Consider the following 57,671-nt stretch of genomic DNA (forward strand, 5'->3'; position numbering starts at 1 on the left):
TTGATAGGTCTGAGGTGGAAGTGTGGCAACACATGGAGCTGACAGATACTAATCGGTCGAGGGCTTATCCAAAGCAAAAGGTAAGGGTGTTTCAAACAGGCTCGATCTTCGTTATTCAGTTTTGAGGGAATGATTCCTCATGAAAAAATAGAAATAGTCTATTATAGAAAACCCAAGGACCTTCTACTAAAAACGCACACGTCCTGTGTGCAACGTAGAACCCACCACATCCTGTGGAAGTCCATCCAGGGCAAGTCTGGTGATGATGGCAAAGAGGCTCCACCCGTTCCCATGCCGAACACGGAAGTTAAGCTCTTTAGCGCCGATGATAATGAAGGGGCAACCCTTTGTGAAAGTAGGACGTCGCCAGGCCATACCAAAAAAGCTGCCAGATGATATATCTGACAGCTTTTTTTATAGGACAGGAAAAATTTAAAATGTGAAGAGGAAAGTAACATCCTATAATCGGAGCAGGATAAAATTGTTCTATGTACTACAAAAGTAGTAAACGAATGAGGAAGGTAGTGGACACGTCCTCGTTAGAAATAAATATCCTCCGATATTTTTCTTGCACCTTCCAAATAAATGTACTCACATTTATTTGGAAAGTGTTTCTCGTCAAACATGTCCTTATCTTCTGTGGATGTGTCTTATTCCAGTTATTAGGATTCTAATGTTTCTTTTACAATCGAACGGATGAAAAAATGAGGAGAGAATTCGTTGTGAGTGAGCCAACGAATTCTTTTATTTTTGGATAAAAGTTGAGCTGTGATTTCTTGAGTATTATAACCTTTCTGATAAAGTTTTATTGTATTTTCGGAAAGTTGTAATAAAAACTCAAGCTTTGCATGCAATGCGTCACTGCCATTTTCAACGATACCAGCATGTCCACAAAACATTGTTTGAACATCAAAAGTTAAAACATGTTGTAGTGATTCTATCATACGAGGGACGGAATCTTCTTTCATTCCGAATCGCACTTTTTTGGCCAGAAATAAATCTCCGGAAAAGAGCCATTTTCGATCAGGGTCATAGAGACAATGGTGATCATCAGAATGGCCGGGTGTGTGGATGGCTAATAAGGTACCCGATTTATGCTGAATCACTTTATCCTTCACAACAGAGGGGCGATGTTTTGGAACGTTCTGTCCCCATAAGACCTTTCTGTATAAAGGCATAGAAAAACCTTGTGATAGATAGGAACGTGTTTGTGGACCGCTATATATAGGTAATTGAAACTTTTCCCTAAGAAAAGCGGCATTTCCACTATGATCCTCATGATAGTGGGTTAAAAATACTTGATTTGGTTTCTCATTGTTAGCAAAGGTAAAAATGTGTTTTCTTGCGCGAGGTGGACCAGTGTCAATCAACAGTCCCTCGTATAAATAACAATGGTAATGAAACGTTTGGCCTGCTACTTTAATTTTGCCTCTAGCTACCTTCACCATATCATCATACTTAAAGTTTGGCATAATAGTATGTTGGACAAACATGCTGTGCTCCTTTTGGTTTAAGAATGCAACAATTCCTGTAAGATAGAACGATTAATCGTAACATCAGCGAGTGTGTAATGGTCAAGTACTTTTAAATAAGCGTTCAATGCTTCTGTTAAAATGCTTTGTAAGCGACAGCTTCCTGTTAAAACACACATACTATTTTCTGGGTCAAAGCATTCTACTAAGTTTAAATTGTCTTCTGTTCGGCGCACAATCCATCCAATGTTAACTTGCTCTGGTTCTTTAGCTAAACGTATGCCCCCATTTCGGCCTTTCACTGTTTTAATAAGACCTAGTTTTGATAATTCGTGTCCGACTTTTGTTAAATGGTTATAGGAGATGTTATAAGATCTTGATATTTCTTTAATACTTGATAACTTAGGATAGTCCACTGCTGCCAAATAAATGAGCATGCGCAGAGAATAATCTGTATAAGAGGTTAGTTGCATGATAAACGCTCCAATTTCATTTCATGATGTGACGTACATATCATAATATCATAAATTCGTTAAATCGCCACACGATTTGATACTGCTTTGTGATAAAATATAATATGTATTATAAATACATATTAAAAAGGAGGAGAATTTTATGAGTCAAAACAGCGTATTACATGAAAATACTTTGGAAACAGTGAAAGCAACAGCGCCTATTCTAGAAGCAAGGGGGTCAGAAATAACCTCTCATTTTTACAAAAGAATGTTTGAGCAACATCCAGAATTGTTGCACATCTTTAACCAAACAAATCAAAAAATTGGGCGCCAACCAGAAGCTTTAGCTAATACAGTTCTTGCGGCTGCAAAAAATATAGATCAATTGGAAACGATTCTTCCTGTAGTAAAACAAATTGCACATAAACATCGAAGTCTGCAAATCAAGCCCGAACACTATCCTATCGTAGGAGAAAATTTATTGGCAGCGATGAAGGAAGTGCTTGGTGATGCGGCAACGGACGACGTTATTTCAGCATGGGAAGAGGCATATGGTGTGATTGCAGATGTGTTTATTTCTGTAGAAAAAGACATGTATGAAGCGACAGAAGCTCAAACTGGAGGATGGGATGGATTCCGCTCTTTTACGGTTGCCAAAAAAAAGGTAGAAAGTGACGTTATAACATCGTTTTATTTACGTCCTACAGATGGTGGAACCCTTCCGATGTTTGAGCCAGGTCAATATATAACAGTTAAAGCTGATATTCCAGGTGAAGATTACTTGCACTTGCGGCAGTATTCATTGTCGGATTCTCCAGGTAATGATTATTTTCGTATTAGCGTAAAGCGGGAAGAAGGAGAGGGAGAACTTCCGGATGGGATAGTCTCTACATTTCTCCATCGTCATGTAAAAGAAGGAGATACTATTGAAGTGACTGCCCCTGCTGGTGACTTTTATTTACAGCCTTCGAAACGGCCGGTTGTGTTAATAAGTGGTGGAGTTGGACTAACTCCGCTCATGAGTATGTTTAATAAACTTGTCGAAGATCAAAATCGTTCTGTTATCTTTATTCAAACTGCTCAATCGAGAAATCTTCATGCAATGCACGAGTACACTTCCAAAGTAGCAGATGAAAATGAATGGGTGTCGTATCATGCCTGTTATGATAATGTGACAATAACAGATAAACAAGATCCATATATTCAAAAAGAAGGACGTATTGATACAGAATGGCTCCGTTCTCTTCTTCCAGAAGAAGAAGCAGACTATTACTTTTGCGGTCCTGTTCCCTTTTTACGAGCTGTCCATCATATGTTGAAACAAGACCTGCAGATTCCAGAAGAACGAACTCATTTTGAATTCTTTGGACCTGCTGCAGATATCGAAAAGTAATGAAAAACTTATGCAGACAACTATAAGAAAGCAACCCTATTTTAAGACAGGGTTGCTTTCTTCATCATTCTATTTATCTTTTGAGGAATTGGAATCTTGTTCAAAATCTGTTTCCTCGACAGAGTCTCTGGAGAAATCATCAATTTCTTCTTCCAATTCATCTAAAATTTCTTCTTTCATGGCGCTTTTTTGATGTTCGCGTGCCTTTTGCTTTTCTTTATTTCTATCCTGGGTGAACATTTTAAGCATAGAAAAGACCATGACAGACATAATGATTGAAAATGGTAATGCAGCAACAATGGAAGCAGTTTGTAGCCCTTCCAATCCATTAGAAAGCAATAGTACAGCGGCTGTACCAGCGATAAGAACACCCCACGTGATTTTAGCAAAAAGTGGAGGATTTAGACTTCCTTTTGACGTCATAGCTCCTAGTGTATAAGAGGCTGAATCGGCGGAAGTAATGAAAAAGATTAAGATTAATAGTACCGCAAGTCCATTTGTAATTCCTGCCAAGGGAAATTCTTGTAAGGTCGCAAACAGTGCCAGTTCCACGGTGTCATTTACAATGTCAGCAATAGATGCAATGCCATTCATTTCTAAGTGCAGAGCAGAACCGCCAAAGACACTGAACCAAATGACAGCTAGCAATGCTGGAACTAGAAGTACACCGCCAATAAAGCCTCTGATGGTCCGCCCTCTGGAAATACGGGCGATAAACATCCCCATAAAAGGCGCCCAGGAAATGTGCCAGGCCCAATAAAAGATTGTATTTGCTCCAATCCATGAGCTATCAGAGAAAGGGGTCATCGTTAAACTCATCGGCACAAAATTGGAAATATAGGCGCCGAGTGAAGTAGTAACACTTTCGAGCAAATAAATGGTCGGACCAAGAATGATTACAAAAATGAGTAAAAGGGCAGCTACTGTTAGGTTGATTACACTAAGATAACGAATTCCTTTGTTTAGACCAGATGCAGCGGAGAACATAAACAACACCGCTACAATGGCAATAATCGTTAGTTGAGTAAAAGCATTGTTAGGCAGTCCTGTTAAATAAGATAGACCGCCACTAATCTGCATCGCACTTAGGCCGAATGTTGTCGCTACACCGGTAGATGTTGCTAAAACTGCAAGAACATCGATTCCCTGACCTAATTTTCCACGGACTTTATTTCCGAATAATGGAAAAAAAGCAGAACTAATAAGGGCGGGCTGGTCTTTTCTAAATTGGACATAACCAAGCGCGAGCGCCACTAAAGAAAAAATCGCCCAAGGGTGAAAAGCCCAATGGAATATACCATAATCAAGACCTAATTGTGCAGCTTCTGCTTGACTTTCCACGTCTTGTCCAAGCGGGGTATCGACATAATAAAGAACTGGTTCTGCGACCCCCCAAAAAACGAACCCTACCCCAATTCCGGCGGAAAATAGCATTCCGAGCCAAGCATAAAAAGAATATTCGGGACGATCATCTGGTTTTCCAAGACGTAGCTTTCCGAATGGACTGAAAGCAAGAAAGATAATAAATGATACAAAAAAAGCAGCGACGAGCATATAAAACCAGCCAAATGTTTCAATCGTAAAATCGAGGGCTGTATTAGCTGTGGCTGCTAGTTGTTCGGGGCTAATAAATCCCCATAAGACAAAACCTAGAACAAAAATAGCGGATATAATAAAGACAATACCGGGATTTTTCGTCTGATATGTATAGTTTTCGTTTGACACTCTCGAACCTCCCCTAAGTATCTGTGATAGTTACGTACTTTCTTCAAATCGTTTTAGGTCGTTTTTATGACCAATGACAATTAAAATATCGTTTTCTAATATTTGTTCATCAGCCATCGGGGAGATGTTGATGTTTTTCCCTCGTTTGATGCCTAAAATGGTGACGCCAAACTTCGCACGAATATCAAGGTCAATTAAGGTACGTTTATTCATAAAACGTGGAGCGGCGATTTCAACTATTGAAAAGTCGTCGGATAATTCGATGTAATCAATAACTTTTTCTGAAACGAGATGTTGTGCGATACGGTTACCCATATCATGCTCAGGATGTATAATTTTATCCGCACCGATTTTATCTAGTACTTTGTGGTGATAGTAATTTTGTGCTTTCACCCACACTGATGCAATTCCCATTTCTTTTAGGAGAAGGGTACACAGTATGCTAGCTTGAAGATTGTCTCCAATGGCAACAATAACGTGATCGAAGTTTGTAATTCCAAGACTGCGCAGAGATTTTTCGTCCGTTCCGTCCGCAACGGAACTATAAGTGGAATCATTTACAATCTCATTAACTTTTGCTTCATTTGAGTCTATAGCTAAAACTTCGTGTCCAAGTTTATGCAACTCTGTGCTGACACTCACTCCGAATCTGCCTAAGCCTATTACTGCAAATTGTTTTTTCAAAGCTGTCTCCTTTCTCATCTAAACATTAAAGTGATACAAAGATAATTGTAATGTACTCTTAGTAACCGGCGTTTGTCAATATTTCATTTGTAATAAAGGAAGGAATGGCACGTGATTAATGAAGAACGGAATCGGAATGTAGAGGAGAGTTTTTGGAAAAATAAGCATCCATACAATGACGGGCCTGACGTTTCAAATTAGCATTCAAGTAACTGCTTGTTCCTTCATATCCGCGGCAGACATAGGAATAGCGGGAAAACATTCCGTCGTTTTTATCAAACATGACGCGCATGTGGTTTTGGTACATATATTTTTTAATATATCGCATATCTTCGTGTAGAAGATGTAAAGCCTCTCGAATTATATCGATATAAGGATCTTTTACTTTGAAGGCACCTTCTTCAAACAAATGTAAATCCCGTTCCAGAACTTTTTTGACGAGAGGAAGTAAAATAAAATAATGAATCATAATGTGTTCTTCTTCTTTAATTTGCATGATAAACCTCCAATGTAAAAGAACGTTTGTTTGCTTTTATTATATCGAATATTTGTTCTTATATGCAAATAGTTAATGTTGGAAAAAGAAACAGGGATGAGTTGTTTATTTTGTTTTCATATTCTTAGAAAACAGTTATTTCAAAAGCAAGCCTACATACGTTATAATATAAGAAAGCGCATACAAAATATAATGAAATGAACATCATATACTAAAAAGAAAGGTGTTTTACAACATGAAAATGTATGATGAAGTTCGTGAATAAGAACGGACGAATTGATTTTAACTCAACTGTGACGGCGATTGGCTGGTTTATGAAATGATTCAAAGTAAGGAAATAAGGTTTAAAAGAAGTAATTTGTGGGTAATTTATCAATAATGAGAAATAATGTAATGAAAAGGGCCACGTGAAAAACCGGTAAGGTTCCGGTGAAAGGATAGGGGGTTCAAAGCATGTTACATCCTACTCATGAACAGTCTTTTATGAAAAAAGTGAAATCCACAAAGCATGGTAAACGTCCCTCAAGGCAGGTGCTTCAATCATTATATGCACAGATGACAATGGAATACGCAGTGTATCATTTCAATAAAGAACGATTGCAATATATGATTGATGAAGCATTGGACAATAGGGATGCGGTGTTGTTTAAAGACTTGACTAATCACTATAATGCATTAATTGGTGAATATAAACATGGTAAAACGATTTCGGAACAAGGCTATGAACTAGAACTTGATTTTAAGACAAAATAGGTGGAAGTCGTCAGCGTAACTCTTGGGCTGACGGCTTTTTTTGTTCAATATATGAACATCGGTACATGAGGAAATATTCTGATACTATCTTCTTGGTCATGCTTTCCCGGCTCGTCTCATAATATAAACAGAGATAGGGGAAGAAGGAGAGACAACATGAACAAAACATTCTTATTCGGTACCGTTCTGTTGATCATTGCTGCTTTTTTGGGAGAATGTCTGGAATTTTTAATAAATATGGTGCTGGCCCGTGAATTGGGCGAGCAAGGTTTAGGCCTTTATATGTCCATTTTGCCGACGATTATGTTTCTTGTCGTCATTGCAAGTTTTGAACTGCCGATTTCTATATCAAAAGCTGTTGCCGAAAAAAAGACAGTGTATCATCGTAGTATTCTTCAGCACACGATTTATTTTACATCAGCTTTTACAATGGCTTGTTTGGCTGCTGGCTTTATCGTTTTTCCGCTGATTCCGGTTTTTAAAGAGTATCACACAGCTCTTCCTTCACTATTACTGGTCCTCATTCCTATTATTTCGTTTTCATCGATTGCCAGGGGATACTTTATGGGTGTTCGCCATATGGGCAAAATAGCGATAGCTAATTTTTTAAGACGTGCCGTACAGCTTGTTTTGTTAATCGCTGTGTTTCATTTATTTCATTTTGATGCGGAGATTTCTATTTTACTTAGTTTATCAACGTTAATTGGAACAGAACTCGTTGTTTTTATCTACTTAATGATTTACTTTTTAAAAGAAATGAAACAAATCAAACAGAAATCATCGGTGCCAATGCAGAAAAAATCGGTGCTGCACGTTTTGCTTTCGGTTTCCTTACCGACCACGGGGCTTCGTATTTTTCATGCGGCTTCCTTTGCCGTAAAACCATTTTTAATCAAATCAGCACTCGTACAAGCAGGAGTGGTGGAGGAGCTTGCTGTTGTACAATATGGAAAGCTTGCTGGTGTTGCGTTTACGATTGGTTTTTTTCCAGCTTTTATTGCTCATTCTCTGCTCATTATTCTTATTCCAACCGTATCAGAAGCATTTGTAAAAAAAGAAATAGCAGTATTGGAGAAGTTGCTTCATAAAATTCTTTTTTTTACTATTTTTTATGCAGTACCGGCTGTGTTTATTTTTTACTTTTATTCTGATGAATTAACAAGTTTATTTTTCGAAGAGTCTCCCGCTGCTGTGTATTTGCAATTACTTGCCCCGTATTTTTTCTTTCACTTTTTTGTGATTCCAATGCAAGCTTTTCTCATTGGACTTGGACTCGTGAAGGATGCTTTTCTTCATTCCGTCTGGACAACGACTATTTCGTTTATACTGATGTATGTTCTCGGTTCTATGCCAAGCTTTCAAATGGATGGCATTATTATTGGTATGAATACCGGAATTATTATGTTGGCGATGCTTCACTATATGACAATACGACATCGTTTGCGTGAACGAGTAAGCTACACCTTTCAAGAAATTTATTAACTGTTCAAATACTGGATGGCGTTCACGTTCTGAAATGTATATACTAGAAAAAGAGAAATTATTGCAGAACAGGGAGGCATTACGGGTGATCTTATCAGACCAGACAATTAAAGATATGATAGAACAAGAAACATTAATGATTGAACCGGTGGAATCTCACCAAATTCAACCTGCTTCGGTTGACATAAGGTTGGGGTCTCACTTTTTAAAGATTGATGAAAATGCGATTGAATCAATAGCACTTGATGAAGCGGCTAAATATGTAGAATTTGAGAGCGATGAAGTTATTATTCCGCCCCATTCTTTTTTATTGGCGACGACAAAGGAATACATCAGACTTCCTCATAATGTGACGGCCTTTGTAGAAGGAAGAAGTTCGATTGGACGAATGGGCTTGTTTATTCAAAATGCAGGCTGGGTGGACCCAGGTTTCGAAGGGGAAATAACACTAGAACTCTACAATGCTAACCGTTTACCCATTCGGTTAAAAGCTGATCGCAGGATTGCACAGCTCGTCTTTGCGTTTATGGATCAAAAAGCATCATCTCCATATGATGGAAAATATCAAGGTCAGAAAAACGCTGTAGGAAGCCAAGTGTACCTCGATGAAGAAACGAAACAATAGTTTTTAACAATAAACAAAATTTTCCTTCACAATTCCCGCGATGTATCCGAAATAAATAATAGAGGAATGTCGACTGCTAAAAAGCAGAGAGGAGCAAACGATGAGAAGGAATCGAAGGCTCGAACGTATTGTGCAAAATAATGCTTTCATTATAACGGGGTCTTACTTTGTGGTAGGCTTCTTATGGATTATTTTTTCAGATCAAATTGTTTCTGCATGGAATACCGACGTTGGTACGACATCCATGATGCAAACGTATAAAGGCTGGTTTTATGTTATTGGGACAAGCCTTCTATTGTATATTACGGTGAGTAAGTTAATAAAAAAAGAGCGTAAACGAGAGTGGGAAAAACGGCAGGCAGACTTGATGTATAAGGCTGTGTTTGACAATGTCAATGACTTGTTATTTCTCGCACCCCTTCCAAAGCTTGGAGGAGGCTCTCTCACTTTTAATGAAGGAAATAAGTCAGCCCGAGCTATGCTGGGTTATGATGATTCCACGTGGGAGCACTTCACACTCGCTGATATTACATCCGAACCTTTAAGAGAAAAAGCAATCACACAAGAGCGCTTAATCTCTCAAAAAAATTATTATACATTTGATTGGGAATTTGTAAACAAAGATGGAAGGACGATACCGGTAGAAATTCAAACAACGAAAGCTTCTATATTAGGTACAGAAATGGTTCTTGTTGTGGCAAGAGATATCAGTGCATATAAGCAGGCAGTCGAAGACATTCATCAATTGTCGTATTATGACAGGATTACGCACCTACCGAATTATAATTCTTTTTTGAGACGCCTTCAGCAGGTAGAACCTAAACAAAACCGTCTTGTATTGGCGTTGAATATTAATCGGTTTCGACGAATCAATGAAACCCTTGGCGCAGAAATTGGTGATAAAGTACTAGCTATCATTGCACGCCGACTGCAGGAAGCAACAGGAAGTGACGAAAACCTTGCCAGGAAAACAAACGATGAATTTTTGCTGATGTCAAGATCGTCGGGACCAAAAGAAGTAGAAGAGCTGATTGAAAAGCTTGAACGGGTTTTTAACCCACCTATTCGAATAGGTCAGGAAGAATTGATTCTTTCTTTTACAGTGGGAGTAGCCTGTGATGAAGATGGGAAAAAAGAAGCGAAAGATCTTGTTCAACAAACAGATATTGCTTTTTCTCGTGCGAAACGAAAAGGATGGCAGTATAGTATATACCGTACAGGGATGGAGAAAGAAGCCCGTTCAACTTATATTCTAGAAAACGACTTGTATCATTCGTTGTCTAGACAAGAAATGTTTTTAATGTATCAGCCTTTTGTTTACGGCGGTGAAGGAAAAACGATAGGTATGGAAGCTTTATTACGTTGGAATCATTCAAAAAAAGGGTTAATTCCACCGTCAACATTTATACCGATGGCAGAAAATAATGGTTTTATTCACACGTTAGGGCGCTGGGTACTCCAACAAGTATGTAAAGAGATAGGTCCTGTATTATATAGAAATCCGACTTGGACGGTTGCAGTCAATATATCCACTCAACAATTAGAAGGTGAATATTTCATTGATGAATTGTGGGAAGTTGTTCAGTCAAACGGTGTTTCACCTCAACAATTGGAACTGGAAATTACGGAACGTACAACAATGCAGCCTGACTTAATGCTTCCGATTTTACACAAATTGAAAGAACTTGGTTTTCGCATAAGTCTCGATGATTTTGGAACAGGGTACAGTTCGTTAAGTCAGTTAAAAGAATTGCCAGTTGATACATTGAAAATCGATCGTTCTTTTATTGATGACATAAACGATAGAAAAACTAACATTGCCATTGTGAAAACAATTATAGACGCAGCAGAAAACCTTAATATGAAAGTCATTGCTGAAGGAATAGAGAAGGAAGAGCAGGCCAAGGAGTTATTGACGTTGCAATGTTGTTACTTTCAAGGTTATTATTACTCCATCCCCAAAAAAATAAATGAATTTTCCTGGGGCAAAGAATCCTCGTAGATGAAAGGTTCGATCTAAATAGATCGAATCTTTTGGTTTGTGTTCAGAAATAGAAGTCAGATACTGCAAGGTAAATGATAGGGATACAGAACATGAAGCATTTTAAAATTGTCTTTCATAAGCTTTGTAAAGTAATAAAGAAATTACTTTCAGCATGAAAGAAGTCAAGCTTGCAACGAAATGTTATAATAGGAACGTTAAAAAAATATAATTGTTACCCGGCATAGGGTTTTAATAGAAAGAGGGTTTTTGTGTTGAGTATAGCTGACGAAAAGGCGGTTGTGGTGTTTAGTGGTGGACAAGATAGTACCACCTGTTTGTTTTGGGCGCTCGAACGCTTTAAGGAGGTCAGCACGGTTACCTTTGATTATGGACAGCGGCATGACAAAGAAATCAAGGTGGCTGAAGATATCGCGGCAGAGCTAGGAATAGAACATCAAGTAATGGACATGAGTTTATTAAATCAACTAGCTCCAAACGCGTTAACGCGGGACGATATGGAAGTACACGCCGGAGAAGATGGAGAACTGCCTACGACATTTGTGGAAGGCCGGAATTTATTATTCTTTTCCTTTGCTTCTATTTTTGCGTCGCAGCGGGGGGCTAAACATGTAGTAACGGGTGTTTGTGAAACAGATTACAGCGGCTACCCTGATTGTCGCGATGTGTTTGTTAAATCATTGAACGTATCGCTTAATCTAGGTATGGGAAAAGAATTTGTACTTCACACTCCGTTAATGTGGCTCGATAAAAAAGAAACATGGGCGCTTGCAGATAAACTCGGAAAATTATCTTATGTGAAAAATAAGACGTTGACTTGTTACCACGGCATTCAAGGGGATGGATGTGGAGAATGTCCGGCGTGTGAACTCCGGCAAGCAGGATATAATCAATATATGCAGGAAAAGGAACGGGAAGCATTATGATTCATCAATTTTACCCACAAGTTCCACATGAATACCGCTATGAGTTAAATAAAGATATGCAATTGGCGGCAGCTCATTTTATCCCAGCATCTACAGCGGGAAAATGTGCTAATGTGCATGGGCACACGTATGTTATTAATGTAACGATAGCGGGAGACCATTTGAACGAAACCGGCTTTTTAGTGGATTTTAAAACGATTAAGAATATTGTCCACGACCGCTTTGATCATTCCTTATTAAATGAAGATGAAGCGTTTGGAGATACTCCGCAAAATGATTCGGATACCTTTCCGACGACAGAGGTGGTAGCTCGGACGATTTGGCAGCTTATTCAACGTGAGCTCGATGAATGTGTGAACAAGCCGCGTTGCTTGCAGGTGCTTGTTCGTGAGACACCGACGAGCTACGTTGTATATCGTGCGAAGGAAGGGGATTTTGACCGATGAAAAAAGTTCCCGTACTCGAGATTTTTGGACCTACTATTCAAGGAGAAGGCATGGTGATTGGCCAAAAAACAATGTTTCTACGCACGGGTGGCTGTGACTATCGGTGTTCTTGGTGTGATTCAGCCTTTACTTGGGATGGGTCACAAAAGCCGGATTTAATGGAAGCAGAGGAAATTATCGAGCAACTAAAAAAACAGGGTGGCGATGTTTTTAATCACGTAACTATCTCTGGTGGTAACCCTGCCTTACACAGTGGATTAGCTGAAGTCATTTCACAGTTGCAACGTTCAGGGATAAAAACCGCGGTCGAAACACAAGGTACCATGTGGCAGGATTGGATGAGAGAGATTGATGATGTCACGATTTCTCCTAAGGCGCCAAGTTCTGGAATGGAGACTAATTGGGACCAGCTTGATGTGTACGTGAGTGAATTGCTGGAACGCCCAGGAAAAGATATTAGTTTAAAAGTTGTTATTTTTGACGAGGCTGATCTTGCCTATGCTGCGAACGTTCATGAACGGTACCCGCAAGTAGAAATGTTTTTACAGACAGGAAATGATCAACTAGAAACTTCAAATAATGGTTGGCTGCTTTCGCATTTGCTCGAAAAATACGAATGGCTTGTTGAAAAAGTTCTTCAATCAGAACGTTTAAACGAGGTGAAAGTGCTGCCGCAGCTACACACGCTGCTATGGGGAAATAAACAGGGGGTATAATGGTGTCAGAACGAAAAGATGTAGATGAGCTTTCTCACTTAGGACAGGAAGAAACGAGTTATACGTTTGAATACGATCCATCTTTATTAGAAACATTTAACAATAATCATCCCGATCGCGATTATTTTGTAAAGTTCAATTGTCCGGAGTTTACAACGCTTTGTCCGAAAACGGGTCAACCGGATTTTGCTACGCTGTATATCAGCTATATTCCGGATGAAAGAATGGTGGAAAGTAAATCGCTGAAGCTGTATTTGTTTAGTTTTCGTAATCATGGGGGATTTCACGAAGATGCCATTAATACGATTGTTGATGATCTGGTTGAACTTATGGCCCCTCGTTACTTAGAGGTAATAGGTAAATTTACGCCCCGCGGAGGGATTTCCATTGATCCGTATGCTAATTACGGACAGCCTGGAACGACTTTTGAAGAAATGGCTAAAACGAGGTTGCTTTACCATGACATGTATCCAGAAACGATAGATAACCGTTAGAACTGTTTGAAAGAGAAAAGGCTGCCTAAAATCAATTTTAGGCAGCCTTCTCTAGTAGCAGCACTTAGAATTTTAAACGTACATTTGTCACGTAGTTTAAGCAAATAAAGTATCTGTTGTTCGCGAAACAGTCGAAAGCACCATAAAGAAACAGACAATAATCCTGTCTTAACGTTTCTCTTTATTATAATAGTCATTTGCGGCTGACAGTTCAGCTTCTTCTTTTAATGAAGCGGCTTCTCTTTGTAAAGATTCGAGACGCCCTCGTCCAAATTCGTGCAGCTTTTGTTTGCGACCTCGTACAGCGGAAACGAATTTAGAAGGATAGTTAAAAAACAGTTTGGTTTTCTCCACCGTTTGAAGACGTGCTGTATTACCGTCAACAGGACTAATGAACAATCCGATAGTAAAGGAAGTTACGAACCCAACAGCCGCACCTTTTAGATAGTCATTTGGGACACTCATGATGAATGGTTACCTTCTTTCATATTTTTTAATGCATTTCGTTTTTGGAAAAGATAATAAGCCAGTGCCACCCCGCCATAAATGCCACCTAAATCCTTTTTTTGCGCCTTTTCTTTGCCTTCATCTGTATTCTTTTTCATTGACATTGCTACATCAACAAGAGAAGAGGAAAGCTTGCGGGATGCCTCGCCAGCATCACCAAGAATATAAAATAAAGGTGTCAGAGAACGCATTTTTTCATTCAAATCAAGTAAGGTTTCGTTACTGTTATGAATAACAACGCCGGTTTCTTTCATGACTTCGTCTAATTGATCTGGCAGCTTGTCCATTGTTTTGTCAAGAGCATGCAGAACGTTGCTCAAGTTATTTAAAGCTTTTATCAAGAAAATAACAAGAACCGCAAAAGCGATAGCAATGATAAGTATACTGATTCCTAGTAAATCCATGTTGTAGCCCCCTAAATGTATGTTTCTGCTATTTTATCATGAAAAATACGATATATGTACGTTATTCCCTTTCGTCTTCTACTACATTCAACAAATCTCCAATATATTCACCAATAATGGGCATTGTCTCAAATTGTGATAAGATAAATAATAAAATAGCAAGGAATAGACCTGTACCGACTGTTAACCCTACACCTCTTGCGACGCCGGCAATGAGGTTGGTTTTAATCACTTCTGATGGTTTTGTAAAATGGTAAGCCATATCTTTCATTCTTGATTTAGTAGTAATTTCATCAAGGCGGTTAACCAGATTTTCAAGCCTTTTAACTTCTTCAGTGTCGGAAGACCGATTTTGTTTTTTTAGACGCCTATTTTTTACTTGATGGTGTTCCTTCACAAAACCCCTCCTTTCGACAAAATTCCTTATTTCTTCATACCCGTTTCATTTTATTCATAAACGAAATCAACAAAAAACCCCGGCTTTTAACCGGAGTTAATAACATTCGATTATGAGGTTGTATCTTCAAGAATACGATTATAAGCCGCAGCAGAATCGATATCTTTGTCCGTGATGCCTCCTTGATCATGCGTCGATAATCTGATTGTAATTACTGTGTGATCAATCGTAATGTGAGGATGATGCTGGACACTTTCTGCCTGTTTTGCAATTTTATCTACAAAAGAAATTCCTGTCAGAAAATCATCAAAAGAAAAACGACGTTCTATTGTTTTTGCATCGGCACGTTGCCAACCGTCTAATTCGTTTAAATGTTTTTCGATTTCTTCATTATTTAATGTACTCATAATCGCCCTCCTTATAATAATTACACGTCTCTTTACCACTAGTCATCTATGTTTAAACATAATCTATTATGTATCGGAGCAAGCTTAAATATGAGGGAAAACGGGAATACTTAAATTAGAGGAAGGAGGAAGTGCCACGACCATGAGAAAACAAGGTTACGCTTCTAATGAATATGGGACATTAAAGGAAGTGCTTATGTGCCTTCCAGAAAAAATGAAAATACAAAAACCGTTAAATGAAGCCCAGAAAAAATATAAAAATGAAAATATTAATCAAGATAAAGCTCTACGCCAACATGAAATGCTAAGAAATACATTAGAAGCAAATGGTGTGAATGTAAGACTTCTCCCTGTCTCTCAAGATAAGGATTTGCCTGAACAAGTCTTTACAAGAGACTTGGGATTCACTTCTGATAAGGGGATTTTTCTTGGGAAAATGAATGAAAAAATCCGAAAACCGGAAATAAACATAGTGAAAAACTGGCTGTCAGAAAAAAATTGGAGCTATGAAGAGTTACAAAATGGATCACTGGAATGCGGTGATTTGTTAATAGACGGAAATATTGTATTTATAGGTAAAAGCAACCGTACAACGGAGGCAGCTATAAAAGAAATCGAAACGCTGTTTTTTGATAAAAAAATTGTTGTCCTTCCGATAGGTGACAAATATCTTCATTTAGATTGTGTATTTAATATTATTTCTCCAGGTATGGCAATACTTCATCCCGATGCCTTTTCCAAAGAGGATGTGCGTCGTATTTCTATGAATTATCGAACGCTTCATGTTGATGATAAGGAACAGTTTCATCTTGCTACTAATGTTCTTTCTATCGGCAATGATACGATTATCAGCCTCCCGGAGAACAAACGTGTAAATAAACATCTAAAACAGTGGGGGATGGAAGTCATTGAAGTCGATTTATCAGAAATTATTAAATCGGGAGGAGCGTTTAGATGTGTGACATTTCCACTAATAAAGTATTGAAAAATTTTATCAAGTATTGTCAAATGATGACACCGAAGGTATAATAAAAGAAATGAATATTTATAGTTATTTTATTTTCAGAAAATGGTTTTATTCACCAAGTTATAATGAAAACGGCAAATCTGTTGAAAAATGGAGACGCAAAACCACGGGCCTAAAGTAATAATGCCAAGGTAGCCGAGTTACCATCTTTTTCTTCGATAGTATAATATTCATGCAAATCGGTAACCCCTGTGGCATTCTTTCTTTCGTCAGCTCATTACAAATAAGAAAGAAGGTAGAATGTCATGCAAACTTTCTTACCAAAACCCATATCAGCTTCTATGAAAGTGTCCGTCCCTCATTTAACTCAATCAAGTATACAAAAAATTCAACAAAAGGTACCTACTGTCCAAGAGCCTATTTTCGTATATAAAGACGTGGATCGAATAAAAAATATTATACAGGAAACGATTAAAAAATATAATTTAAGCACAGAGTATGCAGTTATTCTTGTTGCAGAAGAATTGATGGTTAATGTTTTAAAATATGCGGAGAATGGTTTGATTTCCTTATATATCAGCGACAACTTATTGTACATGATAGTGGAAGATCGAGGACCAGGAGTGCATTCATCGATTTTGATGGAAGCAATCCAATCTCCAAGCTTTTCAAGTCCGCATACACTAGGGCACGGGCTTCACCGAGTTTTTGTAGCTTCGGAAAAGTTTGCATTTTATAGTAATAAAGAAGTAACGGTTTTTACTGCGGTTTTTTCAATGATTAATGGATGTAGAAATGGGTGAAATATAGACGGAGGACTTCGTTATAAACGTAGAAATCGTTTATAACAAAGCTTCTACTGTCAGTAACTCTTCTTTAAAAACTTATATCGGACTTTTAGGTGATCGTGATTTTTTTAAACACTCTTTTCTGATGAATAAAAAATACTTGTATTCTTAGTGAAAAATACTTAAAATATAACAAAGAAGTTATTTATACAATTATTACATACAGACTGACTAGTCGGTCTCCGGAAAAAGTGAGAATTCCTCACAGCCGGCTTTTGGTATAACTGGAAGCAAAAATGGAGAGAAGGTGCAATCGATGTTTGAGAGAATTTTAATAGCAAACCGCGGGGAAATTGCGGTACGCGTTATACGTGCCTGCCGGGAGCTTGGAATTGAAACGGTAGCCGTTCATTCTGAAGCAGATCGGGAGGCATTGCATGTGTTAATGGCGGATGAAGCATATTGTGTCGGGCCTCATTCGTCAGCGGAAAGTTACTTAAAAAAGACGAACCTCATTGCGACGGCTCTTAAAACAGGTGCAGATGCTGTTCACCCGGGGTATGGGTTTTTGTCAGAGAATGCAGAGTTTGCAGAGATATGCTCGGATCACAATCTTACATTTATCGGTCCGTCTCCTGAAGCTATTAATAAAATGGGAGCTAAAGCGGTCGCACGTGAAACGATGCATAATGCCGGAGTGCCAATTGTTCCTGGTACAGACGGAATTATTGATAAAGAAGAGGATGCTTTAGAAATAGCAGAAGAAATTGGCTATCCAGTCATCGTTAAGGCGACAGCAGGCGGTGGTGGAAAAGGAATGAGAGTGGCAGAAGACCCTGAAGACTTGAAAAACGCTATCCAAATGGCACAGCAGGAAGCAGCAACAGCATTTGGAGATGCCGGCGTTTATATGGAAAAGTTTATAGAAGAACCAAGACACGTTGAGATTCAAATTATGGCGGATGCTCATGGAAATGTTGTTCATTTTGGAGAACGGGACTGTTCTATTCAACGACGTCATCAAAAACTAGTGGAAGAAGCACCTTCACCCGCTTTGGATGAAGAAACTAGAAAGGCCATGGGAGACGCAGCTGTTAATGCAGCGAAGGCTGTTGAATATTGTGGAGCGGGGACCGTTGAATTTTTACTTGATAAACATAAAAAGTTTTATTTTATGGAAATGAACACGAGGATACAAGTTGAGCATCCGGTGACTGAAGAAGTGACAGGCGTTGACTTGATAAAAGAACAAATATTAGTTGCCGCGGGGCATGAATTGTCTGTATCTCAAGCTGATATAAATATACAAGGATGGGCTATCGAGTGCCGAGTGAATGCAGAAAATCCATTGAAAAATTTCATGCCGTCGCCAGGTAAAATTGAAACGTATTTGCAACCAGGGGGATTTGGTGTGCGTGTTGATAGTGCTGTTTATCCTGGATACACAATTACCCCGCATTACGATTCCATGGTGGCAAAATTAATTGTAAAAGGGAAAACAAGAGAGGAAGCAATCAGCCGCATGAAACGGGCGTTGTCCGAATTTGTTGTAGAAGGTGTGTATACAACAGTTCCGTTTCACTTGGCGTTAATGGATCATCCTTCCTTTAAGAACGGAGACTTTAATACAGGGTTTCTTGATCACTACAATATATTGGAATAGAGTTTAGATAGAAAGCAGGTGATAGGAGTGCCGGAAAAATCCACGAAACAGCGGATTACCGAAGCTGCACTTCAACTTTTTGAAGAATATGGATTTCATGCAGTGACGGTTGACACGATTGTGCGAAACAGCGGTACATCGAAAGGCGGTTTTTATCACAACTTCAAGTCAAAAGATGAACTGTTATACACGATTCATGAATCATTCATTACTTATATTATAGATAAAGCATATGAAGCGCACACAAGTTACAGTACTCCAGCTGAACAATTATATGAAACGGTGCACTCGTTTGTTCGTATGTTTGAGGTGTATCAAGCTCATGTCACTGTTTTCTATCAAGAAAGCCTGTATTTATCTCCTGTATATTTTGACAGCATAAAAAAAAAGCGAGATCGTTATAAAGATATGATGTTTTCTGTTGTAAAAGAAGGGAAACGCCGAGGGGAATTTAGAGAAGAACTACCAGTTCCAGTTATGTCCATGGCTATATTTGGTATGATAAACTGGACTTATAAATGGTATAAGACGGACGGAGAGTATGAGGTCAGGGAAATAGCAGATATTTATGCCGATTTAATTATGCAATCAGTCTTAACCGAAGAAGCTAGAAACAAACCAGAATACCAACGTTTTTTCTTAAGTTCAAGAGTGATATAAACGTTGGACATGTTCAACACAATTTCTTATAAAACCAAGGAGTGTAGCCGATGTTTGAAATAAACGAAATAAAAGAGTTAATTCGTGCGGTAGATGAGTCGAGTGTCGGAGAACTTGAAATCCGGGGAGAAACGAAGGAGAAACTAACTATTAAAAAGGAAGGTACGGGTGCTGCAGCCATCGCACCTGAAGTCGTTCAAGCTCCGCAACAAGCATATGCCCCAGCCCCTCCAAGTGCGCCGGCTCCTTCTAGTGAGCCGGCAGAACAGGAAACCCAAACAAAGAAAGATGATTCGTTGGAGAAAATTGTTTCTCCAATGGTAGGGACATTTTATCGTTCTCCTTCTCCAGAAGCAGATGTATATGTGAAAGAAGGAGACAAGGTTAACGAAGACACAGTAGTATGTATCATAGAAGCAATGAAGCTCATGAATGAGCTTGAGGCGGAAGTATCTGGAGAAATCGTAGAGATATTGGTTGATAATGGGGAACTTGTTGAATATGGTCAACCGCTCTTTTTAGTGAAGCATACTTAATACGAAGTAGGGCTGAACCAAGCTCTAATATGATAGGGCCTGATGGAAGTATTTTTCCATCAGGTTTTTTTAGAAGGTTAGAAAGTATAGGATTTGCGCGATTTTATATTTCCAGGCGAATCTTCATACAGAAGAATGAGGTAGAGGTTGCCATGTCTACGGAAAACGTCTCGTCTAGAGCGGATGCGGAAAGAAGCCCCTTCTAAAAAAAGCGCGGTATTCTTTCGTTATTACAGTTTTGAAATAATTACATACACGTATACTTCTAGAAGAAGGAGGTTGTGTATGACGAGTATGTTTGAACGAATACAAGATATGGAAGAACGTCGCTCAAAAATAGAGCAAGGCGGCGGCAAAAAAAGAATAAAAGCACAATACGAACGGGGAAAAGGAACTGCTAGAGATAGGATTAATAAGCTTGTTGATAAAGATACTTTTATAGAGTTGAATTCATTTGTAAATAACAAACAATCCAAAACAAGTCCCCCGAATGGCGCAGGAGTCGTAACGGGATATGCGAAAGTAAACGGTCGCCAAATCTTTTTGTACGCTCAGGATTTTACGGTTGAAGGAGGGACCCTTGGAGAAAAACATGCCTTAAAAATAGCACACGTTATGGACTTAGCCGTTGAAAATAGAGCACCTATCGTTGGTCTTAATGATTCTGGTGGCGCAAAAATACAAGAAGGGGTTTTATCCCTGAATGGATATGGGCATATCTTTTATAGAAATACAAAATATTCGGGGGTCATTCCACAAATTTCCGTTATTATGGGTCCGTGTGCAGGGGGAGCTGTTTATTCCCCGGCACTTACTGACTTTATTTTTATGGTGGAAAAAACAAGTCAAATGTTTATAACGGGACCAAAAGTAATGGAAAGTATTACAGGTACGAAGATAGAAGCTGAATCTCTTGGGGGTACTAATGTACATGCTCATCATAGCGGCAATGTTCATTTCACTGCCAGTACGGAAGATAAGGTTCTCGCTGATGTGCGTCGACTGTTAACCTTTCTTCCATCTCATTATCAAGAACAACGTCCTTTCAAAGAAACAGAAGAAGGAAAAAAACGCTTGGACAAACTGTTAAGTATCATACCGACAAATAGCTCAAAAGGTTATGATGTTCGAACTGTCATACGGTCTGTACTCGACGAGGAAGACTTTATGGAAGTACATTCTATGTTTGCCAAAAATATTGTCATTGGTTTTGGTCGCCTGAAAGGAGCTACGGTTGGTATCGTTGCGAATAATCCAAAAGTGATGGCGGGCGGATTGGATATTGATGCTTCGGATAAATCTGCTCGTTTTATCCGTTTTTGTGACAGCTTTCAAATTCCCATCATCACGTTTGAAGATGTGAGTGGTTTTATTCCAGGTTTGCAACAAGAAAAACAGGGAATTATTCGTCATGGAGCAAAAATTATATATGCCTATGCAGAAGCGACGGTCCCAAAAATTACTGTCATTTTGAGAAAAGCGTACGGTGGTGCCTACGTTGCCATGAACAGTAAAGCAATCGGTGCTGACATGGTACTTGCATGGCCCAGTGCAGAGATTGCTGTTATGGGGCCTGCCGGAGCAGTTCCGATTATTTATGAAAAAGAAATAGAAGGAAGCAGATATCCGGAAAACACTCGTCAAGAAAAGGTGAAAGCATATCGACAACAATTTGCAAACCCTTATGCTGCAGCAGAAAATGGAATGATAGATGATGTAATTGATCCGCGTGATACAAGATTCTATCTTGTGAAAACGTTAGAGATGCTAGCATACAAAAAACAGACAAATCTACAAAAAAAACACGGAAATATGCCGTTCTAATAAGTAGGCTTAGAAGGGAGAAATACTATACTACATGCATGTATTGAATTAAACTGCGAGAATTAACAGAAAAGGGGAACTACTACCCCTCTGAGACAGGTTCTATTTGATAATGAAATATTAAATAGTAGGAGGAAGGTAACGTGAATCGGATTCTATTATGGTTTATGCATCCTGATCGAAATAGTTTTAACGGTGCTGTGATGGAGGTGTTTAAGGAAGAACTAAAGTCATTAGGGGCAGATGTTAAAGTCCGTTTTATTCATGAACTGGAACTTTCTCCTATTTTAACGAAGGAGGAATATAATGATTCTTTAAAGGGTGTTTATCCAGAAACTATTCAAAGAGAGCACCATTATATCGAGTGGGCTGAAATGATTGTAATGGTTTTTCCGATTTGGTGGGGAGGGTTTCCTGCTGCTGGCAAAGGATTTCTAGATAGAGTCTTATCTTACGGATTTGCTTATGAATTAGAAGGAGAAACACCGATTCCTCAAATCAATGGAAAAAAGATCGGGGCAATATATACAACCGGATCACCCCAAGAAACATTTGTAAAAAGTAAGGATTATATAGAAAGGACGTGGGAACGGGAAATTTTTCAATTTTGCGGCTTTGAAACACTTCCGTTCCTGCATTTTGGTGATGTCACGCAAGTGTCCAATGAAACAAGAGAAAAAATGCTGGAAGAAGCAAAAAATTATGCGAGACGATGCGTGAAAAATAACAATCATTCCAATCGATGATTATTTTCGCATATAGAATGGAGAGTATGATATCATATGTGAGGTTAATGATTGATAGATTGTTATAATTAAAGGATGAGCACAAATGATATGGACTTTAGAACCTTGGTTATTTTACTTGTTATTTTCAATAATAATATTAGTAATAGCTTTTGTTATTGGAACTGGCTTACATGCGTTATTGAAAAAAAGAGGTACTCAAAATAAGAAATCTGAAAGTATACTAGCACTAGGGTTAGCTATTGTTATGGCTAGTTTTTACTTGTTTACTGTGGAAATGTTTACGGATCAGGCCGCTGAAGGAGAACGCATTATTACAACAAATGGAGAAAAACAAGTAGAAAGTGCAAAAATGATTGTTATTCCATTTGGTAACTATGCAGTCGTGGAACGACTCTATGATTTTGGATATACGGTAGAGGATGAAGTAGATGGAAAATCATACCGCTTCACCTTCGATATTGAAAAGGGGCCGGAATTTTTGGAAGCATACCCTGACTATGTAGAAGGAAACGGAATGTTTGTCAATCACTCTAGAATTTCATTTATTGATGTTTACGAAAAAGAATGGAAGAAAAAGCTTCAAAAGGCGTCTTCCATAGAAAATGTTGAACTGCCTGGTGTTAATGTCGAAGTTGAACGTGAGTCATGAAGTCGTTTGGTAAGGTAGAACGTTAACCAATATAAAAGCTTATTATAGATAGAGAGGCTGGCCCCTAAACATGAACGATTGTTGTGGTCAGCTTTTTATATGTAAACAACGATAGACTTGTGTCGGCCTTTTTATTCATACTTGAACGCTTTACTGTAGAAAATTTTTGTATTTACAAGTCATTAGTAATCTTATAAGATAAATATAACTATTTGATAATTGTTACATATTTAAAAGGGGAGTACACAATGAACAAAAAATGGGTGAAAGTTTTAGTAACGGGGGTACTATCACTAAATGTTTTAGCTGCATGCGGTCAAGGGGAAGACGAAGCAGAAGAAAGTGGTAATGCAGGTGACACTACGGACTCAAGCACTTCTTCAGAAGAAATGAAACAAGTTGGAGCTACACAAATTGTTGAACATCCTTCGTTAGATGCTGCATACGAAGGGTTTAAGGATGGCCTTGCTGATAATGGATATGAAGAAGGCGAAAATATTGAATATGAACTTAAAAGCGCGCAAGACGATATGACAAACGCACAAACGATTGCGAACAACTTTGTGTCAGACGATAAAGATTTGATTTTTGCTAACTCCACACAAAGTGCTCAATCAGCACTGAAGGCAAGCTCAGACATACCTATTATTTTCACTTCTGTAACAGATGCTGTTGAAGCAGATCTAATGGAGGAGACTGACTCTTCTGGTGAATTAATAACTGGTGTAATGGATTTACACCCAAAAGCAATTGAAATGACAGTAGACTTTATTGAAGAAAACTTTTCCGGAGCAAGCGTAGGCTTGATTTATAACTCTGGAGAGCAAAATTCAGTTACACAAGTGGAAGCAGTACAGGCAGAGATGGAAGGTACAGACTTAAAAGCAGAAACACGGAGCGTTTCTTCTTCAGCAGAAGTGCAGCAAGCGGCTGATTCGTTGGTTGGAGATGCAGATGTTATATACATTGTTACGGACAATACCGTTGTTTCAGCTCTTGAATCGGTAGTGGGAGTGTCAGAAAACAATAATATGCCACTTATTGTCAGTGAACCGGATTCCCTTGAACGCGGAGGTTTTGTCACACTAGGGATAGACTATAATACAATTGGTCATCGGGCTGGCGAAATGGCAGCCGAGGTGTTAGATGGAGATAAGACACCAGCTGATATTCCTGCTGAACATCCAGAAGATATGCAGCTCATGATTAATAAAGAAGCGGCAGAAGCGCAAGGTGTGGAAATGAAAGAAGACTGGGAAGAAGAAGCAGAATTTATTAACGAATAATAAACCTGGCTTGGCTTGTCTTCTGTCTAAGAAACAAGCTAAGCTTTTTTAGCGGAGAAAAAGTATAAGTGAAACATCTTAATGTAGGACGCTTGTATTTTTCTAATTAAAACATAGAAAGGAGGTCCAGAAACACCATGTTCATATCAATGTTTGGAGCAGTGGAAACAGGATTGTTATACGCCCTTATGGCACTTGGGGTATATTTGTCGTTTCGTGTCTTGGACTTTCCTGATTTAACTGTAGATGGAAGTTTTGTGACAGGAGCTGCTGTATCAGCTGTACTTATTGTCAATGGTCAATCGCCGCTCACTGCAACAGTTTTAGCTGTTCTTGCAGGATTTGCAGCTGGATGTGTCACAGGACTTATTCATACGAAAGGTAAAATAAACCCGTTATTATCAGGTATTCTAATGATGATTGCGCTGTATTCTATTAATTTGCGTATTATGGGCGGGCAGTCCAATGTTCCTTTATTAAATCAGTCAACTGTGTTTTCATCGATAACGTCTTTTTGGGAAAATCTTCATCTCAGTGCACCATTTAATAGTGTTTTAACAGCTATAGGTATATCCAATACCCCTTCTACCTGGGGAGTATTATTTTTTTCGCTCCTCTTAACACTCATTGTTAAATATATAACAGATTATTTCTTGAAAACCGAGGTTGGACTAGCGCTGAGAGCAACAGGAGACAACAAAAAAATGATTCGCAGTTTTTCAGCAAATACAGACGGTCTTATCATACTTGGAATTGGTCTTTCTAACGCACTTGTTGCTATGTCAGGAGCTTTAATAGCGCAACAAGGCGGGTTTGCCGATGCAGGTATGGGGGTTGGAATGATTATTATTGGACTAGCCTCTGTTATCATCGGAGAAGCTATATTCGGTACAAAATCTATTGCTCGTACTACGCTCGCGGTTATCGGTGGTGCTATTATTTATCGTATGGTGGTGTCTTTAGCGTTGCGAGTGGATTTTCTCGAAACAGGTGATATGAAACTTATTACGGCGATTATTGTAGTCGCAGCCTTAATTACTCCGAAAGTATTAGAATCACGCCGAGAAAAACGAAGAAGGCTTCGGAAAAGAAAAGAGCTGGCTAATGCAGCAACTACAAAGAAAGGAGCGGATCAAGATGCTGCGACTTGAGCAGGTTTCGTTAACCTTTAATGAAGGTACAATGGATGAGAAAAGCGCGTTACAAGACGTTAACATTAACTTAGACACAGGCGAATTTCTAACTGTAATTGGGAGTAACGGAGCAGGGAAATCGACGTTAATGAACGTTATTTCCGGTTCTGTCATTCCGGATACAGGGAACGTTTTTATTGATAATAAAGCAGTCACCCCGATGCAAGAGCATAAACGTTCTCAGATGATAGGTAGGGTTTTTCAAGATCCAATGGCAGGAACAGCACCATCGATGACAATTGAAGAAAACTTGGCATTGGCATGGGCTCGCAATAAGAAACGAACATTTAAGCTTGGGGTTAATAAGAAACGTAAGAACTTATTTCAGGAACATCTAGAGACATTAAATTTAGGCCTTGAAAATCGTTTGTCAGCAAAGGTTGGTCTCCTTTCAGGTGGTGAGCGGCAAGCTTTATCTTTATTAATGGCGACCTTTACGGAACCTAGTATTTTAATGCTGGATGAACATACAGCAGCATTAGATCCATCACGTGCGGAATTGATTACAAATATAACCGACAATATTGTAAAAAAGTTTGAGTTAACAACGTTGATGGTCACTCATAATATGCAGCAAGCACTTGATCTTGGGAGCCGTTTAATCATGATGGATAAAGGCCAGATTATTTTAGATGTGTCTGGCGAAGAAAAACAGAACCTTACCATTGAAAAACTATTGAATGAATTTCAACGCATTCGCGGTGAACAAATGGCAAATGATAAAGCTGTTCTTGGATAGTAAATAAGGGATGCTGGGACAAAACAAAATAGCCTGCTGCGTGTCTTGCGGAAAGCGAAATATTTTGACGGAGTGAGGTAAGTCAGAATGGATTAAGGAATCGTTCGGATTTCCTTATGAATAAACACTTTTGCCGCAGCCTCTTTTTGTTAAGGAGTGATGGATATGAAAGCAATTACTATTGAAATAAATGGAAAACAAAAGTTGGCAGCTCTCTCTAATGACGAAGTAATTATCGATTTGCAAGAGGCTCAAAGCAAACGGGGTGGGTCGTATCGTGTACCAGAAACAATGATAGAAGCAGCATCTGAGGGGGCATTATTTTGGGATGAAATAACAAAAATAGTGAATTGGTCATTAAAAAATCAAGTAGAAGACTGTTTGTTATCAACCAATTCTGCTAATGTAACTCTAAAAGCACCCATCCCACGACCAACGAAAAATATTATTTGTGCGGGAAAAAACTATGCCGATCATGCTGCGGAAATGGGAAGTACTGCTGATATTCCGCAGCATCCAATTATTTTCACAAAATCTCCTACAACCGTCATCGGATCTGATGAAACAATCAATCCCCACTTGAATGTGACAAAGGAACTTGACTATGAGGGAGAAATTGCCGTTGTTGTGGGAAAACAAGGTATTGGTATAAAAAAAGAGGATGCACAAAATCACATTTTCGGTTACACCTTACTAAACGATGTGACTGCTCGTGATTTACAAACACAGCACAAACAGTTTTTTCTCGGTAAAAGTTTGGATACGTTTTGTCCGATGGGACCGTCGATTGTATCAGCAGATGCGCTCAAAGAGAAAGATATTTCCTTGAACACCTATGTAAATGGAGAGCTTCGTCAGAAAACGACGACAGAAGATATGATCTTTTCCATTGCGTCGTTGATGGAAGTTATTTCCCGGGGAATGACACTAGAACCTGGGGATATTATTGCGACAGGAACTCCAGCTGGTGTGGGGAAAGGGTTTAATCCTCCGCGTTATTTAGAACCTGGGGATGAAATACTTATTCAAGCGCAAGGTTTAGGAGAGCTTAGAAACGAAGTGTTAAAAAAATAATTAACAAAAGGGACTGCCCCCTAAAGTATGATTGGAAGATAGTCCCTTTTTGTGATGCTAGAAGTATATATCCATCACTTATTGATTTATGTTTGCGAGCCAGTCACTTAGTTAATCGGAATGACATATGGAAGCTCCCACTCTTTATCGGTTGTTCTATTACGTTCAGCAACGAGAGTAAAAGTGTCATCTGGCTGAAAAGCAAATTCCAAGGTTCCCCGAAACTCTCCGTCTTCGTTAGATTCGGTATTGGAAAAGACAGGATATATTTTTTCATCATTATTGATGAGGCTCCATTCGGTAGTGTTCATAGAAAAAAGATCTTTCGCTTCCAGCGTCAATTTCTTTTCATTCCAATCAAGTTGAGTAATCGTTAATTCTTGACGAGTGATGGGAGCCATTTCATCCGTTATATTCTCAAAACGAACCATCTTTTCTAAGTCGGATAATACTAGTCTAGCTGGAACGGTGAGATGACTGCTATTTTCCTCTAATTCTCCAGCAAAAAACTGATCCACCTCTATAATATGAGGCTGTTCATCTGTTTGTCGAATGGATGTAGGTCCGGATTGATTGAACATATTGCCTTTTTCATCGCTTATTTCGTCAGGCAAAGTCATTTGGATTTTCGAGACATCAAGCGTTCGAGTGTCATCAAGTGCCGTTATCGAAAAATACAAATAAAATCCTTCTCTTCCATCTAAGCTATCTTCTTCAATTCCCTCGAATTCTGCAGTATACAAAGAATTGGAAAAAGCTGTTGCTTTAGATTCTTTCAGAGAATTGTCTGCGTTTGGCCAACTGCACCCTGACAAAATAGCTAGAGTACCTACGGTAATAATCAGTAAGAATTGTTTCATGGGTGTCACCTTCGCTATGTATGATAATAGGCCCATTTTAACATGAAATAAAAAAGAAGTCCTTATTAAATAAAAGAGTATCGCTTTCACGATACTCTTTTTTCTTGCAAGTTATTTTGATACTGTTTGTGGTTTTCTTTTTCGTTTTTGCGGCATATCCGGCATTTCATTTACAGAAACAACTTCCTCTACTTTTTTCTTCGGTTGTTCCCAATATTGTTCGTTACCAGGAAGGTCGTCAAACCAACTGGCATTCTCCGGACAGTCGAGAACCATAAATTTACCGTAATTACCGTTTCTAGATTGATGGTATTTTAAATAGGCCTTTCCGTTTTCAATCGCGAGAATTTCGATTTTGCCGGAAGTATGACTCATGGAGAGACGAATTCTTTTTCCTAATCCGCTGGTCCGTGCTTTAGCTTCTTCTACAGCATCATAAGCTTCCTTTAGTGTAAGAACAAAATCATTATTGCCAGCTACAGGACGATTAATAAAGAAATAATATGGGGTCACACCGGCCCAGGACAATTTGTCCAACAATTCTGCGAGGTCATCCACGTTATCATTAATTCCTTTAAGTATCGGAGTTTGATTGACGACAATTGCACCTGCATCATGAAGGGCAGCAAAACCTTTTTTCGCTTCTTCCGTAATTTCACGAGGATGATTGACATGAGCCATAATGTATATACGATTTTCAGGAGTGGAATATTCACGAATCAATTCCAATAATGATTCATCTTCATAAAAACGCATTGGATTGAAAACAGGAAGTTTCGAGCCGATACGAATAATTTTCACATGAGGGATGCTGCGTAATTCTTCAATGATGTAGCGTAGTTTTTTTGTTGCTAGTATTAGCGGGTCACCACCGGTAAGAAGTACATTATTAATCTCTGGATGATTGCGGATATATTCCAATCCAGGATCAACATCTGACATCGCTTCTTTTACATCATTTCGGAATAAACGCTTACGAAAACAATACCTACAGTACGCTCCACAAACTTCAGAGCAAATCAATAGAGCCGTTGTCTCGTATTTATGTTGACAGCCAGGAGCTGCGTAATTTGTATCTTCATCAGAGGCATCCCAACGTCCGTATTCTTCTAATTCTCCTTCATTTGGAATGACGAGATTTTTAATAGGATCGTTTGGATCTTCCCAATTAATTAAACCTAAATAATATTCATTTACACGAAATACGAACTTTTCAGTAATTCTTTTTAATCTCTCCCGTTCTTCCTCGGGGATTTGTTCAATTTGATCAATCTTTGTAATGTATTTCGGTTGTGCCATAAACATTCATCACCTTTCTTTTTCGATATTGGTTCTTTCCGATAGAACCGCTTTCATATAAAGGCTTCCCGATCAATTTTCCTGAAACTAGAAAATGATTAAGTGTTCAGTAGAAGTATAACAACCTTTCTTTGAAATAGTCAAAAAAGAAAGAAAAATTCGACAGAAATGAAAAAATGAAAGATATGTTTCGAAGAAAGTTAACCTCTTCGGAACAAAAATTTCAAATTTATTAAATATGAAATATGTACTTCACAATAAAGGTTGTCTCCCTATATAATGAAATAAATAATTCAAAAATAATAAATTTAGAAAAAAATAATTCAAAAAAGGAAAAGGGGCGCAGTTAATGGCTGTTAGAGAAGTTAAGCATCCGACGCTTGCATATCTTGAAAATACACCGTCATCCAAGCAGTTTTTGGAAGAAGCAAAAACAGTGATGCCTGGAGGGGTAACTGCAAATATAAAGCACTTTGATCCACATCCTATTATTATGAAACATGGAAAAGGGTCAATCGTAACAGATGTGGATAATAATAAATATATAGATTATTTAATGAGCTATGGTTCGCTTGTAACAGGGCATGGTCATGAAACAATTAAGCAAGCAATCAATGCACAAGTGGTAGAAGATGGGACATGGCTGTTCGGCACACCTCATCATTTGGAAGTGGAATTTGGAAAAAGACTACAAAATTATTTTCCGAGTCTGGAGCGTTTACGTTACACGAATTCCGGCACAGAAGCGACTTTGCTTGCATTAAGACTGGCAGCAGCTTATACAGGAAAACATAAAGTCGCGAAATTCGAAGGACACTATCACGGTGGTTATGATCAAATGTTAGTAAGTGTAAACCCACCGGTTGATTTGGCGGGTGAAGAACATGCGCCTAATGCTATACCGGAATCTAAAGGAATGCACGAATCTCACGTCGAAAACACTTTAATTCTACCATTTAATGATTTAAATGCATGTGAGGATTTGTTGAGAGCACATCGAAATGAAATTGGTGCGGTTATGATGGAACCAGTGCAAGGCGGAATTATACCAGCAGACGCTGCCTTTATGAGAGGACTACGAAAGGTAACGAGAGAACTTGGCATTATCCTTATATTTGATGAAGTGAAAACTGGTTTTCGATTGGGATTAGGAGGAGTGCAAACTATATATGACGTAACCCCTGATTTAACAACACTCGGAAAAGCAATTGGCGGAGGCTTTCCGATCGGTGTCGTCGGAGGTAGGAAGGACATCATGATGAATAGTGCTCCGTCATCTGGGGCTGATGTGTTTGACAGTAGTCAAAGCAAGTGCGCCTCTGCTAAAGATGTATTGTTTCATAGTGGCACCTATAATGGCCATCCTATGATTTTAGCAGCTGGTATGGCAGTCATTAATATCCTTGAAACAGAAATAGATAGTGTTATGGAGAAAACAAACAGGTTGAAAGAAGGCATCAATCATATATTTGATTATTATGGAGTCGAAGGTGGTACAGTTGGCATTGGTTCTATATTTAGTGTAACATTAACTAATAAAAAGAAAATTTCAAACTATCGGGACCTTCAACAAACTGACTTGGCAACTAGAAAAGAAATAGATTTTCGACTGTTGCAAAAAGGGATTTATATAAAACCAATGAACCGGTTCAGTGTATCAACGTCGCATACAGACGAGGATGTTGATGAAACACTAATAGCATTTGATCAAGTGTTCCAGGAGGTTTTTGAAGGTTCTCGTTTCTAAACGGTTTTTAAAGGGATGAGGACTGTTATGCTAGAAAGTGATGTGTATCAGCGTATTACAGAACTTCAAGATCAAATGAGTAAATCTCAAAAAAAAATCGCTAACTATTTAATTAATCATACAGAAACTGCACCATTTCTGACTGCGTCCAAATTAGCTAAAAATGCAGGTGTAGGAGAAGCTACTGTCGTCCGCTTTGCAGTATTTTTAGATTTTCACGGATATCCTGATATGCAGAGACATTTACAAGAGGCATTACAGCGAAAGTGGACATCAGCAGAAGTATTTGCTCGTACAACTGATGAAACAGATCAACCCGAAAATGCAGTATCAGAAATTTTATCGGACGACATGCAAAATTTAAAAGAAACGTTACATCAAATAGATGTGAAAGTATTTGAGGAAGCAGTGAAAGACATTATCGAAGCGAAACGTATCTATATTATCGCCTATCGAAGCGCTGCTAGTATTGGTTCCTTTTTAGAGTTTTATTTGGACCTTGTTTTACAGAACACAGAAATGGTAAGAGAAGCAGATGGTGTTTCTGAACATTTGTTGGACATGACGTCGGAAGATTTAGTGATTGGTTTTGGCTTTTCACGTTATACGAAACGAACAGTAGAAGTGTTGAAGTATGCGAAACACCGTGGTGCAAAGACGCTTGTTTTGACGGATCATCTCATGTCACCACTTGTTCCTTATGGAGATCAAAAACTGCTTGCTGCAACAGAGATTAACTCCTTTATTGATTCTTTTTCAGCTCCTTTAAGTATAAGCAGTGCCCTGATTACGGCAGTGACCCGATCGGAACATAAAAAAGTAGAAGCAAGATTAAAAGAGCTTGAAGGATTATGGGAGACGTTTGATGTATTCTATGATTAAAGTATATAGATGTCCTTTCTCTCACTGGTCCACCAAAAAAAGGTCGAATCGAGAAATAATATCGATTCGACCTTTTTTCTATACAGAAGCAGTATGGGTGTGATTTTTTTTACTTTGGCGGACGCGCTGTAAAATATATACAGATACGATTAACGCAAGGCCAGGAGCTGCGATGAAAAGATTAGGAATAAGCAGCATGACCCCACCGCCAATTAACATCATTCGTTCAAACCAACTGTTCTCGATGACAAAATAATTTATCATACCAGCGCTGATTCCAAGCATACCGATAAAGGCTGTAACAAGGGCTGGGACAAGTGTCGCAACCGTTGCTTCCTGTAATACAAGTACAGGATTTGTAACAAAGACATAAGGAATAACAAAGGCTGCAATGGCTAATTTGACAGATGTTACGCCAGCTTTCATGGGATTGGCTCGTGCAATACCTGCACCTGCGTAAGCAGCAAGACAAACAGGTGGTGTAATATCAGCTACGATTCCAAAGTAGAAAACGAAAAAGTGAGCTGCTATTTCTGGAACTTCAAATGCTATTAAAGCAGGAGCTGCAAGAGAAGCAGTTACGACATAGTTTGCCGTGGTTGGCAGTCCCATTCCTAAAATGATGCATGCAATCATCGTGAAAAACATAACAAGGAAGAAATTTCCACCAGCAATGTCAATAATCCCGTTCGCGATTTTCCCGCCTAATCCTGTAAATACGACAACTCCCACAATAATACCGGCTGTCGCACAGGCAGCAATAACTGGAAGAGCAATCCGAGCTCCTTGTTCTAATGTATAAAGCATACTTTTGATGGATAGTCGTGTATTCCGGCGTACAAAACTGATAGCAAAGGCAGCAAAAATTCCCCAAAGTGCCGCTTTTGTTGGCGTATATCCGCTATACAACATGAATAAAATGGCAACCAGAGGGAGCAATAGATCAATCTGTTTTAATAACGATGCTGCGGATGGTAATTCACTTTTTGGAAGTCCATAAATTTTTAATTTGCGAGCTTCAAAGTGGGTACCGATAAATACACCCGTGAAATATAATACAGCCGGAATAACAGCAACTAAAATGATTTCACTGTATGGAACATTTATGGTCTCTATCATTATAAATGCAGCAGCACCCATGATAGGGGGCATGATTTGTCCACCTGTAGAAGCAGAAGCTTCTGTCGCTGCTGCGAACTCTGGTTTGAACCCAGCTCTTTTCATCATCGGTATCGTAAAAGAACCAGAACTGACGGTATTGGCAACCGAACTTCCAGTGACCATACCTTGCATACCAGAAGCAAACACTGCGGCTTTTGCTGTACCACCGGTGAAGCGACCAGTAGCACCGAAAGCGAGATCGTTAAAGAACTGACCGATATTTGTTTGAACAAGCATAACGCCGAAAAACAAAAACAAATAGATGTACGTCGATGATATTTGTATAGGTGTTCCAAATATAGCTTCACTCGAATATACGAGTTCGGTCATAAGTCGGTCAAATTCAAAACCAGCATGCCCAAAGTGAGGTATCCCACTTCCCCAAAGTCCATAACCGATAGCTATAAGAGCGATGACAATAATAGGAAGACCAACAGCCCGGCGCGTCCCTTCTAATAATAATACAAGAAATAGAGTAGCGACTACTTTGTCGATTGTTTCAAATCCAGCTACGACTGAATCTTGAAATAACTTGTCATAATTAATAACAATGTAGAAATTTGTAAATAAAGAAAGCAAAGACAATATGATATCATACCAGGCTACGCCTTTTTTTGTTGTCATTGATTGCTTAAATGGATACAAAAGAAAAATTAATGACATACCACCGGCTAGATGTATAGCCCCCTGAATAACGGAACGATATGGATCATCGGCTGTGAATAAATGAAAAATTGTCAACGCTATACCTAAAATGGATACAAAAATGGCCCACTTTCCAAGATTAGTACGGTATGTAGATTCACGGTCGTATTTTTTTAATAATTCATCTCGAGACATTTGTTCTTCCTCATTCATCAGATCACCTCCTAGTAATTATAAAGATATATCTATTTATATTATATTATACCTTTTTTGTATGATAGGAATGTATAAAATGTTGGGGGGGTTGGGATCCAGCTTCAGCGCCCAGCCGCACCATTCAGATTCCAAGGCGCTTGTACTTTTCTTATATAAATACTATTTTCATAGCATGGAAAAAGACCGGATATCAATCCGGCCTTTTTATGAAAGTGGAGCATTGTGTCCTCGTTTGCTATTCAAGCAGGCCTTCTTCTTCAAAATACTGTTCGGCACCAGGGTGAAGAGGGAGATTGTCGGAACCATTCATAATATTTTCCATAGTCATGTGATCTCCTTGCCCGTGCTCAATACTATCGACGTTTTCATAAAGTTGTTTTGTAACTTCGTATCCAGTTTCTTCATCCACTAAATCTGTGGATCCTACAAGAATGGCATATGCCGTTACAGTACTTACTGGTTCATCAAGGAAGTCATACGTATCAGCCTCAATATCAAGCTGTCCATAGTCGCTATTTTCTTCTACATAATCTAGCCCTTCCCCTTCAATAGGTAAGAACACAACTTCTCGTTGTGTAGATAACTCTGTAATGTTTCCTGCTGGCAGCCCGAGAAGTCCAAAGTTTGCTTCTAGATTGCCGTTTTGAAGACGAGAAGCAGCATCTCCAAACCCTTCTTCATAGGCTTCATAATCACCTTCTTCGAGTCCATGCGCTTCTAAAATCAGTTTAGCAGCAGAGTTGGAGGCACTGCCTGGAGGACCAAGATTCACTCTTTGTCCTTCTAGCTCATCAATGGATGTTATACCACTTTGTTCTGTAGTAATTACTTGCATCACTTCAGGGTAAATATGACCCATAAATCCGAAGTTCTCAACGGGATTTCCGTCAAAATCATCTTCTCCATTTAATGCTTTCAACGCTGTAAGGTGGACAGACATGCCCAATTCCATTTCATCACGACCGATTCTGGCAAGGTTATCAACCGATGCATCGGTTGAGACAGAACTTACATCAAAGCCTTCTAGCTCAACATTGTCATTTAATACGTTTGCAATTTGTTGGCCAAGTGGATAATAGGTACCACCTGTTGATCCACTACCTAATTGTATTTCATCGCCAGAATCTCCGCCGGATGTTCCTTCGTCCACTTCAACTTCTGGTTCTTCTGTATCTTCGTTGTCTTCAGCTTCTTCATTTTCTCCACCGCCACATGCAGCGAGCATCACCCCAAAGGCAAAGAGCAAAATAAGCAGTATCAATCCTTTTTTCTTCATAAGTATCCCCCTTACATTTTGATAAAACCAATGTGTAGATAATATTAAATCAAAAAAAACTATTATTGTCAAAATTTTATTTAAATTAGAAATTGTAGAAAAAAAGAGAAATTAATTACAAAAGTCTCCCGGATATCGTTTGAAAATCCGGAAGACTTTTTGTATATGAAAGGGGGGATTTGAAAATATTGTGGTTTTGTTATCTAATCCGCTGTTCTGTTTCAGGGTCAAAGAAATGAATTTTATTCATGTCAAACGCCATATCGACGGTAGTGTCCGCTTCTACTTCGGAACGGGAGTCGACGCGAGCGATGATTTGCTGGCCGTTGATGACACTGTAAAGAATCGTTTCGGCTCCATTCATCTCCGCCACTTCAATAGGCATACTAACTTTTGATTCAGGAGATGATTCAAGGAATAAAGGCTCATCATGAATATCTTCTGGACGGACACCGAGCAAAAGATCTTTATTATCGGCATATCCTTGTTCTCTTAATATTTTCATTTTGCCTTCAGGTATCCCGATAGATACATCTCCGATTTTAAAATAGTTTCCTTCTATTTTACCTTCTAAAAAGTTCATGGAAGGAGAGCCGATAAATCCACCGACAAAAATATTTTCCGGGTTGTCGTAAACATCTTTAGGTGTTCCGACTTGTTGAATAATACCATCCTTTAAAATAACAATCCGAGTTGCCATTGTCATCGCTTCGGTTTGGTCGTGAGTAACATAAATGGTTGTTGAATCCAATCGTTTATGAAGTTTAATGATTTCTGCACGCATTTGTACACGCAGTTTTGCATCTAAGTTTGATAAAGGCTCATCCATTAAGAAGACTTTAGGATCCCGTACGATTGCACGTCCTAATGCTACACGTTGACGTTGACCGCCTGAAAGGGCTTTCGGTTTACGGTCTAAGTATTCTTCAAGTCCAAGAATTCCTGCTGCGTTGTCAACACGTTCTTTGATTTCTTCCTTTTTGAATTTTCGAAGTTTAAGACCAAATGCCATATTGTCGTATACGTTCATGTGAGGATAAAGTGCATAGTTTTGGAAAACCATGGCAATGTCACGGTCTTTTGGGGGAACCTCATTCATTCGTTGATCGTCAATTAATAAGTCACCCTCTGTAATATCTTCAAGTCCTGCAATCATTCGTAGTGTCGTAGATTTACCACAACCGGATGGTCCTACAAATACGATAAATTCTTTATCTTCTACTCCAAGATTAAAATTATCTACCGCTGCTTCTCCGCCGTCATATACTTTCTTAATTTGGTTCATTTTAATTTCAGCCATTTTACCGCTCCTTTAAAATATCTTGTTTTATTTGATTACAAGTATAAACATTCAGATAACGCTTTCATATAGAAGGATTGTACAAAAAGAAAGCGGTATCTTTTGTGCATGTTGCTAAATGTAAAACAAACTAGTAGTTTTTCGATGTGCGGATAAGGATATATAAAGCAGCGGCGTTAGGGAATTGTTTAATGTCGATACCGGTACGGTCCATCAATTTGTCTATTCTATATTGTAAGGTGTTGCGATGCATATGAAGTGTTTTAGCTGTTAAGCTGCTGTTCAAGTTACATAAAAAAAACTGATACAATGTGTCTATTAATTCGGATTCTGTTTCCAAGCCGGCAAAAGCATAGTGGAATATCTGTTTTTGCTGATGCTTTTCTAATAGAGGTAGTATGAACGGGAGAGATTCATATTCTTTAAACGTGCGTTTTTTTGGAAACAACGCTCTAGCACGTTGGAAAAGAAGATTTTCTTGGTTGTAGGTCGTCCGAATGTCTTCTCCTTTGTGAACACGTCTTCCGGCAAAGATAAATACATCCAGTAATAAATCAGTGGTTAGAATTCCAGCCAACTCTTCAGGATCGAACATGTCAGCATCATGATCAGGAACTAAAATTAGAAGTGAATTTGTTTGCATATACACAATTTTCACATTTTCATTAAAATAGTAACTTAATGCCTCATAAAGGTCTGAGTGATTTTCTTGAAGTTTTTTGCCTTCCAAATGAAAAAAGCGAAAAGTGGGAAATTGCCCTAATGATTTAGGGGGATGTTCTCCTTCTTTTAAATAAGCGTACCATTCGTAGTCGCCGGGCTTAAGATAATTCTCTTTCTTTTCCACGGCCAAAAAAACCTCAAGCAATTGTTCATCTTTTTCGGTCAATTCCTCCTTTTTAAGAGCAAATCTATGTTGTTGATAGTCGTTTGCAGTATAGATATTGTATAGGTGTCTTTCATCTTTTGGAACATCATCTTCTAGTATCGCAGAAGGAAATACTTTTTGTAATTTATCTATCATGACAGTAGACAATCCTTTCGATGAGTTGTGTCTATCGTACTAATAATGAAAAAAATAGTCCACAATTAATCATCATGTATGATTCATCTTTGACGTTAGTAAATATATGGTACAATGAGTAAGGAATATTAAACTATAAATTGTGGTGATGAAATGCCGGATGGGAAATACTTCCGTATAGGTTACGGACTAATACTTATTTTGTTAATTGTATATTTAAGCACATTGGTTGATTTTATATTTCAACCGATTGTTGTGCTTTTTTCAACTTTATTTGCCCCTATTGTGATTGCAGGCGTGCTGTTCTACTTGTTTCGTCCAATTGTTAATGTTTTGGCTAAAAAGCTTCCAAAAAGTATAGCGATATTACTGCTGTATTTGATGGTGTTGGGTCTTATCACACTAGTCGTATTTCTTGTAGGACCGTCTCTTCAAAATCAATTCAATAACCTTGTGAAAAATGCTCCAGCTCTTGTAAATGAAGCACAAAGAATGATTATTAATCTTCAAAATCAAGACTGGTTTAACAATTTTGTTGCAGAAATGGATTTGTCATGGCGGGAGATAACGTCACAGGCGGCAGAATATGCGAACGAATTTTTATCGGATATTGGGAGCAATATTGCAAATGTTGTTAGTATGATAACTAGTGTGGTAATTGTAATCTTAATTTTACCGTTTATTTTGTATTACATGTTAAAGGAAGGAAAAAAAGCGCCGAATTTCATTCTCCGACTTTTGCCTGCTAAACAGGAGAAAGAAGGACGTCGTATATTAAGTGATATGGATACTGCGCTAAGTTCTTACATTCAAGGACAAATCATTGTGAGTTTTTTTGTAGGGATCTGTGTATTTATTGGTTACGTCATTATCGGTCTTGATTATCCACTTGTTTTGGCTGTCGTGGCTATGTTTACAAATATTATACCATTCATAGGTCCTTGGATTGGAACGTTTCCCGGTGTGATTGTCGGGCTTTTAGATTCGCCGTTTATGGCGTTACTTGTTATAATTGTGGTTGTAATTGTGCAACAAATAGAAAGTAATCTTATCTCTCCGCAAATTATGGGGAGAAAGCTCCACATTCATCCATTAACCATTATTTTATTATTGCTTGTAGCGTCGAGTTTTGCAGGAATTGTAGGATTGCTTTTGGCCGTGCCAACATACGCGGTAGCCAAAGTAGTTGTCAGTCACACCTATAGACTGTTAAAGTTAAGAAACACCCCGTCTGATAAAGAAGACTGATTCTAAAATAAGCGAGGGATACGAATGATATATGATCTAGATGGGATTGAGCAATTGGAAAAAGACGAGTTAAAAAACATCTACGATAAGCAGGAAAAAAAACCAATTATTATTGATGTAAGAGAACCAGCTGAATATGTCGAAGGTCATATCCCTGGTGTTCCGTTGTTACCGATGAATCAAGTCCCGGAAGTGATTGATCAACTGGAAAAAGATAAGGAATATGTGCTCGTGTGCCGCAGTGGTAGTCGAAGCCAGCACACCGCTCTTTACTTCAAAGATAATGGTATCGAAAATGTAAAAAACTTTGCCGGCGGTATGCTTGCCTGGGAAGAAGAAACAACAGCAGGAATGGAAAATCCAGTGGATGATGATATTTCAAAGTTATATGACAAGTAAGAACTGAAAATAAACTGCCCCAAGCCAAGATGTGGCTGGGGCAGTCGTTGTTTAGCTCTTCTCTGAGATAGGTTTGTTATCTTCACGTTCAGTTGGTATTAAAAGAGGTTTAGGCTTACACTTAGTTTTTGTTAGTTCTGAAACAGTGATGATGACGATAAAAGCTACAATCATTGTCAGCGTCCGAAAAGGAAAAAGAACAATCCCATCTTCTACCATTGGATAGGGGAGGAAATGAGGTATGCCAAGAGCTGGTTCCCCCCCCAAAATCGAAGTAAAACTGATATGATAAACCTGCCAATGATCCATACATATTGGCATTTTTATAAAACAATGCGAGTGTTAATTGAGGGAACAGGATACAGTAAATTAAGCCAGATGCTAAGTACCAAAGAGTATAAACACTTCCTACATTTAGTGCGATGATTAATACTGCAACGCCGATAAAGATGATACTCGTTTAATCACTTTTTTAACTGAATGTCGTTTGCCTTTGGATTAAAGAACGGTCGGTAAATATTCCATGCTGACATTGAAGAAGCTGAAAGAATAGAGGAATCCTGATGACATAACTGCCGCTGCTAATGCACCAAGTCCAAGTGCCGCAATCCATTCAGGAGTAAAAAAGCGTAGCACTTCCGGTAACACCATAGCCGGGTCATTTGGTGTTACACCTCCTATTGTGCTCCAATCGACATTTGTTCCTATAACGCCAATCATAACTGCAGGTATAACAGCAATAATACATATAAAACCAGCTATAATAGAAAACCACATAGCAACTTGTTCATTTTTTGCAGAAAGAACACGTTGGAAATACACTTGCCAAGCAATGCCACCAAAAATGAGCAACAGTGCATAATCCCACCAATTCCAAAAGTAAGCACCCCATGCATCATCGTTCCACCCATTCAACGGAGGAAAAAGGTTGGCATAGCTTCCAAATTCAGATTGATAATTATTCCAACTATCTTCCCATCCTCCAACATTCCCTAATGCAAAGGGAACAACAACGAATAATCCTATCATTAAAATAATCATTTGAAAAAGATCGGTATAAGCGACAGCCCACATTCCTCCAAAGACAGTATATGAAATGGAAACAATGGCAGAAACGATAATGGAAGTTGTAAAGTCAATGCCAAGAATCGTACCAAAAGTGGTCCCAAGGGCTGTAAGGATTGCTGCGCTCCAAAAAATTTCACCAAGTAATGCAGGAATGTAAAGTAGTCCAGCCATACGTTGTCCGAAACGTTGTTCTAAAGGATCAATTACTGTCATGAATTCATACCGGCGCATTTTTCTGGCGTAAAAAATCCCCCTCAATAATTAAGCTTAATGCATATCCCCATGGTCCCTGAGCCCAGACAAGACCATCAGCATATGTTGCTTCTGCTGTACCGTTAACATATGCACCTCCTACCCAAGTTGCTGCCATGGTAAATATTGCAACAAAGAGTGGAATACTTCTTCGAGCTACAATCATATCGGTTAACGATTCGGGTTTTTTGGCTGCTAAGAAAGCTCCGATATAATAAAAGAAAGCATAAAACAAAAGCATGGAAATAAAAGCAGGCCAGTGCACATCACCATCAGTTATAGAAACATAAATAGTCACACCAACAATTAAAGCAGCAAATCCAAATGCTTTAAACCAGTTGGTTTGCTTTTCCGACATACGAATCAACTCCTATTTTTAGTATTTCTTATCCTGTATTAGTACGGTTTTGTTCGTATCATTCAGGAAAGCTTGTCATTTCTAGTAGATTTACGATTAACCTAACCTAGATTCTTGTAATTATTCTCTTGGAAAATGTGCATAGTCTAAAGTTTGAATAGATTAAACTTTTTCGCGAACACTTAGTATTAACCTGTTCTTTAAATGGAAGCAGGAAACGATTAAACTATTCAGTGAAGAGGGTGAGACGTGTGGAACATAAAAAAATGTACATTAATGGCGAGTGGGAGGAAGCCTCTTCGGGGGAGACACGCACAATTATCAACCCCTACAATCAAGAAGAAATTACAACTGTAGCGGAAGGAAATGTAGACGACGCTAAGAGAGCAATTGATGTGGCACGAAAAACGTTTGACCAAGGAGATTGGCCAGCAACTCCAGCTAATGAACGTGGTGAAATTGTATATAATATTGGTCGACTCATTCGTCGAGATCTTGAGGAACTAGCTAGTCTGGAAACACATGATTCGGGGAAAACGTTAGAGGAGAGTCGGGCTGATATGGACGATATTGCGAATGTATTTGTTTATTTTGGGGGACTGGCCGACAAAGAAGGAGGAGAAGTCATTGAACCTCCAATCCCTCACTCTACGAGTAAAGTTGTTCGTGAACCTGTAGGTGTTTGCGGTCAAATTACACCATGGAACTATCCACTGTTACAAGCATCATGGAAACTTGCACCTGCGCTTGTTGCGGGAAATACGTTAATAATGAAACCGAGTGAAATTACGCCACTCACAACAGTGAAAGTTTTTGAATTAATGGAAGAAGCCGGTGTGCCAGCAGGAGTAGCAAACCTCGTATTAGGTCCAGGTCACACTGTTGGAGATGAATTAGCTAAAAATATGGATGTGGACTTGATTTCTTTTACCGGTGGAATCGAAACAGGTAAAAAAATAATGCAGGCAGCTAGTTCTAACGTGAAAAATATTGCGTTGGAGCTAGGGGGGAAAAATCCCAATATAGTGTTCGCTGATGCTGATTTTGAAACAGCCGTGGATCAAGCAATGAATGCTGTCTTTTTCCATGCTGGCCAAGTGTGTTCGGCAGGGGCACGCATGTTGATTGAGGAAAGTGCCTATGATGATGTTGTGGATGAACTTGTTAATAGAACAAAACGAATTAAATTAGGAAATGGTTTTAACAGTGATACAATGTCAGGTCCGCTCATTTCTGCAGATCATAGGGAAAAAGTTGAAAAATATGTTGAAATGGGTAAAGAAGAAGGAGCTCATCTTGCTGTGGGCGGTAAACGTCCAGAGGAACCTGAATTACAGGATGGTTTTTTCTATTTACCAACAATCTTCACTCATTGCAAGGAAGACATGAGGATTGTACAAGAAGAAGTATTTGGTCCGGTACTGACAATAGAAACATTTCAAACGACCGAAGAAGCCATTCAAAAAGCAAATAATACCATTTATGGTCTTGCAGGTGCCGTATTTTCCACAGATATTTGTAAAGCAGAGTACGTAGCATCGAAGTTAAGGATGGGGACCGTTTGGATTAATGACTTTCATCCGTATTTCGCTCAAGCACCTTGGGGAGGATATAAACAGTCTGGAATTGGACGAGAATTAGGAGTTCAAGGTCTTGAAGAATACACAGAGGTTAAACACATTTATCGAAATATCCAACCTGAGCCAATCGGCTGGTTCAAATAACTAAAGAATGAAGAAGAAATAGGGTATCAGTCTTAATACGAAAGTAGAAAGCATGCTTAGCTAGCATACATTTGAAGTACCCACAGCCATAAAACACGGCATCGGTGCTATTACACATTTGGAAGTGAGCTAAAAGAATTTACTTTGCAAGAGCAAGGGGTTCCTACAGATATGACGGAACGGTTAGCCAAGGTTGCGATGGAAGACCCTAAGACAGAAGGAAATCCACGTGATCTTAGTGTTGAAGATTACAAGTGGATTTATAATCGTTGCTTTGAATTTACATCTAAAACAATTTAAATAAAAAGGGTGTCGGGCTGTCTCAACAAAAAGTTGTAAGGTTATAGAGTTGTTGACGTGATCCTACTGTAGACCATTTGAGGCAGCCCCTTCTTACATATAAAGATTAGTATAGGGTGTTCTTTTATATTATGATACTATCTTTTGGAAAAAATAGTATCTATAATAGAAAGAAATGATAGATAACATGTATGATGATGGGAGAGAGGGGAAAGACGGTGAAAAAATTTATAGGGGTATTTGTTTTTTGTTTTGTGCTCGGAAGTTGGAATGTCGAAGAGGTAGATGCGGGTGTCCCATCAATACCATTTGAGCCAAATGGAAGTCTGCAAGACGGAGAACAAACAGAAAGGGAAGATGGACATAAATTGTACATAGACGGTCAACTACAAACGTATGGAGGATCACCTATATTTAATGAAGGATTGCTTTACGTCCCGGTACAAGCAGGAGTGAAGGTATTGAACGACAAAGCTGATGTGGATGAAGATGTGTCTTATGCTGATGAGTCCGTGTACGATTATCTTGAAGAAAATAATTATATTGAGGAAATAGATAGACGCGACGTTATTCGCGTCAGCAAATTGCAAAACCTGGGAATTAGAGCAGAGTGGTTAGATAATCCTGGTAGATTGCATTTGGAAACAGCGGACTTACTAGCAGTGGATCAATTGAAGATTGGGGATTCTCTAAAAGAAGTGAATGATAAATTGGATGTTCACTGGAACACAGGGTTTGGTAAGCCGGCGGACTATATCGGTTTTCACGGAGATACTCATGAGTTTTCTTACACGGATCGTTATGGTAAAAAAAGGTCTGGAGAGGTCCCTGATATACAGCTTGAAATATTGGATAATTCTCTTTCATATATCATTTTGTCTTCTTCAGAATTTGAAACCGCTCGTGGTGTTTCGGTTGGAGACACATTATTTGATGTGACACGTGCTCATGGATCTGAATATATTAAAGAAACCTCGGATGGGAAAAATATCCATATATATCATGTGAATGGTGGAAGCATGTGGTTTATAGCAAACGAAGAAAACGAGATTGAACGGATTGCACTTTGGGGTTTTCAATTAGAGGGTTATGAAAGATAAGAAAGGTGTTTATTCTTTGACTGATGGGGAAAACAAGACAGTAGTATTCTTTAATCAGTTTTGAACGACAGGAGGACTAAATAATGAAAAAAAGAAACTTTCTGCTTCCTTCTCTTGTTGCTGGAGTCGTAGGAACAGCTACTTTTTTGTTAAGAGATGAAGAAAAAAGGGAACAATTAAAAAATGTTTCTAAGCGATCCATATCAAAGTGGACAGGCTCTACAAAGGAAAAGGAAGACGAGGAATTGAATGAAAAGGTTGGTCATTCTGAACCTTATGATTTTGAGGATAATAAAATGGTATCTGAAGGTGCCATGCATTCTGTGCATCACTTTGATAAAGCAGAAGAAAAGGGAGAAGAACCGATTCGTACAAGTATTCAAGACAAATAACCCGAATTGTCATACTGCTTCACCATGACGCATGTTATGGGGGAGCAGTTTTTCCTTATGGTGACCTATCCTTAAGTATTTTCTCTTTTAACCCTACCCTTATTAAAGTACAATGAACAAGGGTTCTTAATTTTATCGGCAAAGGAAGATGAGAATGCTCACTATCGAGGATGAACCTTTTCACAACGTACCAGCGTTACATATATATGACAAGAACGAGGCAGGAAAACCGTTACCGACCATGATATATTGGCATGGATTTTCAAGTGCAAAAGAACATAACTTACATTTTGCTTATCAAATGGCTAAAAACGGTATACGTATTGTGTTGCCCGAAGCAAGGCACCATGGTGAACGAAGCGAAGGTATAACGGAAAAACAACGGCTTTTTAAATTTTGGTCGATTGTTTTGGAAGGTTTACAAGATATAAAGACGATTCGTGATTCATTAGAGAAGCAGCAGCTAATCAAAGATTCTCGTTTATTTGTGGCGGGAACGTCAATGGGTGGCATGTTAACATGTGGAGCGTTAGCTGCTTTTCCATGGATAAAGGGCGGAGCAGTGATGATGGGAAATCCTGCTTGGGAAGCCTATGCCCGTTATCAGATAGCAGTGTTGAAAGAACAGGATGATTTTCCTCTTTCAGATGAGGAGGCAGAACGAGAAGTAAAGCAATTAGTACCATATGATTTGTCACAGCAACCGGATGTTCTCGGAAAGCGTCCTCTGTTTTTTTGGCACGGACGCGAGGATAATGTCGTACCATATAAAGATTCGTATGCTTTCTATGAAAAAATAAAACAATCACGTCCGATTTCCGATGATACTATTACGTACCATTTGGAAGAAAAGGCAGTCCATAAAGTGTCAAGATACGGAATGCTTACGATGACTGATTGGGCCGTGAAACATATTTAGGGAAGGAATAGGGCGGTGTGTGACTTATGATTACAAGAAACTCAACCTTGTTTAAAGAAATACAGAAGGTTCTCATCATCGTTGTATCTACCATTGTAATGGCAGTCGGTTTAAACATGTTTTTAATACCAGCCAATGTTTTTGCAAATGGGGCAACAGGTATCGCTCAAATTTTAGCAGCACTGTTGCCACTATCGACGGGGATGTTTCTATTTCTCATTAATATCCCTATTGCAGTACTAGGCTGGTACAAAGTAGGGAAATTATTTACGTTTTATAGCTTTATACATGTTGCTCTAACAACATTTTTTCTCGAAATTATTCCAATAGAAGCATTGTCGGACAATATTCTTTTAAACGGTGTATTTGGTGGAGTTATTACAGCAGTAGGAGCAGCTCTTCCCTTAAAATGGGGTGCATCCGCTGGTGGACTGGATGTTGTCGCTCTCGTATTGGCTCGAATCAGTGATGGCCCGGTTGGAAATTATTTCTTTATTCTTAACGGTATTATCGTCATAGCTGCTGGCTTATTGTTTGACTGGGAGATTGCATTGTACACTCTGCTCACGTTATACGTGAGTTCCCGTGTTATAGATACGATTCATACCCGTCATGTAAAAGTAACAGCTTTTATCGTCACGAAACAGCCGGAAGCTTTGCGTGAGGCCATTCATAAGCATATCACCAGAGGGATTACAAGAATCCCTGCAAAAGGAGGATATGACTATACCGAAAAAGAAATATTAATGATTGTAATTACACGTTATGAATTGTTTGCTTTAAAGGAAGTTATTGAGGAAGTGGATGAGCAAGCCTTTACGAATATTGTAAATACAGCTGGAATTTATGGTATGTTTCGAAAAAGTGATTAGCAAGGGAGAAGAAAGTGAAATATTTAGTTATTGTTTTTTTGTTGGTTCTGCCGCTTATCGGATGTAGTACCTTAGAAAATGAAAATAAGCAGCCGGGAGAAGAAAAAACGATGAAATCAGCATTAGTTGTAAACGGATCATTTGAGGTGAATAGTCAAGAATGGTCAGTGAGACTCCAAAATAAATCAGGAGAGTCGTCTCTTATAGAATTCACAAGTGCTCAAGAAATTGAGGTTGTTATCAAAAAGGCAGAAGAAACTGTCTATCGTTATTCTGATGGTAAAATGTTTAGTCAAGCGTTAAAATCAGTCACTCTTGAAAAAGAAGAAACACGCAAATGGTCAGAAAGCCTGTCACAAAAATTAGAAAGTGGATCTTATACGATAACGTATGAAGTGCTGGCGAATAAAATCAATGGAACTATGCCAACCACCGTTATAACGGACTCCGAAACATTTACGATTCCCTAAAATTGTTTTCATGATTTAACGTTTATCCTTGTCATTCACCGTACACTTTCGGGTTCTTATTAAAATAACGGAGTTAATAAAGTCAATACGGCAATAGAACCAAGAACGACGGTAATGAGACTACCACTAAGAAACGCAATTGAAAAAGCAGACAGTACACCAATTAGTCCGAATACAACATTGTCATGGATGAGAAGAGCCCCCGGAAAAATCAAAGCTCCTAATGCTGCATAAGGAACATTTTGTAATATCCCTTCTAACGTGGGAGGGATATGTTTTGTGTTAAAGAAAACAAGAGGTAGCATTCTTGGGATATATGTTACAACGGCCATACCGATAATGATGATAAAAATATCAACTGACATCATCGTTTCTCCTTTCGTGCAGGTGATTCTGCTGTTGTATATTTTTGAGAAGCTGGTTCCACAAATTCAAGAATAATCGCTGAAATAATAGTAGCTAAAATAATCGACCACCCTTCCGCCATCAGTTGTATAAATAAACTATTCAAAACTGCTGCTAATCCTGCTAGAAAAATGATTTTTCGATGTTTTTTTAATGAAGGTGCCAGTAAAGCAATAAATAAGGCATACAACGCAAAAGTCATACTTTGCTGCAACGTTGCAGGCAGCAATTCACCGACAGTGTGCCCCACTCCCGAAAAAACAACCCAACTTATGTAAGAAATCAAAAATACACCATATATGTACATAGAACTAATATTACCTTGCTTCATAGACGTAACGGCAAACACTTCGTCAGTGACACCGAAAGCATATCCTGCTTTTTTCAAAAGACTATCGGAATGTGCTTTTTCATTTAACGAAGCACTCATTAAAAAGTGTCGGATGTTAACAATAAATGTTGTAAAGATAATTTCTAAAGCTCCCGTTCCAACTGCGAGTAAACTAAGTGCCATATATTGAGCAGCTCCGGCGAAAACAAGCAGGCTCATGAGCAATGTTTCTTGTATAGATAAATTTGTGGTTTGAGCAATAAAACCAAACGTAATAGCTGCAGGCATATAACCAAGGGCAATGGACGTCCCGTCTTTAACTCCTTCCCCAAAAACATTAGAGCCGGTGGATGTCGAGATTACTTTCAATGGTTACTCCTCCTCGAACAGATAACTCATTTTGAAATTTCTTGTATGTTATAATATAATTATTGTATGTTAAATTATACTATATTTCAAGGTGGTGCACGTGCAGAAAGATCAGTTGAACGCTCATATTGGCAAAAAACTCAAGCAGTTAAGAAGTCAAAAAGGTTTGAATTTAGAAGAGACAGCTTCTATGACCGGAGTGAGTAAACCGATGCTTGGACAAATTGAACGTGGAGATTCAAATCCAACGGTGGGAACATTGTGGAAAGTAGCGAACGGATTGAATGTTCCGTTCACCACGTTTGTAGAACTAGATCGTCCTTCTATTACAAAGATTACGTATGATGAATTGAAAACACTAGACGGGGATCACGGAGGATTTCATGTAAAACCGTTGTTCTCAAAAGACAGCTACACTCCTTTTGAAGTGTTTTATGTCGATATTGATCCACAGCAAAGTTATTATTCGAATGCGCATCCGGACGGAGTGGAAGAATACATTTTTCTTCAGAAAGGGTATGTAGAAATAGCGATAGAGAATCACTGTTTTGAGTTAAAAACAGGAGATGCGCTTCGTTTTCAAGCTTCTGAAGATCACGTTTATACGAATAAGTCAGACGAAACAGCTAGTTTTACCATGATTATTTATTATTCCTAAAAGAATAAGTGATCTAAGCAGAGACAAATTGGGGTGTCTCTGCTTGTTATTATATTTGGCTGGTGATTAAAAGCGAAAGCCATAGCGTTTAGAGATAACGTCATAAAAACCGAGGGAATTATATAAAGCTTTAGTGGCAGCGTTACTAATGCCAGTCTCGAGCTCTATCCCCTTAATATTCTGATTTTCTGCCCAATAAATAATTTTCAGCAGAAGTTTTTTGGCGATTCCTTGATTACGGTGTTCTTTATGTACAAATAAATCGTTAAGCCAAATATAATAGCCACCTTTATCCAAAGCGATGCCAAGGTTAAAAAAAGCAGCTCCTAGAATGGAACCTTCCGATTCCGCTACAAAAATATAAGCACCGGAATGTTCTTGTAAAGCCAAGTCAATCGATTCCATCAACAATTCATAGGCATTGTCTTTACCAATGGAAGCCATTTGATCCATTAATAAATCTGCCACCTTTTCACGTAAATCTTTGCCGGCTTCTTTTGGAATTTCATATATGTTCATATCCATCTCCTCCTGTTCAAAAACAATTACTTATCTTTTTGAAATGACGCCATACTTCTTAAATGAAGTTTTTCCTCTAAATAAACCGCAATGCCTTCATCTTCGTTACTAAATGTAACATCTTGTGCCGCTTGTTTTGCTTCTGGAGCAGCATTTCCCATCGCGACTCCTCTCCCTGCTTGTGAGAGCATTTCAAGGTCATTGTCTTCGTCCCCAAATGCGATAATATCCTGCATAGAAACGTTGCAGTACTCCGCCACTTTTTCCAATCCAACCGCTTTGTTATTTCCTGTTTTAATAATTTCCAGCATATGGTGAGGGGATCCCCACGACCGTTGTTCAATTCCTTGTGCGTGTTCACCGGAAATCAATTCTTGTAATTGGTGCGCAGTTTCGGACTTAGGGTAGACAAGTAATGATGTCGGCCCATGTCGTAAAACATTTTTTAAATTGCCGCTAGCAGCAGGTTCTGTACTAAGTGCGAACATATCAAGAAAGGTTTCGTCGTAATCATGCAAAAATACATCATCTACCACTTCTGCCATCATGTTATTAACTTGAAAAGCCTGACAAGTATCAATGATTGTCTGGGCTGTTTGTAAATCAAGTGGGGAATGGTACGTTCTAAAAGAGGTATCACCGGGGTGATGGACATAAGCTCCATTAAAATTGACTATCGGTGTATCAAGGCCCAATTGTTGATAGTACATTTTGCTAGCCCGATATGGCCTTCCTGTTGCGATAGCAACCATGTGTCCTGCTTTTCTTGCTTCACGAAGCGTTTTGTAGGTCCGAGTAGAGATTGTTTTGTCATCTTTTAGCAGTGTCCCGTCCAGATCCAATACAATTAAATGTTTCTGCATAGAAAAGAACCTCGACTTTCTATTAGTAGTTAAAATACGATTTTGAGTCTTCGTTTCTCCATTATTCATAAGATTGTAAGAAAAGCATCAAAAAATTACAATAGAGAAAGATTATTATCTTTTAAAAATGTGCTATATTAAAGAGTAGTGCATTTTTCTATTTTACTCTAGGTGAAATAGAAATGAAAGCTTCTACTTAGTTTGCAGGTTAATTAGGAGGGTAGTTATGCAGGATTATTTTTCGACATTTAGTTTTCGTGCGCTTTGGACACCTGAATTGATTGTTGTACTGGCTATTGTCGCTTTTATATATTATTGGATTACGGTGAGTAAACGCCACACATTTCCTGGTGCCAAAAAGGTATCAATGCTACAGAAATGTTACTTTGTATTAGGTTTATTTGCATTATATCTGGGATGGGGAAGTCCACTATATATAGCAGGTCATTCCATTATAACGCTTCATATGTCACAAATGGTATTTGCATATTTTGCGGCTGTACCCCTGTTTATACTATCAATCCCAAAATGGGTGTTGCATAAATGGGTAGATGTTTGGCAGGACAAGGCTTATACCTTGTATCGTGTCGTGATGAATCCTATTATTGGGTTGATTGGATTTAATGCGTTATTTTCTTTTTATCATATTCCCTTCGTTTTTGATCAAAACATGCAGGCACCATTGTTACACAGCGTTTATCAAATGGCCATGCTTGGGACAGCTTGGTTAATGTGGTGGCACATGCTGGCTCCGCTGCCATCAAATAATCAACTACCTGAGTTGCGTAGAATGGGATATATTTTCGCTAATGGCATTTTAATAACACCGGCATGTGCTTTAATCATTTTTGCTGGTAGTCCTTTGTATGAAACGTATACAAATCCGGCTGTTTGGTCGAACGTCATGGCCTACTGTTTGCCTCCCGGGGCAGAACCGCCTACACAAATGATGAATGGTAAAGCGGGAGGAGGCTTTTCTTTTTTAGATCCGCACTCTGATCAACAACTGGCTGGCGTCATTATGAAAATCTCTCAAGAGTTTATCTATGTCACGACCATTGGCTATGTTTTCAAACAATGGTTGAAAAAAGAACAACCGCGCGATGGAGAGCTTACTATTAGTGATATTCCTGTTGATCCAGAACGATTAAAATAAAGTAGAAAGAAGGGTATAGTATGTGGCGGCGTGCACTATTTTTCGTCAGTGCTGGTTTGTTTTTTGCATTGCTAAGCGGTTGTAGCTGGATGTATCAAATAGGACAGCCGCAAGGTCCTCAAAATGGTAATGATTTAACAGAAGCTGAATTGGAATTATCTCCGTTTGAATTTACAAATCAAGAGGAAGAAGTAGTAACAAATGAGGATTTTGAAGGAGAATATATGTTGGCTGATATGATTTTTACTACTTGTCCAACAGTCTGTAATACGATGACGCCAAATATGTTAAGTTTGCAAGCGGATATGGAAGAAGAAGGTATTGATAATGTAAATTTGGTTTCATTTACTGTTGATCCTGATAACGATGATCCAGAAACGCTGAAAGATTATGGAGAAAAATATGGCGTTGATTTTGATAATTGGGATTTTTTAACCGGATATACGAATGAGGATATAAAAGAACTTTCTGAAGAGTCGTTTTTAAGTGTTGTTGATAAAGATACAGGAGATGACAACATTATACACACTACAGGCTTTTTTCTCATTGATCCGGAAGGTAATGTTATAAGAAAGTATGATGGTTTAGAAAGTGATACAGAACCAATACTTGATGATTTAAAAAGAGTATCAGACAGCAACTAGATATCCTAAGGAGGGAATATCAATGGATCGTTACAAAAAAATGTATCTTTTTTCTATCATTATTACATTAGTAGCTTTTATACTTAGTGCATGTGGTGGAGAGGAAGAAGATATGACCTTACAAAATGAAAATTGGGACGATATTAATTTAGCAGATAAAGACAACCCAACTATTCTATTTCATTTCACAGGCGTTAACTGAAGTCATTGCGTGTCGCAGCTCGTGCAGTTGCAAGAGAATATAGACCAGTTTGAAGATGTGGAAGCAGATATTTATACAATCAGTAGTGATTCACCGGAAGCACATCAGAATTTAAAAAATCAAGAAGGTTTTACCTTCACCATGTTATCTGATCCATCTTTAAATGTGATTGAAAAAGCAGATATGGCAGGAGATCAAATGTCTGTCAGAGGATACTCTGTATTTGATAAAGATGGAAAGTTAATCACGTCTGAAGAAAATGATTTTTGGGGAGACAACATAGATAATACCGAGGAAAAAATAAGGGAAGCCCTTGAATAGACGACAACAGGGTTTGCATAGAAAAAGGCGCTCATTTTGGGTGTCTTTTTTATTGCAAAAGAATGTATATAAATACAAAAATGACGTTTAATATGTATATGTGATGAAATCGTTCAAAATGGAAATAGTATTGATTATATCAAACTATTTGCTTCGAATATAAATTGATTTAAAAAAATATAAAAATACAGTTGCATTAATATATATTCACGCTTATAATGAAAATACAAACGATGTATAAAGATAAAACGAGGTGCAAATTTATGAAAGCAGCGATTGTTGGAGCAACTGGTTATGGTGGGATTGAATTAATACGAATTTTACACAACCATCCGAAAATAGAGGGAATCAAGGTGTTTTCTTCTTCTCAAGAAGGAAAAACGATGGCTGAAAGTTATCCTCATGTTACAGACATAGTGGAACTCACACTTGGTGAAATTCAACCAGAGCGCTTAAACGAACATGACGTTGTCTTTCTATCCACACCGCCTGGAGTATCAGCAGAATGGACAGAACAAATAAGTTCCGAGACAAAGATAATAGATTTATCAGGAGATTTACGTTTAAATCACCCAGAAACGTATACTGCTTGGTATCAACGTGATAGTGCTCCAGAAGCATTATTGCAAAAAGCTGTCTATGGTTTGACGGAATGGCATAAAGAAGAAATAAAATCAGCACAGATTTTATCAAATCCAGGTTGCTATCCAACTGCAGCATTACTTGGGGCAATACCTGTTGCGCAAAAAAATGCTATAGAGACATCCGAACTTATTATTGATGCAAAGACGGGGACCACAGGGGCAGGACGCTCTCCTTCAGCCATGACACATTTCAGCGAAATGAATGATAATTTTAAAGTATACAAAGTGAATGAACATAAACATACACCAGAAATAGAACAAGAATTAGAAAACTGGACTAATAAAAAAGCGCCGGTCACCTTCACTCCTCATCTTATTCCGATGACAAGAGGGATTATGGCGACCATGTATGCCCCCCTTCAATCAGGATGGAATAAAAATGATATTGAAGAACTTTACTATACAGCCTATAAAGATCATCCGTTTGTCAGAATAAGGGGAGACCGTACGTTTCCGTTCACAAAAGAAGTTTATGGCACAAATTATTGCGACATTGGTTTTACCGTCGATGAACGAACCGGTAGACTGACTATTGTTTCGGTGATCGACAATCTAATGAAAGGTGCTTCCGGTCAGGCAATTCAGAATATGAATGTAATGTTTGGATATCCGGAAAAAACGGGACTCGATTTTATTCCGATTTACCCGTAAAAACTAGAATTTGAAGAACAGGGGAGATAGAAGCATGAGCACATTACAAACAATCGATAATATAACAGAAATAAGTGGTGGAAGTATTATTACGCCTTACGGATTTAAAGCAGCAGGTTTACACACAGAAGTGAAGCGTAAGCGCAACGACCTTGGCGCGATAGTATGTGATGTGCCAGTTTCGAGTGCGGCTGTCTATACATTGAACAAAATACAGGCTGCTCCCCTGCGAGTCACACAAGAAAGTATAGCTGAAGAAGGGAAGTTGCGTGCTATTGTAATTAACAGCGGCAATGCAAATGCTTGTACAGGTGAAGAAGGCCTTTTTGATGCTTACAAAATGCGTGAAGTAGCAGCGGATACTTTTGATTTACCTGTTCATCAAGTTGCTGTTAATTCGACCGGAGTAATCGGTGAACGGTTGAACATGGATAAAATTATTCCGGGTATCAGGTCATTAAAACCAATGCCAGCTTTTAAAGATGCAGATCAATTCAATGAAGCTATTATGACGACAGATAAAGTAAAAAAGCATGCCTGTTTTCAAACGACAATTGATGAAAAGCGGGTAACATTTGGAGGAGCTGCTAAAGGATCAGGGATGATTCATCCTAATATGGCGACTATGCTCAGTTTTATTACGACAGATGCAGTAATTGAACCTGTTTATTTGCAACAAGCCTTATCCGAAGTGACAAATAAAACATTTAATTGCATTACAGTAGATGGAGATACATCGACGAATGATACAGTCGTTGTAATGGCAAGCGGACACGCTGGAAATGAGAGTTTACATCCCGATCATCCTGAATGGGAAGGTTTTGTGCATGGACTTCGCCTTACATGTGAAGATCTTGCCAAAAAGATTGCTAGAGATGGAGAAGGTGCAACAAAGCTCGTAGAAGTAAAAGTAGACGGAGCTAAAAATGATAAAGAAGCTGGGATGGCAGCAAAACAAATCGTCGGGTCTGATCTTGTGAAAACAGCAATATATGGGACAGACGCTAACTGGGGACGGGTTATTGTTGCATTGGGTTATAGCGGGGTTGATCTTGACCCTGAGAAAATAGATATTGCGTTAGGTTCAATACCTACTCTGAAAAACAGTAAACCTGTTTCTTTTTCTGAAGAAGAAGCAAAAGCTTATTTAGAACAAGAAGATATTTTAATTCATGTAGATCTTAACATTGGAGAAGGAACTGGAAAAGCATGGGGATGCGATCTCTCCTATGAGTATGTCAGAATAAATGCGGGCTACCGGACGTAACCACTATGGAAAGAGGGAAAATCGACATGGAAAATATAATCGTAATAAAATGCGGCGGCTCGACCCTTGCTAATCTATCTGTTGATTTTTTCGAGGGTATTGCCGCCATGAAGCAAAAAGGAAAACATCCGATTATTGTTCACGGCGGTGGTCCTGCGATAAACCGTATGCTGGAAGTGGAGAAAGTGGAAACGGAATTTGTTGAGGGATTGCGAAAAACAACCCCGGAAGTATTACAGACAGCAGAAAAGGTATTAACTGGTTACGTTAGCGAAAGCATAGTATCATCGTTGCAACAAGCTGGAGTTCAAGCTATCGGTCTTTCTGGTGTAGAGAGAAAACTACTAGAAGGTGTACCGCTTGATATCGAGAAACTAGGGTTAGTTGGAGACATAGAACAAGTGAACATCGAAGTGTTAAAAGATGAAATGGACGCAGGTAATATTCCTGTTATCGCACCGATAGCATTCAACGAGACGTACGGAAAACTTAACGTTAATGCAGACACAGCTGCTTCAGCTGTAGCAAAAGCTCTACAAGCTGAGGAACTAATATTTGTTACAGATGTGGATGGTATTTTATGTGGTGGAAAGCTCGAGGATACATTAACAGTAAGTGCAGTTGAAATGTTCATTGAAAATGGCACTATCTACGGCGGTATGATACCTAAAGTGAACGCTGCGAAATCCAGTTTGATAGGTAATATAGAAAAAGTCACAATAGCTAATGGAAATGGGAAAAATAAAAAGAATGACGGCACGCTAAAAGGAACATCTATCGTGAAAGATAAAGTGTCCAACACTTGATAATAAACGCAATAGTAGAAAGAGGAGGAAGAGACAGTGGATCAATCAACAGATAATGTCCAAGATGGAGAACTGTTTCCGACGTATAAAAGATGGAATGTAACGTTTGAAAAAGCATCAGGGGAAACAATAACGGACAAATCAGGGAAAACCTATATGGATTTTATGTCAGGAATTGGTGTAGTTAATCTTGGACATGGTCACCCTACTGTTGTTCAAGCAGTTGAAAATCAACTCTATAAGGGCTGGCACGCATCCAATTTTTTTCATTATGAAGAACAGCAGCAAGCGGTCCAACTATTGACGACTCATTCTTGTGGAGATCTTGTATTTTTTGCTAATAGCGGTGCCGAAGCAAATGAAGCGGCTATTAAATTAGCAAGAAAACATACGGGACGACGAAAAATCATCAGCTTTGTCCAGTCCTTTCATGGAAGAACATTTGGCAGCATGGCAGCCACAGGGCAGGAAAGTATTCACAAAGGCTTTGGACCAATGCTTGAAGGGTTTGAATACCTGCCATATAACGATGTGAACGAACTGGAGAAAGCTGTAGATGAAAATACGGCAGCCGTCATATTGGAAGTTGTTCAAGGAGAAGGCGGTGTTCACCCAGCTACAGACGACTTTCTCAAAGCTATTGAAAAAATCACTCAAAAATCGGGCTCACTACTTATTTGTGATGAAATTCAAACCGGTTTGGGACGAACGGGTAAATTTTTCGCCCATGAACACAGCGGCATAAAACCAGATATTATTACAACGGCAAAAGCGTTAGGTAATGGCTTTCCTGTCGGAGCAATGATTGGTAAGAGGTATTTGAAAGAAGCGTTTGGACCAGGAAGTCACGGAACGACTTTTGGAGGTAATCCGTTAGCTATGACGGCAGTCAATGCCACCCTTCAAACCTTGTTGAAAGAGGGCTGGATTGAAGCTGCTGCTTCGAAGGGGGAACAGTTTTTAAAAGAACTGCATCACCAGTTAATACCGCTTAAAAATGTAATAGAAATTCGCGGTTTAGGAATGATGGCAGGTATTGAATTGACGAACCCCGCTGCAGAAAAAATAATGGCTCTTCAAGATAAAGGAATGCTCGTGATTGCAGCAGGGCCTAATGTTATACGTCTGCTTCCACCGCTGACAACCGAATGGGACACGTTGATGAAAGGTGTTCAATTGTTGAAGGAAGTATTAAGCGAACCAAAATAATGATGAATAAAAGCAAAGTAGTACTGAGGAGGAAATGGATATGAAGGGATACATCAAATTAGAAAGTGGCGAATTATTTGAAGGGCACTTAGACGGAGACACTCAGAAAGACATCTATGGAGAAATCGTGTTTTTTACCGGTATGACAGGATATCAAGAAGTGTTGACAGACCCTTCTTTTCACGGTCAAATTGTCGTGTTCACCTATCCCCTCATTGGAAATTATGGCTGGAATGAAACGGATTATGAAAGTGTAAAACCACAGCCGGCGGGTCTTGTTATCAGTGAAGCCGCACCTGAAGCATTTCACTATGAGGCGAAACAAACGATTAAAGAAGCTGCCTCTCAAGCTGGAATTCCATTGGTGACGGGTATAGACACACGCACTCTTACAAAAAGTATTCGAGAAAAAGGTGATATGGGAGCGGTGTTAACAACAGATCCTGCTGACGTAAATGTTATCGATTATGAACCAATCGGTGAAAAGATGCTGATTGACGAAGTTACCGTAAGCGAACCTGTTACATCAGGAGAAGGCGAGGAACACATCGTTCTTTTAGATTTTGGATTCAAAAAATCAATGGTACGCCGTTTAAACGAAA

64 protein-coding genes, 1 rRNA gene, 1 pseudogene and 1 riboswitch (1 of these 67 running past the window's edge) are annotated in these 57,671 nt (G+C 38.7%); of the genes and pseudogenes, 44 read left to right on the forward strand and 22 right to left on the reverse strand.

From position 1 onward, the window contains the following. The first annotated feature begins 255 nt into the window (after positions 1-255). Positions 256-372: ribosomal RNA gene (rrf, locus tag J2S78_RS05720) — 5S ribosomal RNA — on the forward strand. Between the two features lie 290 nt (positions 373-662). Here rrf and J2S78_RS05725 read toward each other — a convergent pair. Together J2S78_RS05725 and J2S78_RS05730 are read right to left on the reverse strand one after the other, a co-directional pair. Next, complete coding sequence (locus J2S78_RS05725) at positions 663-1,493, reverse strand: MBL fold metallo-hydrolase (RefSeq protein WP_306897000.1); 831 nt, start codon at positions 1,491-1,493, stop codon at positions 663-665. A 17-nt stretch (positions 1,494-1,510) separates the two neighbouring features. After that, entirely contained in the window at positions 1,511-1,945 is a 435-nt protein-coding gene (locus tag J2S78_RS05730) for an RrF2 family transcriptional regulator (protein WP_306897001.1), read from the reverse strand. A 142-nt stretch (positions 1,946-2,087) separates the two neighbouring features. On the opposite strand from J2S78_RS05730, the gene hmpA reads away from it, so the two are divergent. Then, positions 2,088-3,320: an NO-inducible flavohemoprotein gene (gene hmpA, locus J2S78_RS05735; protein ID WP_306897002.1), complete on the forward strand. Its 1,233-nt coding sequence runs from the start codon at positions 2,088-2,090 to the stop codon at positions 3,318-3,320. 69 nt (positions 3,321-3,389) lie between these two features. Here the strand turns inward: hmpA and J2S78_RS05740 are convergent, their stop codons facing one another. From J2S78_RS05740 to J2S78_RS05750, 3 genes are all read right to left on the reverse strand, one after another. Continuing rightward, the gene (locus J2S78_RS05740; protein WP_306897003.1) at positions 3,390-5,045 is read right to left on the reverse strand and encodes a BCCT family transporter; all 1,656 of its coding nucleotides are present in this window, start codon (positions 5,043-5,045) and stop codon (positions 3,390-3,392) included. Positions 5,046-5,075: 30 nt separating this feature from the next. Continuing rightward, complete coding sequence (locus tag J2S78_RS05745; RefSeq protein WP_306897004.1) at positions 5,076-5,747, reverse strand: potassium channel family protein; 672 nt, start codon at positions 5,745-5,747, stop codon at positions 5,076-5,078. 97 nt (positions 5,748-5,844) lie between these two features. Beyond that, positions 5,845-6,225, reverse strand: coding sequence for a YhjD family protein (locus tag J2S78_RS05750; RefSeq protein WP_306897005.1), 381 nt, complete (start codon positions 6,223-6,225; stop codon positions 5,845-5,847). A gap of 453 nt (positions 6,226-6,678) precedes the next feature. Here J2S78_RS05750 and J2S78_RS05755 point away from each other — a divergent pair, with 453 nt between their 5' ends. The 8 genes from J2S78_RS05755 to queF all read left to right on the forward strand — a co-directional run bounded on the left by J2S78_RS05755 (position 6,679) and on the right by queF (position 13,669). Next, positions 6,679-6,978 carry an IDEAL domain-containing protein gene (locus J2S78_RS05755; RefSeq protein ID WP_306897006.1) on the forward strand — a complete coding sequence of 100 codons (300 nt, stop codon included), beginning with the start codon at positions 6,679-6,681 and terminating at the stop codon, positions 6,976-6,978. Between the two features lie 156 nt (positions 6,979-7,134). Then, positions 7,135-8,460 (forward strand): oligosaccharide flippase family protein, encoded by a 1,326-nt coding sequence (locus J2S78_RS05760; protein ID WP_306897007.1) that lies wholly within the window; start codon positions 7,135-7,137, stop codon positions 8,458-8,460. Between the two features lie 85 nt (positions 8,461-8,545). After that, positions 8,546-9,085 (forward strand): dCTP deaminase, encoded by a 540-nt coding sequence (gene dcd, locus J2S78_RS05765; protein WP_306897008.1) that lies wholly within the window; start codon positions 8,546-8,548, stop codon positions 9,083-9,085. A gap of 100 nt (positions 9,086-9,185) precedes the next feature. Further along, on the forward strand, positions 9,186-11,087 hold the full coding sequence (locus J2S78_RS05770) for a putative bifunctional diguanylate cyclase/phosphodiesterase (protein ID WP_306897009.1): 1,902 nt from the start codon (positions 9,186-9,188) through the stop codon (positions 11,085-11,087). Positions 11,088-11,347: 260 nt separating this feature from the next. Further along, on the forward strand, positions 11,348-12,013 hold the full coding sequence (queC, locus tag J2S78_RS05775) for a 7-cyano-7-deazaguanine synthase QueC (RefSeq protein WP_306898721.1): 666 nt from the start codon (positions 11,348-11,350) through the stop codon (positions 12,011-12,013). Beyond that, positions 12,010-12,459 (forward strand): 6-carboxytetrahydropterin synthase QueD, encoded by a 450-nt coding sequence (gene queD / locus J2S78_RS05780; RefSeq protein WP_306897010.1) that lies wholly within the window; start codon positions 12,010-12,012, stop codon positions 12,457-12,459. Before queC ends, queD begins: the two co-directional genes overlap by 4 nt. Further along, the gene (queE, locus tag J2S78_RS05785) at positions 12,456-13,175 is read left to right on the forward strand and encodes a 7-carboxy-7-deazaguanine synthase QueE (protein WP_306897011.1); all 720 of its coding nucleotides are present in this window, start codon (positions 12,456-12,458) and stop codon (positions 13,173-13,175) included. Before queD ends, queE begins: the two co-directional genes overlap by 4 nt. Further along, positions 13,175-13,669: a preQ(1) synthase gene (queF, locus tag J2S78_RS05790; protein ID WP_370871522.1), complete on the forward strand. Its 495-nt coding sequence runs from the start codon at positions 13,175-13,177 to the stop codon at positions 13,667-13,669. Before queE ends, queF begins: the two co-directional genes overlap by 1 nt. Positions 13,670-13,837: 168 nt before the next feature. Here the strand turns inward: queF and J2S78_RS05795 are convergent, their stop codons facing one another. From J2S78_RS05795 to J2S78_RS05810, 4 genes are all read right to left on the reverse strand, one after another. Further along, positions 13,838-14,134, reverse strand: a complete 297-nt coding sequence (locus J2S78_RS05795; RefSeq protein WP_306897012.1) for a hypothetical protein — start codon at positions 14,132-14,134, stop codon at positions 13,838-13,840. Beyond that, positions 14,131-14,580 (reverse strand): DUF948 domain-containing protein, encoded by a 450-nt coding sequence (locus J2S78_RS05800; protein ID WP_306897013.1) that lies wholly within the window; start codon positions 14,578-14,580, stop codon positions 14,131-14,133. Before J2S78_RS05800 ends, J2S78_RS05795 begins: the two co-directional genes overlap by 4 nt. 61 nt (positions 14,581-14,641) lie before the next feature. Then, complete coding sequence (locus J2S78_RS05805) at positions 14,642-14,977, reverse strand: DUF5665 domain-containing protein (protein WP_125559030.1); 336 nt, start codon at positions 14,975-14,977, stop codon at positions 14,642-14,644. Positions 14,978-15,087: 110 nt separating this feature from the next. Next, entirely contained in the window at positions 15,088-15,384 is a 297-nt protein-coding gene (locus tag J2S78_RS05810) for a 4a-hydroxytetrahydrobiopterin dehydratase (RefSeq protein ID WP_306897014.1), read from the reverse strand. 142 nt (positions 15,385-15,526) lie between these two features. Here J2S78_RS05810 and J2S78_RS05815 point away from each other — a divergent pair, with 142 nt between their 5' ends. The 12 genes from J2S78_RS05815 to J2S78_RS05870 all read left to right on the forward strand — a co-directional run bounded on the left by J2S78_RS05815 (position 15,527) and on the right by J2S78_RS05870 (position 27,512). After that, positions 15,527-16,369 carry a dimethylarginine dimethylaminohydrolase family protein gene (locus J2S78_RS05815; RefSeq protein WP_306897015.1) on the forward strand — a complete coding sequence of 281 codons (843 nt, stop codon included), beginning with the start codon at positions 15,527-15,529 and terminating at the stop codon, positions 16,367-16,369. A 105-nt stretch (positions 16,370-16,474) separates the two neighbouring features. Then, a riboswitch (cyclic di-GMP riboswitch) is annotated at positions 16,475-16,559 on the forward strand. Positions 16,560-16,656: 97 nt separating this feature from the next. Next, positions 16,657-17,154: an ATP-binding protein gene (locus J2S78_RS05820; RefSeq protein WP_306897016.1), complete on the forward strand. Its 498-nt coding sequence runs from the start codon at positions 16,657-16,659 to the stop codon at positions 17,152-17,154. Positions 17,155-17,455: 301 nt separating this feature from the next. After that, positions 17,456-18,802: an acetyl-CoA carboxylase biotin carboxylase subunit gene (gene accC / locus J2S78_RS05825; RefSeq protein WP_306897017.1), complete on the forward strand. Its 1,347-nt coding sequence runs from the start codon at positions 17,456-17,458 to the stop codon at positions 18,800-18,802. Positions 18,803-18,829: 27 nt separating this feature from the next. Next, positions 18,830-19,462, forward strand: a complete 633-nt coding sequence (locus tag J2S78_RS05830) for a TetR/AcrR family transcriptional regulator (RefSeq protein ID WP_306897018.1) — start codon at positions 18,830-18,832, stop codon at positions 19,460-19,462. A 50-nt stretch (positions 19,463-19,512) separates the two neighbouring features. Then, a complete protein-coding gene (gene accB / locus J2S78_RS05835; protein ID WP_306897019.1) occupies positions 19,513-19,998 on the forward strand; it encodes an acetyl-CoA carboxylase biotin carboxyl carrier protein in 486 nt (161 codons plus the stop codon). Between the two features lie 285 nt (positions 19,999-20,283). After that, entirely contained in the window at positions 20,284-21,822 is a 1,539-nt protein-coding gene (locus J2S78_RS05840) for an acyl-CoA carboxylase subunit beta (protein ID WP_306897020.1), read from the forward strand. 143 nt (positions 21,823-21,965) lie between these two features. Beyond that, the gene (locus tag J2S78_RS05845; protein WP_306897021.1) at positions 21,966-22,568 is read left to right on the forward strand and encodes an NAD(P)H-dependent oxidoreductase; all 603 of its coding nucleotides are present in this window, start codon (positions 21,966-21,968) and stop codon (positions 22,566-22,568) included. An 85-nt stretch (positions 22,569-22,653) separates the two neighbouring features. Then, complete coding sequence (locus J2S78_RS05850; protein ID WP_306897022.1) at positions 22,654-23,220, forward strand: hypothetical protein; 567 nt, start codon at positions 22,654-22,656, stop codon at positions 23,218-23,220. Between the two features lie 248 nt (positions 23,221-23,468). Further along, positions 23,469-24,506: an ABC transporter substrate-binding protein gene (locus J2S78_RS05855; protein ID WP_306897023.1), complete on the forward strand. Its 1,038-nt coding sequence runs from the start codon at positions 23,469-23,471 to the stop codon at positions 24,504-24,506. Positions 24,507-24,643: 137 nt separating this feature from the next. Beyond that, the gene (locus J2S78_RS05860; RefSeq protein WP_306897024.1) at positions 24,644-25,657 is read left to right on the forward strand and encodes an ABC transporter permease; all 1,014 of its coding nucleotides are present in this window, start codon (positions 24,644-24,646) and stop codon (positions 25,655-25,657) included. Beyond that, positions 25,644-26,438, forward strand: a complete 795-nt coding sequence (locus tag J2S78_RS05865) for an ABC transporter ATP-binding protein (protein WP_306897025.1) — start codon at positions 25,644-25,646, stop codon at positions 26,436-26,438. The genes J2S78_RS05860 and J2S78_RS05865 overlap by 14 nt, the downstream gene beginning before the upstream one ends. Before the next feature lie 165 nt (positions 26,439-26,603). After that, positions 26,604-27,512, forward strand: a complete 909-nt coding sequence (locus J2S78_RS05870) for a fumarylacetoacetate hydrolase family protein (protein WP_306897026.1) — start codon at positions 26,604-26,606, stop codon at positions 27,510-27,512. Positions 27,513-27,619: 107 nt separating this feature from the next. Here the strand turns inward: J2S78_RS05870 and J2S78_RS05875 are convergent, their stop codons facing one another. Beyond that, the gene (locus J2S78_RS05875) at positions 27,620-28,372 is read right to left on the reverse strand and encodes a hypothetical protein (protein WP_306897027.1); all 753 of its coding nucleotides are present in this window, start codon (positions 28,370-28,372) and stop codon (positions 27,620-27,622) included. A gap of 111 nt (positions 28,373-28,483) precedes the next feature. Beyond that, positions 28,484-29,671, reverse strand: coding sequence for a KamA family radical SAM protein (locus J2S78_RS05880; protein WP_125559060.1), 1,188 nt, complete (start codon positions 29,669-29,671; stop codon positions 28,484-28,486). A 349-nt stretch (positions 29,672-30,020) separates the two neighbouring features. Here J2S78_RS05880 and J2S78_RS05885 point away from each other — a divergent pair, with 349 nt between their 5' ends. Next, positions 30,021-31,418 carry an aspartate aminotransferase family protein gene (locus tag J2S78_RS05885; protein ID WP_306897028.1) on the forward strand — a complete coding sequence of 466 codons (1,398 nt, stop codon included), beginning with the start codon at positions 30,021-30,023 and terminating at the stop codon, positions 31,416-31,418. 27 nt (positions 31,419-31,445) lie between these two features. Next, positions 31,446-32,300 carry a MurR/RpiR family transcriptional regulator gene (locus tag J2S78_RS05890; protein WP_125559064.1) on the forward strand — a complete coding sequence of 285 codons (855 nt, stop codon included), beginning with the start codon at positions 31,446-31,448 and terminating at the stop codon, positions 32,298-32,300. Positions 32,301-32,378: 78 nt separating this feature from the next. On the opposite strand, the gene J2S78_RS05895 is transcribed toward J2S78_RS05890, so the two are convergent. The 4 genes from J2S78_RS05895 to J2S78_RS05910 all read right to left on the reverse strand — a co-directional run bounded on the left by J2S78_RS05895 (position 32,379) and on the right by J2S78_RS05910 (position 37,922). After that, on the reverse strand, positions 32,379-34,319 hold the full coding sequence (locus J2S78_RS05895) for a TRAP transporter permease (protein WP_306897029.1): 1,941 nt from the start codon (positions 34,317-34,319) through the stop codon (positions 32,379-32,381). 238 nt (positions 34,320-34,557) lie between these two features. Continuing rightward, positions 34,558-35,598 carry a TAXI family TRAP transporter solute-binding subunit gene (locus tag J2S78_RS05900; protein WP_306897030.1) on the reverse strand — a complete coding sequence of 347 codons (1,041 nt, stop codon included), beginning with the start codon at positions 35,596-35,598 and terminating at the stop codon, positions 34,558-34,560. A 199-nt stretch (positions 35,599-35,797) separates the two neighbouring features. Beyond that, positions 35,798-36,898, reverse strand: coding sequence for an ABC transporter ATP-binding protein (locus tag J2S78_RS05905; RefSeq protein ID WP_125559068.1), 1,101 nt, complete (start codon positions 36,896-36,898; stop codon positions 35,798-35,800). Positions 36,899-37,028: 130 nt separating this feature from the next. Beyond that, positions 37,029-37,922 (reverse strand): PucR family transcriptional regulator, encoded by an 894-nt coding sequence (locus tag J2S78_RS05910; RefSeq protein WP_306897031.1) that lies wholly within the window; start codon positions 37,920-37,922, stop codon positions 37,029-37,031. Between the two features lie 153 nt (positions 37,923-38,075). Between J2S78_RS05910 and J2S78_RS05915 the strand changes: the two genes are divergently transcribed. Both J2S78_RS05915 and J2S78_RS05920 read left to right on the forward strand, forming a co-directional pair. After that, entirely contained in the window at positions 38,076-39,170 is a 1,095-nt protein-coding gene (locus J2S78_RS05915) for an AI-2E family transporter (RefSeq protein ID WP_306897032.1), read from the forward strand. Positions 39,171-39,194: 24 nt separating this feature from the next. Beyond that, a complete protein-coding gene (locus J2S78_RS05920; protein ID WP_306897033.1) occupies positions 39,195-39,569 on the forward strand; it encodes a rhodanese-like domain-containing protein in 375 nt (124 codons plus the stop codon). A gap of 51 nt (positions 39,570-39,620) precedes the next feature. Here the strand turns inward: J2S78_RS05920 and J2S78_RS05925 are convergent, their stop codons facing one another. The 3 genes from J2S78_RS05925 to J2S78_RS05935 form a co-directional block, all read right to left on the reverse strand. Beyond that, entirely contained in the window at positions 39,621-39,878 is a 258-nt protein-coding gene (locus tag J2S78_RS05925) for a hypothetical protein (RefSeq protein ID WP_306897034.1), read from the reverse strand. Positions 39,879-40,067: 189 nt separating this feature from the next. Then, positions 40,068-40,850, reverse strand: coding sequence for a sodium:solute symporter family transporter (locus tag J2S78_RS05930; RefSeq protein WP_306897035.1), 783 nt, complete (start codon positions 40,848-40,850; stop codon positions 40,068-40,070). A gap of 4 nt (positions 40,851-40,854) precedes the next feature. After that, on the reverse strand, positions 40,855-41,247 hold the full coding sequence (locus J2S78_RS05935; protein WP_306897036.1) for a hypothetical protein: 393 nt from the start codon (positions 41,245-41,247) through the stop codon (positions 40,855-40,857). Between the two features lie 266 nt (positions 41,248-41,513). Between J2S78_RS05935 and betB the strand changes: the two genes are divergently transcribed. The 8 genes and pseudogenes from betB to J2S78_RS05970 all read left to right on the forward strand — a co-directional run bounded on the left by betB (position 41,514) and on the right by J2S78_RS05970 (position 47,024). Then, entirely contained in the window at positions 41,514-42,971 is a 1,458-nt protein-coding gene (gene betB, locus J2S78_RS05940; RefSeq protein ID WP_306898725.1) for a betaine-aldehyde dehydrogenase, read from the forward strand. 25 nt (positions 42,972-42,996) lie between these two features. Beyond that, a pseudogene (locus J2S78_RS17075) lies at positions 42,997-43,092 on the forward strand (hypothetical protein); the annotation flags it as partial. 50 nt (positions 43,093-43,142) lie between these two features. Continuing rightward, positions 43,143-43,271 carry a hypothetical protein gene (locus tag J2S78_RS05945; protein ID WP_306897037.1) on the forward strand — a complete coding sequence of 43 codons (129 nt, stop codon included), beginning with the start codon at positions 43,143-43,145 and terminating at the stop codon, positions 43,269-43,271. A 218-nt stretch (positions 43,272-43,489) separates the two neighbouring features. Beyond that, positions 43,490-44,371: a hypothetical protein gene (locus J2S78_RS05950; protein ID WP_306897038.1), complete on the forward strand. Its 882-nt coding sequence runs from the start codon at positions 43,490-43,492 to the stop codon at positions 44,369-44,371. Between the two features lie 83 nt (positions 44,372-44,454). Continuing rightward, positions 44,455-44,763 (forward strand): YbyB family protein, encoded by a 309-nt coding sequence (locus J2S78_RS05955; protein ID WP_306897039.1) that lies wholly within the window; start codon positions 44,455-44,457, stop codon positions 44,761-44,763. 154 nt (positions 44,764-44,917) lie between these two features. Further along, the gene (locus J2S78_RS05960) at positions 44,918-45,682 is read left to right on the forward strand and encodes a serine aminopeptidase domain-containing protein (RefSeq protein ID WP_306897040.1); all 765 of its coding nucleotides are present in this window, start codon (positions 44,918-44,920) and stop codon (positions 45,680-45,682) included. 26 nt (positions 45,683-45,708) lie between these two features. Then, on the forward strand, positions 45,709-46,554 hold the full coding sequence (locus J2S78_RS05965) for a YitT family protein (RefSeq protein ID WP_306897041.1): 846 nt from the start codon (positions 45,709-45,711) through the stop codon (positions 46,552-46,554). 14 nt (positions 46,555-46,568) lie between these two features. Further along, a complete protein-coding gene (locus J2S78_RS05970; RefSeq protein WP_306897042.1) occupies positions 46,569-47,024 on the forward strand; it encodes a BsuPI-related putative proteinase inhibitor in 456 nt (151 codons plus the stop codon). A gap of 59 nt (positions 47,025-47,083) precedes the next feature. Here the strand turns inward: J2S78_RS05970 and J2S78_RS05975 are convergent, their stop codons facing one another. Both J2S78_RS05975 and J2S78_RS05980 read right to left on the reverse strand, forming a co-directional pair. Next, a complete protein-coding gene (locus J2S78_RS05975; RefSeq protein WP_306897043.1) occupies positions 47,084-47,389 on the reverse strand; it encodes an AzlD domain-containing protein in 306 nt (101 codons plus the stop codon). Continuing rightward, entirely contained in the window at positions 47,389-48,129 is a 741-nt protein-coding gene (locus J2S78_RS05980) for an AzlC family ABC transporter permease (RefSeq protein ID WP_306897044.1), read from the reverse strand. The genes J2S78_RS05975 and J2S78_RS05980 overlap by 1 nt, the downstream gene beginning before the upstream one ends. Positions 48,130-48,229: 100 nt before the next feature. Between J2S78_RS05980 and J2S78_RS05985 the strand changes: the two genes are divergently transcribed. Next, positions 48,230-48,787, forward strand: coding sequence for a helix-turn-helix domain-containing protein (locus J2S78_RS05985; protein WP_306897045.1), 558 nt, complete (start codon positions 48,230-48,232; stop codon positions 48,785-48,787). A gap of 66 nt (positions 48,788-48,853) precedes the next feature. Here the strand turns inward: J2S78_RS05985 and J2S78_RS05990 are convergent, their stop codons facing one another. Together J2S78_RS05990 and J2S78_RS05995 are read right to left on the reverse strand one after the other, a co-directional pair. Continuing rightward, on the reverse strand, positions 48,854-49,306 hold the full coding sequence (locus J2S78_RS05990) for a GNAT family N-acetyltransferase (RefSeq protein ID WP_306897046.1): 453 nt from the start codon (positions 49,304-49,306) through the stop codon (positions 48,854-48,856). A gap of 26 nt (positions 49,307-49,332) precedes the next feature. After that, positions 49,333-50,169 (reverse strand): Cof-type HAD-IIB family hydrolase, encoded by an 837-nt coding sequence (locus J2S78_RS05995; protein WP_306897047.1) that lies wholly within the window; start codon positions 50,167-50,169, stop codon positions 49,333-49,335. Between the two features lie 226 nt (positions 50,170-50,395). Here J2S78_RS05995 and ctaG point away from each other — a divergent pair, with 226 nt between their 5' ends. The 9 genes from ctaG to J2S78_RS06040 all read left to right on the forward strand — a co-directional run. Next, positions 50,396-51,325: a cytochrome c oxidase assembly factor CtaG gene (gene ctaG / locus J2S78_RS06000; protein ID WP_306897048.1), complete on the forward strand. Its 930-nt coding sequence runs from the start codon at positions 50,396-50,398 to the stop codon at positions 51,323-51,325. A 20-nt stretch (positions 51,326-51,345) separates the two neighbouring features. Beyond that, positions 51,346-51,969, forward strand: coding sequence for an SCO family protein (locus tag J2S78_RS06005; protein ID WP_306897049.1), 624 nt, complete (start codon positions 51,346-51,348; stop codon positions 51,967-51,969). 22 nt (positions 51,970-51,991) lie between these two features. Further along, positions 51,992-52,171 carry a hypothetical protein gene (locus J2S78_RS06010; RefSeq protein ID WP_306897050.1) on the forward strand — a complete coding sequence of 60 codons (180 nt, stop codon included), beginning with the start codon at positions 51,992-51,994 and terminating at the stop codon, positions 52,169-52,171. Between the two features lie 9 nt (positions 52,172-52,180). Then, entirely contained in the window at positions 52,181-52,492 is a 312-nt protein-coding gene (locus tag J2S78_RS06015; protein ID WP_306897051.1) for a redoxin domain-containing protein, read from the forward strand. Positions 52,493-52,755: 263 nt separating this feature from the next. Then, positions 52,756-53,787 (forward strand): N-acetyl-gamma-glutamyl-phosphate reductase, encoded by a 1,032-nt coding sequence (argC, locus tag J2S78_RS06020; protein WP_306897053.1) that lies wholly within the window; start codon positions 52,756-52,758, stop codon positions 53,785-53,787. Positions 53,788-53,821: 34 nt separating this feature from the next. Next, on the forward strand, positions 53,822-55,054 hold the full coding sequence (gene argJ / locus J2S78_RS06025; protein ID WP_306897055.1) for a bifunctional glutamate N-acetyltransferase/amino-acid acetyltransferase ArgJ: 1,233 nt from the start codon (positions 53,822-53,824) through the stop codon (positions 55,052-55,054). A gap of 26 nt (positions 55,055-55,080) precedes the next feature. Further along, complete coding sequence (gene argB / locus J2S78_RS06030) at positions 55,081-55,860, forward strand: acetylglutamate kinase (protein ID WP_306897056.1); 780 nt, start codon at positions 55,081-55,083, stop codon at positions 55,858-55,860. Between the two features lie 36 nt (positions 55,861-55,896). Continuing rightward, complete coding sequence (gene argD, locus J2S78_RS06035; protein WP_306897057.1) at positions 55,897-57,069, forward strand: acetylornithine transaminase; 1,173 nt, start codon at positions 55,897-55,899, stop codon at positions 57,067-57,069. A 40-nt stretch (positions 57,070-57,109) separates the two neighbouring features. Continuing rightward, positions 57,110-57,671, forward strand: the 5' portion of a protein-coding gene (locus J2S78_RS06040; protein ID WP_306897058.1) for a carbamoyl phosphate synthase small subunit. 521 nt of this gene lie beyond the right edge of the window; 562 of the gene's 1,083 nt are visible here — the first part of the coding sequence; its start codon is at positions 57,110-57,112; its stop codon lies beyond the right edge, outside the window.

The organism is Salibacterium salarium (genome assembly GCF_030813635.1).
In the GTDB taxonomy this organism is placed as follows: Bacteria; Bacillota; Bacilli; order Bacillales; family Marinococcaceae; genus Salibacterium; species Salibacterium salarium.

Coding starts and splice junctions, on each gene's coding strand:
- J2S78_RS05795 (WP_306897012.1), bottom strand. CDS start 14,134: ATGAGTGTCCCAAATGACTATCTAAAAGGTGCGGCTGTTGGGTTCGTA.
- J2S78_RS05925 (WP_306897034.1), bottom strand. CDS start 39,878: ATGGATCATTGGCAGGTTTATCATATCAGTTTTACTTCGATTTTGGGG.
- J2S78_RS05815 (WP_306897015.1), top strand. CDS start 15,527: ATGAGAAAACAAGGTTACGCTTCTAATGAATATGGGACATTAAAGGAA.
- J2S78_RS05935 (WP_306897036.1), bottom strand. CDS start 41,247: ATGTCGGAAAAGCAAACCAACTGGTTTAAAGCATTTGGATTTGCTGCT.
- J2S78_RS05960 (WP_306897040.1), top strand. CDS start 44,918: ATGCTCACTATCGAGGATGAACCTTTTCACAACGTACCAGCGTTACAT.
- J2S78_RS05965 (WP_306897041.1), top strand. CDS start 45,709: ATGATTACAAGAAACTCAACCTTGTTTAAAGAAATACAGAAGGTTCTC.
- J2S78_RS05760 (WP_306897007.1), top strand. CDS start 7,135: ATGAACAAAACATTCTTATTCGGTACCGTTCTGTTGATCATTGCTGCT.
- J2S78_RS05855 (WP_306897023.1), top strand. CDS start 23,469: ATGAACAAAAAATGGGTGAAAGTTTTAGTAACGGGGGTACTATCACTA.
- J2S78_RS05770 (WP_306897009.1), top strand. CDS start 9,186: ATGAGAAGGAATCGAAGGCTCGAACGTATTGTGCAAAATAATGCTTTC.
- J2S78_RS05910 (WP_306897031.1), bottom strand. CDS start 37,922: ATGATAGATAAATTACAAAAAGTATTTCCTTCTGCGATACTAGAAGAT.
- J2S78_RS05895 (WP_306897029.1), bottom strand. CDS start 34,319: ATGAATGAGGAAGAACAAATGTCTCGAGATGAATTATTAAAAAAATAC.
- J2S78_RS05820 (WP_306897016.1), top strand. CDS start 16,657: ATGCAAACTTTCTTACCAAAACCCATATCAGCTTCTATGAAAGTGTCC.
- J2S78_RS05755 (WP_306897006.1), top strand. CDS start 6,679: ATGTTACATCCTACTCATGAACAGTCTTTTATGAAAAAAGTGAAATCC.
- J2S78_RS05945 (WP_306897037.1), top strand. CDS start 43,143: ATGACGGAACGGTTAGCCAAGGTTGCGATGGAAGACCCTAAGACAGAA.
- J2S78_RS05900 (WP_306897030.1), bottom strand. CDS start 35,598: ATGAAGAAAAAAGGATTGATACTGCTTATTTTGCTCTTTGCCTTTGGG.
- J2S78_RS05990 (WP_306897046.1), bottom strand. CDS start 49,306: ATGAACATATATGAAATTCCAAAAGAAGCCGGCAAAGATTTACGTGAA.
- accC (WP_306897017.1), top strand. CDS start 17,456: ATGTTTGAGAGAATTTTAATAGCAAACCGCGGGGAAATTGCGGTACGC.
- argC (WP_306897053.1), top strand. CDS start 52,756: ATGAAAGCAGCGATTGTTGGAGCAACTGGTTATGGTGGGATTGAATTA.
- J2S78_RS05870 (WP_306897026.1), top strand. CDS start 26,604: ATGAAAGCAATTACTATTGAAATAAATGGAAAACAAAAGTTGGCAGCT.
- J2S78_RS05730 (WP_306897001.1), bottom strand. CDS start 1,945: ATGCAACTAACCTCTTATACAGATTATTCTCTGCGCATGCTCATTTAT.
- J2S78_RS05920 (WP_306897033.1), top strand. CDS start 39,195: ATGATATATGATCTAGATGGGATTGAGCAATTGGAAAAAGACGAGTTA.
- J2S78_RS05810 (WP_306897014.1), bottom strand. CDS start 15,384: ATGAGTACATTAAATAATGAAGAAATCGAAAAACATTTAAACGAATTA.
- J2S78_RS06005 (WP_306897049.1), top strand. CDS start 51,346: ATGTGGCGGCGTGCACTATTTTTCGTCAGTGCTGGTTTGTTTTTTGCA.
- J2S78_RS05880 (WP_125559060.1), bottom strand. CDS start 29,671: ATGGCACAACCGAAATACATTACAAAGATTGATCAAATTGAACAAATC.
- queD (WP_306897010.1), top strand. CDS start 12,010: ATGATTCATCAATTTTACCCACAAGTTCCACATGAATACCGCTATGAG.
- J2S78_RS05975 (WP_306897043.1), bottom strand. CDS start 47,389: ATGTCAGTTGATATTTTTATCATCATTATCGGTATGGCCGTTGTAACA.
- J2S78_RS05890 (WP_125559064.1), top strand. CDS start 31,446: ATGCTAGAAAGTGATGTGTATCAGCGTATTACAGAACTTCAAGATCAA.
- J2S78_RS05995 (WP_306897047.1), bottom strand. CDS start 50,169: ATGCAGAAACATTTAATTGTATTGGATCTGGACGGGACACTGCTAAAA.
- J2S78_RS05885 (WP_306897028.1), top strand. CDS start 30,021: ATGGCTGTTAGAGAAGTTAAGCATCCGACGCTTGCATATCTTGAAAAT.
- J2S78_RS05840 (WP_306897020.1), top strand. CDS start 20,284: ATGACGAGTATGTTTGAACGAATACAAGATATGGAAGAACGTCGCTCA.
- J2S78_RS05860 (WP_306897024.1), top strand. CDS start 24,644: ATGTTCATATCAATGTTTGGAGCAGTGGAAACAGGATTGTTATACGCC.
- J2S78_RS05750 (WP_306897005.1), bottom strand. CDS start 6,225: ATGCAAATTAAAGAAGAAGAACACATTATGATTCATTATTTTATTTTA.
- J2S78_RS06010 (WP_306897050.1), top strand. CDS start 51,992: ATGGATCGTTACAAAAAAATGTATCTTTTTTCTATCATTATTACATTA.
- argJ (WP_306897055.1), top strand. CDS start 53,822: ATGAGCACATTACAAACAATCGATAATATAACAGAAATAAGTGGTGGA.
- J2S78_RS05955 (WP_306897039.1), top strand. CDS start 44,455: ATGAAAAAAAGAAACTTTCTGCTTCCTTCTCTTGTTGCTGGAGTCGTA.
- J2S78_RS05800 (WP_306897013.1), bottom strand. CDS start 14,580: ATGGATTTACTAGGAATCAGTATACTTATCATTGCTATCGCTTTTGCG.
- J2S78_RS05850 (WP_306897022.1), top strand. CDS start 22,654: ATGATATGGACTTTAGAACCTTGGTTATTTTACTTGTTATTTTCAATA.
- J2S78_RS05745 (WP_306897004.1), bottom strand. CDS start 5,747: ATGAGAAAGGAGACAGCTTTGAAAAAACAATTTGCAGTAATAGGCTTA.
- betB (WP_306898725.1), top strand. CDS start 41,514: ATGTACATTAATGGCGAGTGGGAGGAAGCCTCTTCGGGGGAGACACGC.
- hmpA (WP_306897002.1), top strand. CDS start 2,088: ATGAGTCAAAACAGCGTATTACATGAAAATACTTTGGAAACAGTGAAA.
- J2S78_RS05915 (WP_306897032.1), top strand. CDS start 38,076: ATGCCGGATGGGAAATACTTCCGTATAGGTTACGGACTAATACTTATT.
- J2S78_RS05725 (WP_306897000.1), bottom strand. CDS start 1,493: ATGTTTGTCCAACATACTATTATGCCAAACTTTAAGTATGATGATATG.
- J2S78_RS05875 (WP_306897027.1), bottom strand. CDS start 28,372: ATGAAACAATTCTTACTGATTATTACCGTAGGTACTCTAGCTATTTTG.
- J2S78_RS05930 (WP_306897035.1), bottom strand. CDS start 40,850: ATGACAGTAATTGATCCTTTAGAACAACGTTTCGGACAACGTATGGCT.
- ctaG (WP_306897048.1), top strand. CDS start 50,396: ATGCAGGATTATTTTTCGACATTTAGTTTTCGTGCGCTTTGGACACCT.
- queF (WP_370871522.1), top strand. CDS start 13,175: ATGGTGTCAGAACGAAAAGATGTAGATGAGCTTTCTCACTTAGGACAG.
- J2S78_RS05865 (WP_306897025.1), top strand. CDS start 25,644: ATGCTGCGACTTGAGCAGGTTTCGTTAACCTTTAATGAAGGTACAATG.
- argB (WP_306897056.1), top strand. CDS start 55,081: ATGGAAAATATAATCGTAATAAAATGCGGCGGCTCGACCCTTGCTAAT.
- queE (WP_306897011.1), top strand. CDS start 12,456: ATGAAAAAAGTTCCCGTACTCGAGATTTTTGGACCTACTATTCAAGGA.
- accB (WP_306897019.1), top strand. CDS start 19,513: ATGTTTGAAATAAACGAAATAAAAGAGTTAATTCGTGCGGTAGATGAG.
- J2S78_RS05905 (WP_125559068.1), bottom strand. CDS start 36,898: ATGGCTGAAATTAAAATGAACCAAATTAAGAAAGTATATGACGGCGGA.